Source organism: Fibrivirga algicola (assembly GCF_011742925.1).
Lineage (GTDB): Bacteria > Bacteroidota > Bacteroidia > Cytophagales > Spirosomataceae > Fibrella > Fibrella algicola.
This window is the reverse complement of record NZ_WAEL01000001.1, coordinates 1,211,102-1,268,772: the sequence shown is the minus strand read 5'-3', so window position 1 is coordinate 1,268,772 and position 57,671 is coordinate 1,211,102. Positions and strand designations below refer to the sequence as shown.

The following is a 57,671-nucleotide window of genomic DNA, read 5'->3' as shown; positions in this document are numbered from 1 at the left end:
CGCCAGTGAGCGTGTTTGCCAGCCAACAAAGGTCAGCATTGGACCTTCCGACTTTTATGCCGCAAAAAAGGGCCAACTCACTCATTATAAGACAACTAAGCCAAAATTCTTCACTCGTCGGAGCCCAAATCCCAGACAGGACCTCGCCACGCACTACCCGGCTACTACAATTGTAATACACGTTCCCGGTGGTATATGACAGACTGGCTACATCGGGGGCTGACCGCTAGCTCACCCTTTCAGTGGTGACCGGTTTGTAAACACGCGTTTAGGGGGCTTAGATCATCATCTCTCAGCTATCCTTAGTGCTGTGTCACCCTGGGGTAGAAGGGCGGCTACTGCAAGTAGGCGGCAATACAGAATAGCGCGCTAGGTTCGCCTCCGGCTCACTATCCATGAACCAGCCTTCGGGATGGGTTTTTGCTGGGGTTCAAGCAGGCTGATAAACACCTGCTGGCCCACAGGGGTAGGCATGAGCATGCGTATTCGCTGTGGGTGACCAACGCGCCGGTTTCAACTGAGTACTCAGTTGCACCAGTTCAGGCGGCGCCTGTGCCACTTGGTCAATCTGCTCATTTTCCGGCCCGGGGTCGTCCCTCAACTTTGTGGTCGCCGGGCGGCATCATAAAAGCCCGCCCGGTGCCAAGTAAGTAGTCTTTTCCAATAAACCGCCTCAAGGCCATGCACCGCTTCCCTAACATCACCGCCTGCTTGTTTCTACTGCTGACCCTGCTGTCCTCAACCCTGGGCAGCTGCAAGCGCGAGTCCGCCGATTCGCCCGCGCCAGACCCTGTCGATGGGCCCACCACCGGCACGCCCATCGACAGGCCCTCTACGGCCATACCCGATGAATACGTAGGCACCTGGTTTGCCTACCACAACGAAGGGCCGCTGACCCAAACCTGGAGCCAGGGGACTTTCCAGGGCGAGCAGGGCTTCCGCGAATTCCGCACCATGGTCTTTACCGCCGACGGCCGCAGCGCTGTCGAGTACACCTCCCGGGTGCTTAATTCAGGCGAGGAGACCCTGCAAATTCTCTACAAGATCACCGGTACGCTGGTCTACAAGGCCAGCCCCACCTCGATTACTTTCTACGCCCAGTCAGGCATCCGGCGCACCTTCAGCAACAAGTACTCGGGCTACAAAGATGCCGCCATCCAAACCAAGGACATAGAGACCTACCAGGTTGTCTGGGAAAAGCCCCAGGCCACCAACATGTCCTCGGCCACCAACTACCTGACCACGACGATCACTGACCGGGAGGGGCGCTACGAGAGCAAGTATCAGAAAGTGAGCGCCGTTAGTACCACGCCTACCACGGGGCTGCCCTCCACTACGCCCATCGCTACGGGCAGCTCGGTAAAAATCGGGAGTTTGTACTACCCCACCGTCCGGATCGGCAACCTGGAGTGGCTGGCCACCAATTACGCCGGGCCGGGCGCACTCAATGAGCGCAACAAGCCCCAGTATGGCACGTTCATGGAATACGCCGACCTGGCCAAGATTCCACTGCCTGCTGGCTGGCGCATTCCGAGTCGGCAGGACTACACCGACCTACTCGAATCGCAGGGCCTGACGGTATACGACTGGGGAACCAATGGCGATGAGGTACCCTCCAAGCGGCTGCTGGGGCAGCTGATGGCCACCGATGCCTGGACCAAAAAAGATGGTTATGCCAACAACAAATCGGGCTTCAATGCCATGCCCGCCGACGTGCGGCGGCCCATGGGGGTCAACAACGGGGAAGGCAGGAACTGCGTGCTGTGGATCTCGGATCGAAGCGACGAAGACAACCCGATGTCATTCAGCCTGATTCAACTGCCCGGCGACACCTACGCCACCTTTGGCCAGCAGGTCATCGGTTACGGCCCTATGCTCATTCCGGTTCGCCTGGTCCGCGACAGGTAGCATCAAGGGACTTCCCGCGTTGATCAATAGAGTCCGGGCCAATGGGCTACCTCCGGGGCGAGGTAGCCCACTTAATCTGGCCGAACAAGAACTGGCCAGGCGCTACTTCAGGCGCTGTTAAAGCGTCAAGCGCACGCCCACTTTAGTCAGACAGCCCGTGATCCAGGCGCACCCAACCGCAAAAAGAGCCGATTTGAGCAGGCCAAGGTTCCCCGTCAGCAGGGCCGCTGGTAAGGTGAACGGCAACTGATCTGCCAGGGCGTAGGCCAGGTAGGGCAGCAAATAACACAGCAACGTATCGGTCCCGGCGGGCTTGATGAGCGGGAACCAGTTGGCTCTGCCGCCCACCTCGCCCAGCCAGTACAGGGCCGTAAAGGCCAGCAGCGTCAGGGCGCTGCAAAGAAACAACCAGGCGGGCGTAGCTTCCAGTTTGCTCAAACCACCCAGCAGGGGCCGGATGTAGATCGATAAACCAATCAATCCGGCGGCAATCAGGCCAAAGACCAGGGTCATTGGCCTGCCGGAGTCCCCCTGGCCATATAGCTGAAACAGCCTGGCGATCACCACCCCGCCCATGGCCAGCCCCGCCAGCGTGCCCCCGCCAATGGCGCTGGGCAGCCACCGGATCACCCCGGGCAGCAGATCCGTCTGATGCGCCAGGCTAAGGAGCACAAATCCCAGCCAGCCCATCACCAAAACAGGAAACCGGTGCCGGGCCAGCACCGTCACCAGCCCCGCCGCCAGGTACGACCAGCCAATCAGGCCCAGAATCCCCCACCACTGGGGGGCGAACCGCTCCAGACGCTGCTCGCCCCGGTAGACCAGGGACAGAGCCAGTAGCGACAGCACACCCACCGCTTTAGCGGCGCGGGTAAGCCAGGGAGAGGGCGTTTTGGGATACTTGGTCCAGATCAGGATAAACGAGAGGCAACAAAGCGTATTCCAACCGCCCCGGGACAAACCCGTTGCCGCCGGATTGATCGACTCGCCGTTGACCAGAAAAACGCCCATGATCAGCAGGGCCACTGACCGGCTGATGACATGGGCCAGTAGGGCCGCCAGCGGGGCGCCCCGCTGGCGGCGGGCATCCAGGGCGTAGGGCAGCGACAGGCCCACAATGAAGAGAAAGGCCGGAAAGACGGTATCCGCCAGCCCAATGCCGTCCACGCCCGGCGGTACGTGTTCCAGCCCGGCGGGGATAGCCGTTAGTGACCACAGGTCGTTGACAAAAATCATCAGCACCATTGTCAGGGCCCGCAGTCGATCAATGGCCATTACCCGCCGGGGTACACCAGTCGGGTTGGTAGATAACGCGGTTAAGGTCGGCATACGTGGTCAGATCAGCAAAACGGAAGCCCCTGCCGCTGCGGGCCCGGGGCTTCCCTGGTACTGGTAAGGCTAGGCCCGGTCCCACCTACTAAAACCAAAAACAAAAAGGGCTACTCCGCCTTCCGGCTGACTGTGGCCATAGGCCTGACGCGCAGGCTGGCCTTACGCCGGCATTTTATCACCTGTCGGCCGGAGGAGGGGGTTACGGCACCTAGTCGGCAGGGCAGACCGGATCGATCACGGGCGCAACCGGCGCCCGTCCCTACAGTTTTTTGGCCGTTGTCGAGCCGCCATTGCCAAAACGTACCTCGACGGCCAGGACTTTACCAGCCGAGTCTTTCCTGAATACCAGGTGAGCGGGCTGGCCAACCACCTCAAATTCCGTTTCATAAACGGGTTTTAAATCAACCCTTGTGGTTTCACCGGGGGGCGTGATCGCCAGTTTGCCGTTTGCCAAACTTACGCTCAGTTGTTGACCGGGCGCCAGCTCGTAGGTGCCCACGTAGGCGGCCAGATCCTCCTCTGTCAGCTCCCGGGCAGGACTGGTTGACGCGCTGACTTGCGGGGTAGTTAACCGAACACTAAAATCAGGACCCGGTTGGTCGTCAGGCCCGGGCGGGGTCATCCCTAACTTAGCGTGAAGCCAGGTGAGCTGGTCAATGTAAGCCTGGGCGTTGAGCTGGTGCGTGGCCTGGTACCACCTTACGGTTGCACTCGCCGGGGCCGCCCGGTGCAGCTGCCCGGCGGTGGCCACCGGTACGGCTTCATCCTGATAGGCCGATTGCAGCAGCAGTGAGGCTGGAGCCGACCGGCCTATGTAGCGAATGGGTTCGATGGGCTGCATGGCGGCCAGCCAGCGGGCCCGTTGTTGGCCCGAGATCGGTAACTGATCACCCGGCTTGCCCTTGCCTGAGCTGTGATGAGCCACCAGTCCCCCGTCAGCCACCACCAGAATGTAGGTTTTCAGGCGGCGCTCAATGCCAGCCAGCAAGCCGCCAATGGCCCCGCCGTGGCTGCGCCCCACGTACCCCAGCCGGGCGGAATCGACCTCAGGCCGGGCCCGTAACACGTCAACGGCCCGCTGCAGGTTGATAACGTAACGAACCTGTTCGACGCTATCGGCGGGGGTAAACTGGATGGGGTTCCCACTGCGCAGGGCAAACGGCGCGTTGATGGAAAGGACCACCGCGCCGTGCCGGGCCAGATACAGGGCGCGCGGCAGCTGAGCCAGGGCCGTGCCCGGCATGCCATGCTGTAACAAAAGACCGGCAAAAGAGCCCTTCCCCGGGGGGACCAGCAGCATACCGGTGACCCGCCCCCCTGCGGGGCTATCGTAACTGAGCTGATGAATACGGATGCCCTGCTGGGTCCCGATCAGCGAATCCGAGCAGAATAGGGCTGCTGCCCGGTCGTAGGCAAACTGGTATAGAGGGAGCCGGGTAGATTGAGCCAGCGTGGTAAGGTGAATCCCTACGGCCAGTAGAGACGTCATCAGGAGGCGGTAGTTGCTAGGCATGTGCTTACGGGAAAAAGTTGCGTTTGGTTTGGTACTAACCAACTCCACGGCGAGCTACTGCCTGAGCCGCGCTGGCCGCCGACTCGCCTGGTTCTGCACAGATGTAGTTGATTGACCCTCAAAATTGACCGGCCTAATAGCCTGCGGCAAACAGACTGCTGATGAGTTGCTGCTTTGGCTAACTCAACTGCTGATTTACAGCGCTGAAGCGGAAGCCTTCGGTCTGCCCGCGCTTTCTCCCGCTGCCCCTCAACCCGGGGGTCCATCCTCACGGGTTACCCAGCTGCCAGTCAACTGGCTAACCAGTACGGGTAGTTATTGGCGCAATCCAACAGGGATAATGCGCAATTGGGGACAAATCAGCTAGGCCCGGCTGGCTCACTGGCCCAATTTTGAGCCGTCAGAACCAAAAAGCAGGCCGGTAGACGCCTACTTTGTTTCCACCCTCTGTCTCTTTTTCAATCACCTTATACTGTATCCCAATGACCAAGAATCAAGCGATTGCTACCCCTTTTCTTACCCGCATGCTGCGGCACGCGGCCGGATTGCTGGCCATCGGCCTGGTGGCCTGCTCCTCACCCCAGACCGCACCTACGCCGGGCAGTGGCAACTACGTCAAAGTGACTCTCAACGGCCAGACCAAAACCTACACCAACGTTAAGCTCGATGAAGAGGGCGTTGCTGGTGGCCTCCGGCTCTGGAGCCTGGAAGCTACCGCCAGCGAGGATGACTTTTTATCGGTGTCCATGTGGGGAAGCGGAACGGGAGCCTACCCCTACAAGCCGACCGTTACCTCCTTCAATCAGGTCAGTCAGATTGAGTACCGCACCAAAAACGGGATGCTGGCCAGTTATGCCGCCCTGGTCTGCCCCGATCAGGCGGGCTTCTACGCCCCCCAGGGGTCTGTCACCGTCACCCAGTACAGCAACGGTAAAGCCGCCAAGGGCACCTTTAGCGGGGCTCTGATGAGCGACCAGGATGCCGACAATTGCAACAAGCAGGGCACGCCCTTCAGCGGCGAATTTTCCATCAGTCAGTAAAGCGCCTGGTCCACACCAAATCTCTCTTTTGATCATGAATGTATCTTGGCTTAGTATCCGCCAGTTAAGCGCCCTGGGCTGGGTGCTGCTAGTAGGCATTAGTGCCAGCCTGAACCTGTCCTGCAGCCGGTCGTCTGGCACTGTTGACTTTCCCAAACCAGCGCCGCCGCTGATCCCTGATTCGGTTCGCATTAATGGCGACACCTACCCGGTCCGGCTAATCGGCTCCCAGCGCTGGATAACGATCAACTACCGGGGGCCGGGCGGTATTCCCTTCGGCACGGGCACCCAAAAGCCCATCTACGGCCGCTATTACACCTATGCCGAAGTCAAAGCGATTACCCTGCCTCCGGGCTGGCGCTTGCCCACGGAGGCCGACTGGATAAGCCTGATAGAGAGCCAGGGTATTGTTCTGGAGCAAAACTCGGCCAGAAAACAGGAGGCGGTCAAAAAGCTCTTATCGACTACCAACTGGCGCAGCCTGCCGGGCACCAACGCCTCGGGCTTCGATGCCCATCCGGCTGGCTACAGTACGGAGAACATGCCCCCGCAGGATGGCGATATCGCCGAGTTCTGGGCGGCGGGCGGCGCGTCCATGAGCATTCAGGAAAACAGCAGTGGTAACCACATCCTGCGCTTTTACGGCAACGAGAACGACCCCTCGGCTCGCTATACGCTGCGCCTGGTGAACACGCAGTAAACCCCGCCCGGTCAATTCATTTTTACGCAATCTTCACTTATCCATGCTTTTCTCCATTATCCGTAAAAGGAGCTATGTCCTGGGCCTGTTGGGCCTGGCGCTCGCCTGCAAACCGGGACCCGATCCGCTGGCGCCCCCCGAGCCTCCCAAGCCCGGCGTGCCCACGGCCGTGGGCACCCCCCTGGGCGCCGCCATCAGGAAAACCATTGGCCCGGCGGGCGGCACCCTCAGCAGCGCCGACGGCAGCATGATCCTGCGCTTTCCCCCGGGGGCGTTGACCAAGGAAACGCTCATCACCGCCCAGCCCGTCGAAAACACGGCCTTTGGCGGGGCAGGGGTGGGCTACGAGTTTGGCCCCCACGGTACCCAGTTCAATAAGCCCGTTACCCTGAGCTGGACCTACCAGGAGGAAGACCTGCGGGGCTCCTCACCCGATGCCCTGGGCATTGCCTATCAGGATGAGAAAGGCATCTGGCAGGGACGGGACAATCTGGTCACTATACCCGCTCAGCACCGGGTGGTTGCGCCCCTGTATCATTTTAGTCGGTATTCGTTCTACGAAAACTACTGGATGGAGCCCCTTGAGAAAACCCTTGCGCCCAATGAGACCGTTCAGCTAAAAGTATTTTACCAGGAAAACCACACCAACCTGGAGGGAACAGGTGCCGAAGCACAGGTTGACACGGTTACGCATGATGGTTCGCTGGAGGACTTGCTACTATCCACGCCTTTGGTGCCGCCAGTGCAACTCCTTAAAGCAGATAAAATAAAAAACTGGCGCGTGAACGGGCAGGATGTTATCGGTAAAGTCGATTCGCCGATTGGCTTTCTCAGCTACCACGAAGGGCAATCCGTTATTTATAAAGCGCCCGGTAAATCCCCTGAGACCAATCCGGTGGCCGTTAGCGTCGAAGTAAATCTGCCCCGCAAAGGGAAGCTGATGCTCATCAGCAACCTGACCATTGAATCACCCAACGAACTGCACATTGGCGGAGCCCGGCAGGATCAGGCCTTTGCTGAAGCTGATATTGTCGATGGGTATCTGGCGATCTATGTGACGGCTAAACCCCGCGATAACACCAAACAACCCGGTGTTTTTATCCAGCTGACTGGTATTCACGGGCCAGCTAGCTTCAATCTGGGCAAAGAAAACAAGAATAAGCTCACTGTAAGTGGCACTGATCAAGGGGGAACCGATTATTTCTGGCACTACCTCCCCGAGCAGCGAGAAGAAGTGTTTGGTCCCGGCAACGTTACCGTTACTGAGTTTAACGTGCAGAATCGGGTGGCAGCGGGTTCGTTTTCGGCGACCCTGCACTACTATAACCGGGAAACCAAAGCCTACAAATCCCTGCCTGTAAGGGGGCGCTTCCGCACCGGTGGCGGGTGAGCCAACAGGCTTGAACCCGCATTCGCTGCCACCTGGCAGTTCTTACGCCATAAAAAGGGCAATCGAAGTGGCCTACTCCACAAAAAACACCAATCAAATGCTTCGTTATGTATCTCTTACGCTGATCCTGGTCGTGACAGCGGGCATTGCCATGGTCGCCCTCATGGCCTTCATCGACCCTCAATCGGTAATGAACCTGGTGCAGGTGACACTGCCCAATCCGGATGCCTACAGCTCGATCCGGGGCGTATACGGCGGAGCCGGGCTAACGCTGGTGACTGTCCTTGTTTTTCTGGCCCTAACCGACGTGAACAAAGGCCTGCTGCTGACGGCGATCTTGTGCGGCTTTTACGCCCTCTCGCGGGTGGTTACAAGTCAGATCGAAGGGCCACTGGGCGCTTTCGGTCGCCAATGGCTGCTTATTGAGAGCAGCCTGGGGATCCTGGCCCTGTTGCTGTGGTGGGCACGAAGTCAGGAAGAAAAAAAGGCCCTGCGCTTTGGCTCGCAAGCCGGTGGGCTACCCTTAAGCTAGCGGCAGTTCACCGGCTTACGAGCCAGTTCCCGGCAATAAACCTTGCCAGGAACTAGCCGCTTTTTTAAGCAAGCTTATGGATCGGATCGGCTGGGCTTCCGGCAGTGGTTAAGCGCGACAATGCTCACAGAAAAAACGCTGTTGCATTCGTAAAACGGTCTATTAATGCGATAACGGGCTAAAGATAGCCGCTTACCAAACAGCCCGCTTGTCTGCCTGAGAGCCGCCTAAGCCGTTGGCCAGTAGCCCTTGCTAGTTCGAGACGCTTGCCAGCTCGTTACGCTTCATGCACGTGTTTAGCCAGTTCAGGCATCAATCCTGGCAATTGGCGTAGCCCCGGCGCGGCAGCCAGGGCAGAATGAATTATGTTTGATCAGAGGAAAAGCCAAAGGTCTCGCCTAGTGGGCCTTACCCTATGAACCAGCGCATCCCTGATTTTTGGCTACGATTGACTGGCATTGGCCTGCTGAGTGTGGTGTCGATTACCACCAGTGAGGCTTTTTGGCAACCCCCCTCCCTGCGGCACCTGATCCTGATTGGGTTCATCACCGGGCGAACTGCCGCCCTGTGGCACGTGAACCGGGCCATTATCACCTGGTTTCGGTACGGAACGGCCCGGCGCAGCAGGCTTGGTGATCGCTTTGCCGTAGCGTTCCTGGCCTGCTACGGCGCAACTACGCTGCTGCTGTGGGGATTCGATCTGGTATGGCTGGCTGGCAAGGGAAATACGACGATCCACTCCCTGCTCGATAGCAAGCATATTTACTTGCATTTTGGCAGCTTAAGGGTTGAAATGAATACGTTCACCGTCGAGCTGTTTAACGCCTTCTTCTACTCCCTTTGCTGTTTGACGATCTACGAGCTGTTCTTTTACCGGCAGGATTCGTCCCGGTATCAAACTCAGCTTGCCCGTTCGGAAAAAGAGCGCGAGGAGCTCCGGGTGGCTAACCTGCAAAGCCAGTTCGATGTGCTCAAGCAGCAGGTCAATCCGCATTTTCTGTTCAATGCGCTCAACTCGCTTTCCGCCCTGATCAGCGAAGACCCCCACCAGGCCGAGATCTTCGTCGATAAGCTCAGTGGCGTCTACCGCTACATCCTGCGGGCCAACAGTGAGCCCCTGACTACGCTGGCGGCCGAGCTGGACTTTATCGACGCTTATTTTCATCTGTTGCAAACCCGTCACGGCGCCGGTTTGAGTCTTAGCTTGACCATCGATCCCGCGCGAAATAACTGCCGCTTACCGCCCCTGACGCTGCAACTGCTGGTTGAAAACGCGGTCAAGCATAACGTGGTATCGCCTAAACGACCGCTTACCATCCAGATTCGTACCGATGAGACGGGTCAGTTACTGGTGGCCAATAACCGCCAGCCTAAAACGACCCGCGCGCTGTCCAATGGCGTGGGCCTGAGCAATATCGTGGCCAAGTACCAGATACTGAATTTTCCGCCGCCAATCATCGAAGAGACGCCGGGCCGGTTTGCCGTTCGGCTTTCGCTGCTGGCCTGCGCCGAGTTGCCCGCTGAAGGGCACGCCAATCGGGCCGATAACTCGCCCGGCGGTTAGTCAGGCATGCGGGCGTTTATTGAGTAGATAGCGCCTGGCAGTTACCCCTTCATTCCCCCACCGGTTTACAATTTGTTCGCTATTTTTTGCAATTCATTCATCAACTTAAGCAACTGGTCGTGTAGGGCATGGGTTGGGCTCAGGGACCTGCTAGCTTTGTCAATAGGCGCGACCTGCTACCCGACTGCATCTATGGCCCGTTTGCTCCCCTTCAAACTGCCCCGTCCGCTGTTTACCCGCCCCGAGGCGTTGTACCATTTGCTGTGGCTACCGGTGGTCTACCCGGTCGCTGGCGGGCTGCTTTTTGGGGAGCGGTATTTTCGGCAGTCTGACGTATTCATCGTCGGCAGTCTGACGATGCTGGGAATACATGCCGTAGATTTGCTGCTGCTAACGGTACTGGTTAAGGGCATCATTACCTACTACGCCGATGCGCAGCAGATCCGGCGGCGCAACCTGACGGCCTTGGGGGTGGGTACGCTGCTGGCAGCCCTGATGTCGGTGGGGGCCGTATGGGTCTGTAGCCGGGTGCCCCTGCTGGGCACCTCTTTCTCCGTGGGCGTGGCCCTGTATCTGGCGGGCGTGGGTGGCATCAGCGCGCTATTGATGGGTTACGTGCTGATTGTGACCGATACCTACGGGCGCTGGCAAGCCATTCAGACCGAAAAAGAAGAACTGCGCCAGCAGGCTATGCAGCAGCAACTCGACGCGCTGAAGGGGCAGATAAACCCTCACTTTCTGTTTAACTCACTTAATTCGATCTCTTCCCTGATCGCTCAGGAGCCCCAGCAGGCTGAGGCGTTTGTGGACGAGCTGGCCAAGATCTACCGCTATATGCTCCAGGCGCACACCCGGATATGGGTCCCACTGGGGCAGGAAATCTACTTTGCCCGCTCCTACGCCCGGCTGCTGATGGTCCGTTATGGCCCCGCCCTGCTTATTGAGTTTGATGTATACGAGGGGCAGGAACCGCTGGGCGTCCCTCCGCTGACGTTTCGGAATCTGCTGGACGAGATTCTCTACCACCAAATCGCGCAGGTGGGCAGACCGCTGCGTATCCAGGTGTCAGGGGCGGGGAAACAGCAGCTCCTGATCCGCTATAATCATCAGCCCCGCCGCCTGCGGGTGCAGGCGCCAAGCGCCGGATTTGACCAGGTTGTGAACCTGTATAACCTGATGGGCGCCCCGCCCCCTCAGCGGGAAACCGCTCAGGATGAGGAGCGGATCTGGCTACCGCTGATTCCTGTACCAGCCGCCACCAGCCCTGCGGGCACCACTTGAAGGCCGCCCCTGACTTGCACCTGCTCACCACCCCACCTGGGGGTACCTATCAACTGACATGATCCTGTTCCACGTTTTTCCTAAGCGCATTCACTTTTTCTTCCCGTTCGCCAGGCGACCCAGGTGGTCGATGCTGCTGGTACTTCCCTGGCTAAGCTCGATGATCAGCTACGTGCTGCTGGGGCCGCCCTACCTGAGCCACTGGTCTACCTTCGCGGGCGCTACGCTGAGCAGCTTCAGCGTAGGCCTGGGGTGCTACCTGCTGCTTGGCCTGATCAGGCACTCTATTCTGACCCAATACCCCGATCTGGGCCAGACCGGTCCCCGCGTGGCGCTGCTACTGCTGAGCTACATGCTCCTTACCACGAGCTTTCTGCTGGGGATCTTATGGGGGTATCTGCACTGGCACTGGTTTGGCTACGTCTACCAGCCGGGCAGCACTACACGCCTGTTGCTGCTGAATTTGGTGGTCAACCTGCTGGCGGTGGGCGCCTTTGAGAGCAGCTACTCGATGGCCAGATGGCGCGCCAGTACGATTGAGAAAGAGCAGCTGAAGAAAATAAACCTGCAAAGCCAGTACGAAAGCCTCAAGCAGCAGGTCAACCCGCATTTTCTGTTTAACACGCTCAATTCACTCTCTTCCCTGATTGCCGACGAGCCCCAACGGGCCGAGGAGTTTGTGGACGAAATGGCCAAGGTGTACCGCTATCTATTGCAAACCAACCGGCATACAGATGAAGCGGGAGAGCTGACTACGCTGGCGACCGAGATGAGCTTCATCCGGTCCTATTTTCACCTCCTTAAAACGCGCTACGGCCCGGGTATTCACCTCCAGATTGAGCTGGATGAGTCTGATCTGGACCGACTGCTTCCGCCCCTGACGCTGCAGATGCTGGTCGAAAACGCGGTCAAACATAACGTCATCCACGCCCATAGACCGCTGGTTATCGAGATCAAGTCTGCCCCGGCAGGCCAGTTAGTAGTCCGCAATAACCGCCAGCAAAAGACAACCCGCGTGCTGAGCAACCAGGTGGGGCTAAGCAACATAACGGCCAAGTACCAGTTGCTGGCCGAGCACCGTCCCGGTCTGGAGGCCCTCACCGGGCTGAGCATAGCCCAAACCGACTCTCATTTTACAGTAAGTCTCCCCCTGTTAAACACCGACGCATCATGACCGTATTGATTGTAGAAGATGAAGAGCTGGCCGTTCGCAAGCTCCGTAAATTAATCGACGCTGTCGAGCATACCCTGCAGGTGCAGGGTGTGACCGGCAGCATCGAGGAATCCGTCAGCTGGCTGCAGCAGCATCCGGCTCCTGACCTGATATTTATGGACATCGAGCTGGCCGACGGGCAGAGCTTCGAGATTTTTGAGCAGGTAGAAGTCCGTAGCCGGGTTATTTTTACGACCTCCTACGACGAGTACGCCCTTCAGGCCTTCCGGGTCAATAGCATTGATTATCTGCTAAAGCCGATTCAGAAAGAGGATCTGCAGCGTAGTTTGAAAAAACTCCGTGACCTGACGGCTCAGGAGCCCGCGTTAAGCCCTACCTCCGGGATCAATATCGAGAAACTGCTTCGGGAGCTGCAGGGCGTAGGTGGCCTGGTGAATGAGTACCGCAAGCGATTCTTGGTTAAACACGGCCAGAAGCTCCTCTCCATCCAGACGGGCGAGATCCTCTACTTCTACACCGATGAGCGGATCAGTTTCTTTAAAACCCATAATGGTCAGAAGTTTCTGGTTGACTATACCCTGGATGAGCTGGCCGATTCACTGGATCCGGCCTACTTTTTCCGGGCTAACCGGGGCCTGATCATCAGCCACCAGGCCGTAGAGCAGATTCAGCCCTACTTTGGTAACCGCCTGATATTGACGCTTAAACCAGCCTTTGAAAAAGAAGCACTGGTTAGCCGCGAGCGGGTGAGCGAGTTTAAGGTCTGGATGGGGAAGTAGCGAGGAATGATTGGTGCGCACCCAAGCGTATCTCCAGTGCTAGAGTCGATGGTGAACTACGCTGACCATACTCCCCTAAGGGACTACTCCGCCCTTGCAGCGTTGCCTGGCCCCGGCCTTGCGTTTGGTTATAATGTAAGCGGGCGGCTGGCAACCCCTTTAATGACCAGCAAGGCTCCGGGCTAGCCGCTGCCTTTATTGGTGGGCCGGTCTGCAGAGGAAAAATAAGAGAACGCGCTGGCCTGGTAAAACAGCAGCATAGCTTAGAGGTAAGCCGCTCAGAGGTAGGAATGCCGCTTCTGTAGGTCGGCATCCCAGCTCAAAGCCGGACAGTAAAGTTGCCCAAAGGGGAATAAGCCTTGTCCTGCCCCTAACAGCGTTATGAGGGGGCAGGACAAGGCTTATGGTCCTACCAGGCCACTGCGCAGGCCTGTTTTAGCCGTCCAGTAAGGTGATCCTGAACCTGACCCTACATCGGCGCGAACTACAGTCGCAGTTTTTCTATTGTAGAGGGGAAAGTTAAGCAGCCGCTTACGATCCGGCCATCGGCCTCAAGGGTATCAATGCGCACGTCGCCCGGCGAGTCAATCGCTTCTTCGGCAGGCGCGAGTCCCTTAGCGCTTGGCTACAAAAGCCATAGCAATTGTTTTATTGGTGGCGGGGTCGGTCTGGGCTACGTTGAAAATGAGCATTGTGCCGTCTACATCGGCAATGCGCAGGGTGCCGGAAAACAGCCCATACTCCGAGCCGACCTGTTTAACTTCCACGTTCTCGATAAGTTCCTTGTAATCCTCCACGCCGGTTGCCTTTATGACCAGCTCCAGACTTAATTTTGCCCCGGCTGCCTTAACCAGCCTCACTGTACCCGAAACGCTTTGTCCGTTGCTGCTTACGGGCAGGGTTGGCAGGTCAAGCTCAGTTTGGCCATCTGTGAAGCGAAACGAGTTAAGCTGGTAACTACCGACGAACTTGTCGGCCAGCGTAGCGGTGGGATTAACATCGGTCTCTTTTTTGCAGGCGGTCAGGGTGAGTACGAAGACCAGGAAAAGTACCATCTTTTTCATCGTATTGACTGTGTAAAACGCGCTTAAGGTTGATTGTCAGGCAAACCTACCAGGGCTAATTGGCCTCCTAAAGGCTCATCTGTGCGAGCTGAGCTATTTGCCGCCTGAAGTGGCAAAAGACGTGGGTTGATTGATCTGTTGCCGGGGCTGGCCCCCTGAGCAGTCCGCTTTTCCTGGGTTCCGGTTTGGCTACGGCCAGCATAAGCCATCAACGCTGGTCTTGCAGGGTCAGGGGTTGCGGTCCCCAATTCAACGAACGATTTATTGAACGGTCATCTGCTGGCTGAAGGTCACCCCTGGGCCAAATCGTAGTTATTGCAACTTATCCTGAACAGCTTACACCCGCCTAAAACGTCCTCTTTCGGGGCGAAAGAGGACGTTTTAGACCCTATATGGCCCGATTTTACCCCGCCATTACTAATTAGTTTTTGGAATATAGGCCAGGTCAGCGCTGGATATTCCGACTTTTTTCTAAAACACGGCCAACTAGCTCATCATGAACCAACTAAGTCAAAACTACTCGCTCACCGGAGCCCAAATCCCAGCCGTTATCCCGCCATACACTACCGGACCGCTGCCATTGCCCCGCTCATTTCCGGCGTATATGATAGGGGAGTTACCTAGCGTAGATAGCTCGCCAGCCATTGCTTTACCCCTTGAGTGGTGACTGGTTCGCAAACGGAGTAGAGGGGCACCAACAAATACGGACATCTATACACACGCTTACACCTGCCGGACAAAGCCACCCGATCTCCTACGTTCCTTATCTAAATTTATTTAGACTTCATATAAATAGATAAAATGACCCTATATTTGCCTCATCAATCTACCTAGTATGGAAAGTAGCGTACCGGAATCGTATCAGGAGGTGTTCAAGACCGACAAGGGGGCCGTTTATCAGTGCGATAAAACGAACCGGCTGGTTCTGTCGTTCTGGGGCAGCCATACACCCTTTTCTGCCCGCGATTTTGCGCAGTTCAGACGCATGGTCGATACCGTCAATATCCACCAAATGGCGCTCAGCACCGATGCCGCCGATGATGTGGAGATACTGACCCTGCCACATTCTGAGCGTTGCTATGTGCTAACCCTCTGCGAAATCATTCATCTCCGCGAACTGCTTAGCGGGGCTAATCTAATGCTTGAACTTAATAGTATGTTGCGCGAATGTGGGTGTGCCACCTTGTCGGGCAACGTGTAGAGTATAGGTGGCGGTATGTTGATTTACCCCGTCTGATATAGTGATTTCACCAAAACAGTTACCAATGAAAGATTTAGAAAGACTCCGCACGTTGATCAAGCAGCCCGTTGAACTGGTGCTAAATCAACAGATTCAACTGGAGATGGTATCATCGTCGAAATACCTGGCGATGGCGGGCTGGTGCGACCGCAATGGCTATGACCATAGCGCGGGTTTTTTCTACAAACAGTCGGAAGAAGAGCGTGAGCATGCCATGAAATTATTTCATTACCTGTGCGATCAGGGAGCAACGGCCTACACTCCTGAAATACCCGCCGTGGTCCAGGAGTTTGACAGCCTGCGCTCGGTATTTGAAACAGTGCTTGAACAGGAAATCACCGTGACCGATTCTATCAACCGGGTCATTGGGGTGTGCCGCCGCGAGAGCGATTACGCAACCGAAGAGTTAATGAAGTGGTATGTAAAAGAGCAGGTTGAAGAAGAATACATCGCCCGCCGCTGTCTGGAGTTGATTGATCAGATTCCGGCCGACCAGATTTATTACCTGGATAAAAAGCTCGCCAGCGTTACCTACGACGAGAATCCGTTTGACGAAGAATAACCGAAGAGTGACATACAGTTCAACAAAAAGAGGCACCCTCCGGAGGGTGCCTCTTTTTGTTGATAGCTTAGCCGTTCAATTTATTTATTTAGATAATATCTAAACAAGCTCAATTTTTATTTGGAATAAATACAAACAAGGTCTACGTTTGCAGCATACTTTCTGACTCACTCAACGATGCTAGCTGTTTTACTTTTTCTGTCGGCACACCAATTGCCAGCGCAGTTGCCCGATTCATCGGGCATAAAACAGCTTGATGCCGTAGTCGTTACAGCGACGCGCACCGAACGTCGGGTGGGATCATTGCCCATGCCCGTTACCGTAATTGGGCAGCCGCAGATCCGGCAGTCGGGTAGTCTGCGGCTCAACGACATTCTGCGGGAACAAACAGGACTAGCCATCGTCAATGATCACGGGCAGGGCCTTCAGGTGCAGGGGTTCGGTCCCGATTACACGCTGATTCTGGTCGATGGTGAACCGCTGGTGGGCCGCACCGCCGGAACCCTCGACCTCAGCCGCCTGACGGTTAGGAACATCAAGCAGATCGAAATCGTGAAAGGCCCATCGTCGAGCTTGTATGGCTCCGAAGCATTGGCGGGCGTGGTGAACATCATCACCGAAAACCCCAGTCAGACAAGGGGTAGTCTTTCAGCCCGTTACGGGGCTAACCGCACGAGCGACCTGACGGGCGATGTATCGTTGCGGGCCGGGAAAACGGGGCTCTACCTGTTTGGTAATCGCTACCAGTCGGGGGGGTACAGTCTCAATCCAGAAACGACGGGTAATACTGTTTCGCCGTTTCTCAATCATACCCTCAGCGGACGGCTGACGACGGCGTTCGGGGCCGGGTTAAAACTGAGCGTATCAGGCCGGTTCTTCACCGAACAGCAGGACAACGTCTTTAGCCTGACCGACCAGCGCGTTGTTTCGGGTGCGGGTACCGTTCAGGAGTACACTGTCAATCCGGTATTGACGCATCAGGTATCAGACAAGTGGAAGTTGACCTACCGCTACTACCGAACTGGCTACCAGACCACGACCGGGCTGGCTTATCAGGATACCCGCGAAGCCTACGACGATAGTTATTTCCGGCAAGTATTCAACCGGGCCGAGGTTGTCACCGAGCGAACGATTCAAAATCGCCATTTCCTAACCGTAGGAGCCGGTTTTATTGGCGAGAGTGTTGAGGCAACCCGCTACCCTGGTCGGCAGCAGTTTACTACCCGTTACGGATTCGCTCAGTTTGAGTGGGTGCCGACGCAGCGGTTCACCCTCATTACCGGGGGACGGTTCGATGCGCACAGTCAATACGCCGCTCAACTCAGTCCGAAGCTATCGGCGCGGTATGAAGTAAGTCAGACGGTGGCGTTGCGAGGCAGCGCGGGCGTGGGCTTCAAAGCACCTGATTTTCGGCAACTCTACCTCAACTTCGATAATGCCGTAGCAGGCTACAGCGTCTTTGGTACGCAGGAAGTAGCCGCCGGTATTGCCCGCTTGCAACAGCAGGGGCAGATCGCCGACATCCTGCTAGACCCTTCCCGTTTCGGCAGCATTAAGGCCGAAAGCTCGGTAGCCCTTAATCTGGGAGCTGTGGCCGATTTTCAAAAGAAACACGCCCTACCGCTACGCCTGTCGGTCAACCTATTCCGTAATGATATTCGCGACCTGATTGAAACGCAGGTGGTGGCCCGCAAAACCAACGGCCAGAACGTGTTCAGCTATACCAACCTAAGCCGGGTCTTCACGCAGGGAGCCGAACTGGACGGCAGTTACCGATTGGCGGTTGGGGCGGGGCAATTGACGATTAGTAGCGGTTATCAATACCTGGCTGCCAAAGACAAGGCCGTTATCGACAACATCCGTAATGGGCAGGTATTCCGCCGTAACCCAACTACCCTGCTTACCGAACGCGTTCAATTGGCTGATTATGGCGGACTGCTGAACCGGTCGAAGCACATGGCCAACCTGAAGTTTTTCTACGAATTGCCCAAACGCGGTTTGTCCGCTTCGGTTCGTGGCGTTTACCGGAGTCGTTATGGCTTTGCCGATACCAACGGCAATCTGATTCTTGACGAAGCGGGCGAGTATGTTCCTGGGTACGTTACCTGGCACTTCACCGCGTCCAAAACCATCAAGACGCTTACTATCCAGGCGGGTATCGACAACCTGACGGGCTACACTGATCCACAATTCATACCCTCACTGGCCGGGCGGCTCTGGTACGCCAGCCTCCGCTGGGACTGGGTACGTAAGCTTACCAGTAAACAAGTATGAGGCTTGAAAAAAACATACGCCTGCCTCATGTCTGGTTTAGACTGGCCGCCGGGATTGCAGTATTCATCAGCATAAGGGGCTGTCTGCACGCTTGTCAGGAAAAAATTCAGAACGCAACCCAGCCATTCAGGTACGTTGATGCGCGGCAGGCCGCCTTTTTACCACCGTCGAAATTACAGGCAATCGCTACGGCGCCATTACCGGGTAAGCCCCTGAATGCGGTGCTGTTTTCGGGGCCAGAAAAGGCGGCTCAAGCCATTTTCCTTTACTTCGATCCTTCCTACTTTTTGGTGTACCTGAATCTCCGAACGGAAGATCTGACAAGCACCTCACTACGCATTACTCAATACCATATACTCTGATTTACTCCAATGAAAACCACGTATCACATCCTGCTGCTGACTGCTACGCTCGCCACCACAGTTGCCTGCAAAAAAGAAGAGCCCACCCCAGTCGCTGTTCCCGTTCAGGCGCAGACAGTGACCAATCTACCTGCCGACCCAACTACAGGCACAGATCCCGTTACGGGGCGGCCAACCGGCTCTACCAATAAATACACATTCTACAGTCTGCGCGAGAACAAGACCATTGCCAGCACCGATTCGGCCAGTAACAAATGGGACATCGGGTTTCGGGGTACCAGTATTATTGTCAATGGCGGACCAATTCGCAGCGGGCAGGGGGGCGCTTACGTATACACAGGTACGTTCGAGGAATTGACGACTGTGCCCACATCAACCACGTTCGCCCAGGATCAGTCATTGGCACTAGCTATTCCAACTGTTTCGGGGAATGGCTGGTACAATTATAATTCGTCTACAAACATCATCTCGCCGATTCCGGGTCGGGTGTTGGTGATCAGAACGGGTGATGGCAAATACGCCAAAGTGGAAATTCTTAGCTATTACGAAAACGCGCCCGCCACGCCTACCGCTACCAGCCGGTCTCGCTTTTACACCTTCCGGTACGCCTACCAGCCCGACGGCTCTACGAAACTCAATTGACCTTGCCGCGAAAGCGGTAACCCAAGTCCTGGCGTGGCGGCTGGTTTTTCTGGCCCGGCCGCCCGCGCAGGCACCACAGTAAACCCGATATTCCAATTAACCGGCCATACGGCTATTGCGCTCGTTATGAATCACAATCACCGCTTTAGAACATTTGCTGAGAATGGATTTGGGTACGTTGGTATGTGTGCCGGTTGCCGCACTATCAACGTAGCCTTTCAGAACTCGCTGTTTTGTCTGACGCTCGATCAGTTCGAAGCCTTTGTTGAGATGATGCAAAACCGGCTGGCGATGCGCCCGATCAATACGACGCATGGGAAGGAGCTAATGCTGCCGACGCCGATGCCGAACTACTTCCTGCTCTTTTCTGACAACGATCTGATTAGTCTTTGTGCCCTGTTGAACGAAGCCGCTCCCATACTGCAAGCCGAACGTATTCTGAATTTGAGCCAACGCCTGAACTGATTGGTTGTTATGCAGACTATTCCGCACCCATCGCACCGCATCCTGGTTGAAGAACCCGGCTTGCTGCTCGCTCAATGCCGCTGCTGCGGAGAAATTGAACTGTATTTCCGAAACATCACGATGGCCCTGAACCTGACCGATCTCTACGCGCTGATTCGTCGGCTCGATAGCATGACCAAGACTAGTCGGTATGTAATTGGCCTGCTCGATGTACGCGACACGATGGTTAGGGCGGGTTTCCAGGCAATCGGCCTCCACCTGACCGAAGGTGAACGCGATCAGCTGGCCCGCGGCCTGAACCTGGCCTGCCTGCGCCTCGATCTGGACCTGCTCATGCGCGGCAGACTGTCGCCGAACTGATAAAACCATAAAATTCACTACCAATGAGCCATTTACATCGAGTCAAACGTACCCTGCTCAGCGTCGTCTTCAGCTGGCTGATTGCTACCGGAATTGCCTACGCCCAGGCACCACCCCGAATTGTTTCGCTCGATGGTACCGTGAGCGAAATCCTGTGCGATCTGGGGTTACAGGCCCGTCTTGTGGGTGTCGATGTAACCAGCACGTACCCGGAAAGCCTGCAAAAACTGCCTAAAGTGGGTCACAACCGGAACATCTCGGCCGAAGGGGTACTGACCCAGAAACCTACCCTCGTGCTGACTACCGAAAAAGCGGGCACCAAAACTGAGGTGCTCGATCAACTGCGTTCGGCGGGTGTGCAGGTGATCACGTTTAAGCAGGAATTTTCGGTGGAAGGCACCAAAAAACTGATTACCGACATTGCCACTACCTGCCGCGTACCAAGCAAAGCCCGTGCTGTGATTCGCCGGATGGAAAGTGATTTGGCGAAGGTGCAAAAAGCGGCTGGGCGGCCGAAAGTGCTGTTTATCTACGCCCGCGGCGCCGGGACCATGTTTGTGGCCGGGCATAATACGCCGGTTGAAAAGATGATCGAACTGGCGGGTGGCCAGAATGCGACGCCCCAATTCGAGGATTTCAAACCCCTGACGACCGAAGCCCTGGTAGCCGCCAACCCTGATATTATTCTCTTGTTCGATAGCGGGTTGGAGAGCTTGGGTGGTGCCAATGGTCTGGTGAACGTACCTGGTGTTGCCCAAACGAATGCGGGCAAAACCAATCGATTCGTGACGATGGATGGTCATTTGCTAACCGGGTTTACGCCCCGACTAGGTAAAGCCCTGGGCGAACTGGCGCGTAAAATCGGCCCGGCAGGTACGTTGTAATCATGGAAGCTACTACGCTCACTGCTCCGACAGTAAGCCGGCAAAACAGCCCCGTTGCCGCCCTACATCGCCCCTGGCTGATGACTGTGCTGATTGGGGGCTTGATTGTCACGATCCTGTTGTCCGTCGGGGTTGGGGCTGTGGCTATTTCGCCATCTGAAGTTCTCGCTATTCTGGGCCATTCGCTGGGACTGACAACGGCCGTTGACGAAACGAAGACGGCCATTCTGATGACGATTCGCCTGCCGCGCGTTTGCCTGGGGTTACTCATCGGGGCCGGGTTGGCCGTGGCGGGGGCTGCCATGCAGGGTCTGTTCCGTAACCCCCTGGCCGATCCGGGCCTGATCGGAATTTCGTCAGGGGCGTCGCTGGCCGCCGTGGGCATGATCGTGCTGGAAGTGACGCTGTTCCAGAAACTGAGTGGCTTGCTCGGCTACTATGCTCTGTCGCTGGTTGCTTTTGCGGGGGCTTGCGGCACCACGCTACTCGTGTACCGGCTGGCGCGGGTGGCCGGGCGATCGGTGGTGACGACCATGCTGCTGGCGGGCATCGCCATCAATGCGCTGGCGGGTGCGTTATCAGGCCTGTTAACGTACCTGGCTACAGACGAGCAACTGCGCACTATCACGTTCTGGGCGCTGGGCAGCCTCGGCGGTGCCACCTGGACCACCGTGCTGACCATACTGCCGTTTACTATCGTTGTGCTGCTGGGCCTGCCCAGGTTGGCCAAATCGTTGAACCTGCTGGCGCTAGGCGAAAGTCAGGCGGCGATGCTGGGCGTCAACGTGACCAGTCTGAAACGCCGGGTCATTGTGCTGGCAACGCTGGCCGTGGGTACGTCGGTAGCGGTGGCGGGCATCATCGGATTTGTCGGGCTGGTCATTCCGCACCTGATCCGGCTGGTGGCTGGCTCCGACCATCGGCGTTTGCTGATCGGTTCGGCACTGGGCGGCGCTATCGTGCTAACGGCTGCTGATGCGCTGGCCCGTACGATCGTTGCTCCGGCCGAACTGCCTATCGGCATTCTCACGGCCCTGCTGGGTACGCCTGTTTTTCTGTGGATGCTGATCAAGGAACGCGCAACGACCTAAATTCATGCTGCAAGCCAACCAACTGTCGTATACAATCGGTGCCCGAACAGTGCTGAACAATGTTTCTTTTCAGGCACGGGCGGGTGAAATGCTCGCCATTGTAGGCCCCAACGGGGCGGGGAAATCGACTCTGCTCAAGCTCTGTGCGCGTGAGTTAACGCCCGCCGCCGGTGCACTCGATTTGCTAGAGAAACCACTCCGTAGCTACACCGGCGAGCAGTTGGCCCTACTTCGGGGCATGCTCCACCAGCAAAACACCATGACGTTTCCGTTTCGGGTGGGTGAACTGGTGCTGATGGGCCGATATCCACACTACGGTTCACACCCCGCCCAAACTGATCATGCCATTGCCGAAGCTGCGCTGGACACCGTAGGTATGCGGGCGTTCAGCGACCGGATCGTGTCTACCTTATCGGGTGGCGAACAGCAACGGGTGCAGCTCGCCCGCGTATTGGCCCAGGTTTGGGACGTACCCAACGCGCTGCTTCTACTTGATGAACCCACTACCGGACTAGACCTGCTTCATCAACACCACATGCTCGACGTAGCCCGCCAAATGGCCCGTCGGGGGTATGCGGTGGTGGCCGTGCTGCACGATCTGAACATGGCCGCTCAATATACTGATCAGATGTTAATGCTCAAATCGGGTCGGCGGGAAGCCTACGGTACGACGCGTGACGTGCTGACTGCCCCCATCATCGAACGGGTGTTTGGCCTGCCCGTACAGCTGCTCGATAATCCCTGCCATCAGTGTCCACTGATTGTTCCTATTCCCAACTTTCAGGCTGCTTTCAGCCACTAAACAACGCATTGCCTTATGACTACCGACACACTCTCGCTCAAAACACGCTGGGCCGATTTTCGCCAGCAACATCCCAAATCACGCATCCGCGACGCGGCGAACCAACTAGGCGTTAGTGAAGCCGAGCTGCTCGTTACGGGCGTTGGCGACACGGTTGTCCGGCTGGCGGGTGACTTTCGTGATCTGCTCAAACAGGTGCCTGCGCTGGGCAATGTAATGGCCCTGACCCGGAACGATGCGCTGGTGCACGAACGCAAAGGCGTGTACGAGAAGGTGTCATTCAACAACCATGTAGGCCTGGTATTAGGCCCCGATATTGACCTGCGACTATTCATGAACCGCTGGCAGTTTGGGTTTGCGGTCAATGAAAACGACCGGCGGAGCCTCCAGTTTTTTGATGCGCAGGGCGGGGCCATCCATAAAATATACCTGACCGACGAATCAGACCTGACCGCCTACGGAAAACTGGTAACCGACTTCTGGTCCGACGATCAATCTGACAGCATCTCCGTTACGGCTCCCGACGAAAAAGTGACGGATAAAGCCGACTCAGCCATCGATGTGGCTGGTTTTCAGACAAGTTGGCTGGCCATGCAGGACACGCACGAATTTTTCGGATTGCTCCGGCAATATGGCGTTGGGCGACAGCAGGGACTACGATTGGCTCCGGAAGGTCATACTCGACTGCTGTCGATGGATGTGTTAAAACAGGTGTTCGCCACGGCTGCTGAGCGCGACGTCTCGATCATGGTGTTTGTGTCGAATCCGGGGTGCATTCAAATTCATACCGGGCGGGTGAAGAAACTAGTGCAAATGGGGCCGTGGTACAACGTGCTCGATCCGACGTTTAATCTCCACCTCAACGAAACGCTGGTCGATCAGGTCTGGCTTACCCGTAAACCCACCGCCGACGGCATTGTAACTGCCCTCGAACTGTTCGACAAAGACGGCCAGAACGTAGCGCTATTATTCGGTGAGCGGAAACCGGGCAAGCCTGAGCTCGAGAGCTGGCAGGCAGTGGTGGATGACGCGTTAGTATAGGTTATGTCAAGACTTGTAAAGCCCACTTTCCCTCTACTGTAGACCCGCTGCGGGACCGGACTGACCTTTAGTCTGTCTCTTAACCCCACGTGGAGCAGTTACAAACTGCCGTCGCCGTAATAGCTGGTTGAAAACGCGGTGATATAGGGGCATGGCTACCCCACCAGGCCCTCCATGCAGCCACAACAAGATGGGTTTGGTTCGATCAGTTCCCCGTATAGTGAGGAATTGTTTAGTGCCATTGATGTTTAGTCGCCGGACTTCAGCGATGCTATTGGGTAGCTTCTTGCCATCGCTAGTTCTAATGGGGCCGGGTAGTGCTACAGGCGGCACAGATACCAAGCAGTAGGAATAGTAAAGTTTTCCTCATCGTAGCTGTAAACTAGTGAACAAGTAAAGCGAAGATGCAGAAAACAATAGTTGGGTTGCCTGTAGGTTGACTTAATCAGCAATTAGCCTTATGTCAATTAAAGCAGCTTTCGATCTATAAGTTGGTTCTTCTTATGAAACGCCCCATTTAAAAAGCGGTAAGATAAGAGTCCTGTCGTCTAATGCTTAAGAGGGATTTGTAAGAATTTATTAGATACACCTCGACCCTTTGCCAACTCGCTGTTTATGCGCTCGCTCTCCGTTACTTTTACTGGAGCCTCACATGTCAACGTCAGAATCGATATGAACCCCTTCGCTCCCGCCACTCAATCAATCCTTCCTGCTGTTGCCGCCATCATCTTTGATAAGCGAGGGCAAGTATTGCTTCAGAAACGGCGTGACGTTGAACAGTGGGGACTGATAGGCGGTCATGTTGAGTTTGGAGAAACCGTTGAGCAGGCTATCTACCGCGAAATACAGGAAGAAACTGCCCTCACTATTCGCATTGATAAACTGATTGGGGTCTATTCAGACCCGGCATCACAAACATACCATTACGCGCATCAATCAGTTCAGTACATCACCACGTACTTCCGGGGCCGTTTACTGGATGATTTTAAGGATGTGTTTGCCAACGAGGAGACGATACAACTGGGTCTCTTCAGTGTTGATGCCCTCCCCGCAGCGTTAGCCCAACTGAACGCGCACTGGTTGACCGATGCCCTCAACTTGACATCTGAAGCCTTCGTCAGATAATCGTTCACACGCAGTTGCTGGGCTATTCCGTAACGAGATGGTTAACGAAAGCGATTAAGCCAAGGCTAGTAGTATAATGGCTATACAGTTAAACTCAGTTTACGAATAGTTCTCATCAAACAGCTTGGGTATTAAACAGATTCATAAAGGCTTCTTCGTCTCAAGAGGGAGCGTATGATGAGACGCCGATTTCAACTCTGTAGGTAACACACGATCAAAACACTACGAATTCGGACGGTCAGATTTTGCTGAATCAGCGCTTCAAAACGGTCCAATCGCTTTAATGACAAGAAGCGAGATCATTTGGACCACCCTTTATCGACTGCTAGGTAAGCCACTTTCTAGGATGTGACTAACAATAAATTCTGCATCTTCCTGGATCCCCAATACGATGGCCGATTGCCGTTTCCTCAACCAGGGGAGTCCGATAAAATAAAGGCCCTCCACGGCGCCAATCCCATTTCGATGCTTGGGTAACCGCTCGGCATTGAGCACCGGCAGGGGCAGGTAGCTGAAATCACCCCTAAACCCGGTCGTCCAAATAATGGAAGTGATCCTCTCCTGTACAAGATTTAGTTGCCTCAACGCAGACGCGCAGGCGGCTTCTTCGTCGGGCACATCATCCAGATCAATATCGGCAAGTGGAGCCAACACCTTATTTTCTTGAATGTACTCGTCGATGCGCTGTTTCACATGCTGAGAAAATTCGTCAGCGTACCTGACGTTAGCCGACGAGTTGGGCTGAAAAAAAATAGTATCTCCTTCGGCTCTGTCGGCCCGACCTAGTATAATGGCTCCACTTCTGGCCAGAGACTGTAAGCTCGAGGTTTTCCCTCGCTGCCCGGCTCCCGAGACCTGCGGGTTTTTGACCGTGAACAAAGACGGGTCAGTAACCTCCTCAGTAGACGTATTGTAAAACCCAATCGTAACCAGCCAGTCAAAAATATCGTTGCCCCGGTAGCGTCTTGGTATCCGGCCGACCCGGGCCGTCGACAGAAAAACGTGGCGTCCCGAACGCAGCAAATCTTGGGCGATCTGAGTGCCGGATTGGCCGCTCCCCACCACCAACACATTTCCAGCTGGGAGTTGATGAGCATTTCTGTATTGACTGGCGTGTAGTTGCACCACTGATTGGGTCAAGTTATTGGCCCAATCGGGGACCCAACTCTTATTTTGACTCCCCGAAGCGATCACTAGCCGTCGGCTGAGATAGACTGTGTCTTTGCCAGCCTCCGAAACGAAAACTCGAAAAACACCTCGTTCCTGGTCGGTATGGACAGACACTACCCGACAGTATTCGCGAACGGGCAAATTTTCCTGGTGGGCGTAGGTTTCCAGCGCCAGCGCAAATTCAGTCGCTTCAGCAAAGGCATCGGGGTCGTCAAAATAGGGGGTCTGTTGAGGCAGCAGATTTAATTTGTTAGCCGAGTTCATCTTAAACGCATCCCACCGCTGGGACCGCCAGGTTTCCCCGATTCGTCCCTGCTCAAAGACCAGATGGGGAACCCCTTGTTTGGCCAGGTAATAACTGACGCTAAGGCCCGCATGCCCCGCGCCAACCACAATGACGTCCAGTACAGGCTTACTCATAGGCAAATCGAGTCAAGGTTCCCAAGGCTGTTTACTAGACCGTTATCTCTGTGCAGCAAGTAGCTAAGATCAGTGTTTGTTTCGGATTAAAAAAGTGAGCGTCCAACTAACGCCCCAATTAAAAAGCCATTACAGGGTTGGCCCTTCATCTCAAGCACGAGCGTTTTCGTGAGACTGAAGCAAATAAGGAGTAACAAACCAGGAACGTGGGTTCATCGGTGGGTACGCCGCAGGCGATTAAAACATGATGCTGACTAATGACTCACTCCGTGAGCGTACCTGTTCAATCCTAAAAGCCTTTAATTGGCTGATCAATTTCATCCCTGTATAACCCGATCCGTAGGCTAGCGATCGAACCTCAACTTGGGCCCGTTCATAAAAAGATCTACCGCTTACTATAAATCCTGTTTTGGGCCATTGACTTATTGACTATCTCATGATGCATTGGCAGGGGCCAATGGACACCTGCGCCGTGCCTTAGCACAGAATGATGACCGCTTCAGACGCTAGCTGGCCATATAGGGGCTCGTCAAGGTTAAACTTCTCACAAATCAAAAACAGCATGCCTGGTAAAAACTATTTTGTTGACCCAGCTACGTTAGGGGTCCAATCAACAGGTCAAAAACTGATCGACTACCTGAACACGGCCCAACGGCTGGCAGTTAGTCGGGAGGCTCGTTTACAAAAGCAGTATGCCGATGTAGAGCAACGGTTTCGGGCTCAACGCATTCAACTCATAGGCCCCGATGCGGCTAGACAACTGACCCAATATGCCCTTGAGCATGCATCCCGGGAAACCAACGATCGGCTCCTGTCGCCTGAGCAGGCCCGTCGCCAGCGCCAGCAGCGGGAAGAGCAATCCCGCCAGTTTGCTCAGCGGCTGGGCGTCGATCTGGACGCCTTACGTCAGCTTAGCCAACACGCCCGGGCCGAAAAACAACAGCTAGTGACAGCCCCTTCCTCAGCGCTGGGGACTATACAGGTGAGTGAGGTAGCCAGCGAACTGAGCTTTACGCCCTTAAGTTTAGGCAGTTTGCTCACTGATTTACCCATTCCCCCGCCACTAACCCCCTTTGGTGGGCCCCCTGTAGCGGTTGAGTCTCCCCCCTATGCGTGGTGGGATCGGGGCGGGATGGCTTACAAAACGGGATCGGGGCAGATTATGCGCCGGGAGTCTCGACTCAATGGCGATCAGGGTCTGAGCGGCAGCTGCATTTGGTTCAAAAATAAGAATGCCGGAGATTATGACTTCATGCACGTATCGCGGGAAACCGGTTTTTTGGTCCCTTTTATCCCGTCAGCAAGCGGGGTGATTCGAATTCAATTTGAGGTGACCTGCCTGTTGTCCCAGCATTGTCTGGAGACTTACAATGAATGGGGCTGGTCAGAGTACGGTGCCTTCACCCAAGAGCGGTTCGTCATGGGTATCCTATGGAATTGGGAAGATGAGGTCCCCGTAACGGAGTCAGATGTAGTACTGGGTGGAACCCACGGCGAGGGCAATGGCGACTCCTGTCCGGGTGTTCGTTATTTGTCAACACCAGGCCAAGTGCGGACTCTCACGTTACAGACTAAAATGGCTTTCCCCGCTCAAGTACCGCTTTGGATTTACGTCGGTACGCTACAGCGTATTTATGCGGATCTGAACGATGTCAGTATCAATACCTTTGTCAGTTCGGCCTGGCAGTTCACTCAGGTTCGGATCAGTCAGCCTTAATGGGGCATAAACAGGGAAGATCGCCGGGCCCTTGTCTAACCGATAGAGCGGCCCATGGAGTGCTGAGAATGGATGATCCATCGCAGTTTGTCAAACTAGTATCCGAGTGAGCTTCATTTAAATTTCCGCTTATATCCTCGGTATTAACAACAAGATATACTTATCCTAGACACACGGATAAAACGCGAGAAAGCAAGCGTAAGCGGCGAGTTTACGTGTGCTCTGTGATTGAGCCGCGGTGGCTGGGGTACGCCGCGGCTCAATCACAGAGTGGAACCACTAAACAGCTATTAAAGCTAGCGCAAAACGCCGGACCACGTTGGTTTCCTATTGCCCATTTCGGCAATGACCGTCCGACGTACCTTACTTTCTTATACGGATAGTATCGTAGCCGGGGCTTTCGCTTACGATGATGCATCTGCTGGAGTCCGGGCCGCTGGTGCGGTCAAATAATTGTTCTTTTTCTGAACGATTACCAAGAAAAATACAAAATATTTGAAAGTGGAGGACACATGTACGTCTTTCAACCCTATGGGTAAAGTGCCATTTTCAGGACTGATGTAGGTTGACTATTAATTCCGCTTTAGTCACCCTGTTTAGCCGTTGATCAACGTGAATAAGTCTACAAAGCCAGAAAAATAAAACGCACTTTCGGACATGCATCGAGTGCCAAACGATTGGAGCATTTTAAGAGAATCTATAGTGCGTTCGTATCTAACCTATAGTGACCTCTGGAGTAACTTATTATTGATGATAGAACACGCTAACTGCTCTGTTTCTATTTACAAAAAGTCCTGTGTTCTTCCTTTCTATGAAGGATTGAACACAGGAACGTTGTTTACCCCACTTTTTTACAGTGCTATACGAATAGCCTCTTCCACAGGCGAATAGCCATTTTGCGAGTCCATAATCACTAACTCATCACGTAGTAGTAGGGGCGGCTGGGCTAAAAATCTGGGTTCGGTGCCTCGATGTGCCTGCGCGGCATGCGCTAAAAAGGGATGACACAGATACACTGTACCAGCTTGACCAATAGCCGCGATCTCCTCCCCTTCGGGCATCGCTGACAACTTAGTGGCAAGCTCCATGAACGAAAACCCTGTTTCTCCCGCTGGAGACAGCATGCGGGCTACTTCCAAATGGGAGCTGACTCGAATACGAGTAGGCGCATCGGCTTGGCTGACATCCGAAAAAAGAAATAACATCAGCAGACCTCTTCCTTTCGAGCGCACATTAATCCGCCACTCCAAATAATTCATCGGGTCAGCTCCGGGAAAACTGGCGTCGACATGCCAACCGGTGTCTCCAGGTTCTTCATTTGAAGGAAAACGAATGGGAAAGGTGCCTATACTTTGAGGGGGAATCCAACGACCTTGCCCAACCAATTGATCGAATGCCTTGTGTAAACTTGCCGTGTTTGCAGCCTCAACAAAGGGCGGCTGAGCATACATGCCCAGTCGAATGACTGGTTTGGTCCAACTGGAAGAATTCTGTGGGTCAACTTGCATATCCTGCCAAAGGATGTTCCTTACCTTCTGAGCATGCTCTTGCGAAAAAGCGTTCTCAAGCTGCACAAAACCCGTGTGAATAAATTGCTCGATTTGCTCTTTAGTTAGTCCTTCCTGCATTAGTACAAACGATTATGAGAGGATGTACCTGACAGAGGCCAATGAATGACCACTAAGACAAGACAAGTATGGCGTCCACTAGTAGTAATAAAATCTACCAGTACCAACCGTATTTGTCTACTCTGAAAGGTATAAATTTATAAATTTCCTATGTGAAGCCAATAGGGAACTAGGCCTTTTAAAAAGGCATGATGTTAGGGTAACATCAGGAAGGGGCACTATAACATGGGTGTCATCCTCATGGAGCAAAGCTACTACTTAATTGTTATCGGCAACTAGGGTTACTACGGTCCAGTAACGAGCAGCGTTTGTTTTAGCGAGTTTATACACTCAAACAGTATGATAGCCAAAGTACGAGTCTTCAGGCTACGTATTGTTTCAAAAATTGCCCGTTTTGCGAAACGGTTGTTGCTTCTGATAATCCTGTTCCTGAGAGCTGCTATCTCAAATTGTCATCTCAACAATCAACGTTTCGTTTTCAGTCACTGGTTGAGTTAGCAATACACACGATTAGTGTTTGGCCAATCGCTTGCTGATCGCCAAGTGATCGCGACGTTTCATACGACGTGGCAAACGCACGCGAATTGTATTATCCCCGGGTGGGTTTCAGACGACGTAGTATGTTAATGAACTATTTCAAGATATAGCCGATGACATCCATTAGGCTAGGTTTTCTCGTCCGTAAAAGAGTCTACAGTGTGTTCGCCTGTTCGAGCGTTTTTGAGGCATGAGGCTTACTTACCGCAACTGCGGAGCTAATTGACAAACTCGTTAGCCAGCCATACCCTAAATTTCGTGCAGCTTTGGGGTATAGCTCCTCCCCTTACTAATAGTTTTCGTACACGAACCGTGTAGTTTGACCGCGTAAATATCTCTCCACTAGAAGGCCATCCTGGTAGGTGTTGGTTGTCACATAAGTTTCGGTGTAAGCATCCGAAGGGTAGAGGCCGGTAAGTTGATCGGATATCGAGTATGTATCAAGAACAAAATTGTTAGGACTGTTACTAGCCCCTCCCCCTCCGAAGAGTCGATACACTACACTTGGTATGCTATAGTACGGATTAGCTCCCTGGTCATAGACATAAGTAGCTTTTCTCCGAGACGAAGCGGGTGGAGTTGGCCTACGGGCGTCAATTAAGGTTTGTACACCAGTTGTGATTTATTCCTAGCGTCAAACTCGTATATATTCGTGTTGGTCGACGATAAACTGCCATTGGCGTAAGATTCAGAGATTTGACTAGAGACCCGATTTTGGGAATCGTAAAGGAAGGTCGTGATAGATTCGCCATTTGAGGGGTATTTAACGTAGTGGAGATTATACAACAAGAGCAAATAGACAACCGATTATCAACTACCCTACTATTTTACAACGTTATGTACCATCGCATTGTCAAAAAGATCGTCCTTCAGAATTTCGAGCGGTTAAGTCACGGAGACTACGAATCAATGTTGAAAGGCATATCGCCTTCGATTACCCATACGTTCAGTGGCAAACATACGCTGGGGGGCACTCGTCATAGTATTCCAGCCATGCGAGAATGGTTTGCTCGCTTATTTCGGCTTTTCCCTGGATTGAACTTTGAGATCCGCAGTGTGGCTGTCAGTGGCTGGCCCTGGATGACAACGATTGCCGTCGAATGGACAGACCGGGCAACCCCGGCTGATGGATCAAGCTATGTCAATGAGGGGCTACATCTGATAAAAATGCGCTGGGGCAAAGTGGTGTATTTGCGAGCCTACTTAGATACGGCAGTTCTAATCGCCACGTGCGAAGGGTTGGCTGCCTATGGCATTAGTGAAGCCTTGGCAGCTCCTATCGAAGATTAAGTCTGTTAGCCACAGAATTCCTTAACATATCACCACTTATATAACAAAAATGAGCGATACTCTATTCTGGTAATAGTCTGTATATTATAGATCTTATTTTATCCAAAGGTTATGAGAAAGTTCATTTCTGTAATTGCTGTTCTAGTTGGTTTTCTATCCACAGTTCAAATGTGTAGATCGAAAGAGAATGTCAGTTCAGCCATGATTAATTCCTCTTGTTTTACTGAGGAGTCATTAAAGAATATTACTTGGCAAAATCACAAATTAGACTTCTTTCAACAGCATTATGAGGAAAGTATAGAAATAACAGTGAGATACTACGACAACGACTATTTCCTAGTTGTTGAAAATAAGAACAGCAGTTCATTTGAAGATATACTAACCATTTTTGACTGTTCTGGCAATTTGATTGATATTGGGGGAGTTGATGACCATATCCGCTTTCATGATCATTCAAAAAAAGTGGAGTACTATTAGAATAAAGCTGTAGATTGTACTTTTCCAATCAGGTCAGTATTCATTTTTGAAGTTTACTTATTGTTTAAGTCGAATAACATAAGTGTAGTTATAGATCCCGTCTAGGAAATATACAAATGTCTAACCATCAGCTAGTTTGTACATTTCCCAGACGAGCTCTGTAACTAAGAATATGTTATGAGACTATTCCCTGTAATGTATCAAAATGCTTCTGACTGTTAAACTAGAAAATGTCCTAAATTATAAGTTATACAAGCCTCTTTTCAGCCATAACTATTTTTTTGAGGTATGAATTAGATAAGGCCGGTTTGTAGGGCAGTAGCTCATTAACGAAAAGAGCATAATCACCTTTCTGCCAGTAAGCATCTGCCTTATTTAAAGCAAAGCTCATTTGCATGGTAAAGTTGTAGGCTTCGTTTTGCTTGTCTTTCCATTTCAAAGACTTTTTATAAAAGTCCTGATTGTCAACCAAAAGGGTTTTGTTCTCGTTAATTATAGAATTGATTTGATCTAGATAGGCTTCTGTTGATTTAGAGGAAATCGACAATCCTAAGAGATTATGAATATCGTTAAAGCTCAATTCATCTTCACTACTCTCCTTAGTGCCGAAGTACACTTCCAAGCCAGGTAAGCTGTAATGAAACCGAATTCTTATAAATGTTTGCTGTGTTTCGAGTTCAATATTCCCTTTTGATTCTTTGCAGACCTTAAACCCAATTGACTCAAGAAATGGCAGATTGACTCGTCTGATCGCTTGTTCTAGAGTGCTATAATCCATATAGAGTCGGCTATTTTTATTGTATAAGCGTGGTTATGTTATTCGACTATCCATAAAACTCGGTGGTAAGTCTATCTATTATCGAATCTACTTTACGTCCAAAACTTGTATGAATGCTGTTAATAGTTCCTTTGGCTCTTCTAGTTTCTGCTAATTCCATCATAAAGTTGTCGAATTGCCTAAGAGGAATAAGGAGTTCAACTTTATCATGTTGACAAAAAAGGTTCTCTTGATGAAATATGTAGTCGAAGTTATTGTGCTGGATAAAACAGCTTTTTACAGTGTTATATTCATCATTAGAGAGTTTTATAGCAACCTTCTTCATCTGTTTTATAAGCGTGAATATGTTAAGAAAATCAAAATAGAATATGACTTCTATGAACGTAAGGAACAATATAATATTATTTATATAATGAGCTACTTTTGACTTCTGTGATTAAATAATTAAGTAACTCCAGGAAGGACACTTTAGCAAAATTTTGATTAAGTCTATAATAGCTAACAATTTGCTCACTACTGTTTAATACTTGATTCTTTAAATTTTCAAGCTGTTTCAGTAAACCTACTTTATCAAGTTCTTGAACGACTTTAGCGATGTTGTCCGGCCAAAGATCAAATGCATAAATACCACAACAGGCTATCATACATACCGTTTCTGCTTTATTCCAGAATTGCCCCAAAGGGTCTTTGGCATTAGCATATTTGAGCATGACATCGTCAGAGTAACTACCTAGAAAGGCATCTACCTCTAATACAGGGCTGCTGTCGTAATCAAATTCAAGTAATATTATTTCCTTGTCAGGACCAATCAATAATCTTTCTCGTTCAGTCATTCGTGCCATGTACAAACTTTATCGTTGTTATATAAGTAATAGTTATATTAAGCTTGAAAGCACCCGCTTCTTTTCGCAGGCCAGCTCAACGGAGAGCCAAGGTAGACTTAATACGGCGGATCGTAGTAAGTAGTTTATAGTAGTTAGTCCATCTTTTCAATACGATCAATTTTCAATGCGTATTCACGGTCTGGAATGAAAGTAGTAAGCGAGTCAACCTCATAAATTTGCCCCCAGATGCGATATTTTTGATTAGGGTTGTAGTCGGGAGCTTTGGCCTGTTGTTGAGCAAAAGCAGCCAGTTTCTCCTGTTCGCCATCGCACATAAACAGCAACGTTATCTTCTTGGGAGTTCCGGCAAATGGCTCGCTATCATAAACAATTTCATTGAGGGTTAAGAACGGATCATCCTGAGTTAGTCTCCCGACTGAAACGCCATTTAATCGGGCTGCCAATCGTGGAATGGCTGCTTCTAACTGGCTGCAACAGTCTTTACACGCAACGCGAAACAATAAATAAAAGAACACTAGCGAATCAGTTTAGATAGCCTTATTTAAGTCGCTCAATGCGGTCAATGTAAATAAACCGTACTGGTTCCCGGCGCCCCCGTGTAGATACGTCCCCAAACCCGGTAGTCCGGTTTAAAGGTGGTGTCTCTGGTAATAACGGCTGGCGATAAGGAGAGTCCTTTCACCTTGTCATGACACAGGTCACAGATCTCAGCAACTCTATTGTAGAACGGTTTGCCGCTCCTACTGGATACCCCTCTGTCAAAGCCAAGCCCCCGGTCGCTATCATACGGAGGGCCACCAAGTACAACAGGTTCCCCTACTACCGTCTCCTCATACTCAAAAATGAACTTAGGCGACTTGTTGCAACAAGTACCGTCACTGCATCCGCTTTGAGTTGGTTCTTTGACCACAGTGGGCTGGTCGGGCTGAAAAACCACCTCGTCCTTACAGCCCAGACCCACACAGAGCCTAATGATACTCAGCGCCACAGCGCGCGGACAATAATGGACCATTTTCATCGTCGAAATTTGTTGAGTAGCTCTAAGTGACACCCTTTCATGCGCTCACGAGATTTTCTCTCCTATGTTGTCAATTGCCATTGGTCGCACATCCACAGGCACTTTATTACAGGAACCACAACCACGCAAAGCCGACTCGTACAAATCCAAGCTATAATTGTTTTCGACGAATGGCGGTTAGCTCAATGGTGGGTAGTTCGTAATCTGTTTCAGTGCCATCGTATGCTGAGGGTTCAATAACTGGCTTGAGTACCAAAGAGGTAACACCGCTAAAAATAACCGGGGCACCATACGTCCTGCCTAGCATATACTGCCGCAGGCTATCGGGAAAATTAGTGACCAGGTAGCGACGAAGCGTTGCCGACGACTCGTCGCCATCTTCGAGGATGTATTGCGATGGGCCTCCTCGCGTAGTAGTCTTGGCGTGAACCATACCCACCTGATTCGTATAAGTTGGTGCGGGTTGTGGTTCCTGTGTTCGGCAACTGCCTAGCAAAGCGATGAGGACCATGAGTCGTAGTGGACACATAAAGGCGTTCTTTCTGGCTTGACCCATCCTCGCCCGCAAGCGTTAGTATGCTCTAGCTACCTCACTCAATAAGTTAAGTACGTACGCTGTCAACCGAAACGTAAAACGCCCACTGACTTGGATGGGTCACCCAACGCCACGAAGGGCTGATGGCCGAAAGTTAAGCCAAACACAGGTACGTTACCACGACCTTTTCACCCTTCGCTTGTTGGGCTGCTGCGTCGCACTCCGCGTGATTCCTGTCAGAGGTAAGTGGACCCAAGCAGAGCTAATACACTTAAGATCTTGCTCGTTGAGCTTTGAGTCCACTATAGAGGCCTAACAACCAATAGCCAACCAAAACCAAATAGCCAAGCCAATAATAGGGCAACAACTCAGGAACAAATCGCCCAACCAGTAGCTGCAAAGGGTTCCAGTTAAGTGCAAGGCATATAATCAGCAGCAGTAATAGAGGGATAACCGATGTCCCAATTATAGTGTAGTGTTTCCTAGTCATAGTGTACTGGTCAGGATTTATCTCACTCGTCTAATCTCTCCTACGTACGTTGCCTTGTCGGCCGAAACGCTTTTTATACGTGCTGTCCACCAGACTTTGGCCTGTCAACAGGCACGTGGCAAACCTAAAAATAGCACTCATTGTCAATTTGTTACCTTGTCAGACGTAACGTGCCGACGCCACTTACATGACTGAATCACCCAACGCCCCAGAGGGCTGATGGTGAACACAAGATAAGCCAAAACGCAGGTACGTGACAACCTTTACACCCTCTGCTTCGTTGGGTGTCGCGTTGAACGCTCCAGCAGTTTCCTGTCCGAGGTAAGTGGACCCCGCAGCGCTAACCACAAACGCACATAACCGCTGAAACCGAGAGAGGCCGAGCCAAGCAAGCCGAGGCTGTCAGGCGGTGGCGCTCAGGTACGTTACTGTGTCGGCTGAAATGCATTTTGATCGTTCTGTCCAGCGGTGACCAATCTGTCGCCAGGTACATTGCACATCCACAAAAACGCGCTGTCAAACGGCCATTAACCTCTCAACCAGAACACGAAACACCAACAAAAGAACGCTCATCACCAAGTCGTTATACTGTCGCAAGTAACGTGGAACGGCCGCTTAAATGGGCCACCCAACGCCCCAGAGGGCTGATGGATGAGCGCGCTACGTTACTGAACACAAATCACTTCCAACCTTACACCCTCATTGGGTTAGGCTGCAAACCCGCCCTCGGGATGGGCTCCCTGTCGCCCGCAACACGCCATTTTATCGCTATTTGAGCAGATACTTAATTTTAGTGCTTCCCCAGGTAGTATCTTGCTCGAAAACTCTTAAGGTTTTGTCGAATTGAACTTCTACAACATTTTTACTAATCCATTTTACGGAAACAGCTTCTCTGTAACTTTCTAACGTAGGCTTACCATCTGCCACAAAGATATTGCCCGTTTCATTATCAGTTAGATTATCCTCTTTACTACGTAGCAAAAGTTGAACCGACGTTGCTGTGGTAGCCCCACAGTCTCTAGTAAAAAGAAACAGGCTTAGTTTATCATCGTCGCTGTTCAAAGCTGAAATTAACTCGTTTTCGCAGTCAGATTTTAGTATACAAGATTGAAGAAAAGCAAAAAATAGCAATCCGAAAATCTTGGTCTTCATTTCATAACTAATCTAACTGGTGAACAAATATCTCGTGTCGACCGAAACCCGACCACTACGCTGTTTTTCAGCTTTTTGGCATCACCCAACGGCCCAAGGGGTTGATGGTGGTTGAGATCACTCAAAACTACAAGCATAGCGTCCAACCTTTACACCCCTTGCTGGTTGGGCTGCTTGGCTTCCTACGGAACGTGCTCCCTGTCGCCGGGAAGCTGACCCGTGCGGAGCGGACAACAACGCACGAATCCGATGAATTGGATAAACAGGAGCCCTAAGCCGTTTACTGTGGCCGTTCCCTCGCAAAAAGAAATAATATTGTATCATATAGGTTCATTAGCCAGTTAACTCTATTGGCATTGATTTCTTACTGGCAACCCAGTTACGTGGCTGTTCCGATCAGCTCTTGGGATAGACTGTTTTAGACTGCTGAGTTTTACTTAGTTCACCTTTTAATATTACAATCATGGATTGTTCCGAAAAAACGCCCCGCCGGGTGTTCTTTAAAAAATCGCTAACTAACACACTCCTCCTGAGTGCTGGTTTACCTGCATTTACTTCCCTATTACAGTCGGCTGGTATTGAAACTGGTGTTAGCGCATTAGGTCAGGTTCCCCAGGCAACCAACGAAAAAGAATTTCGGCAGGGGGTCATTGGTCCCGCCGAACTTTCGCTGGCTACCAGCCAAATAGCCGTGAGCAAAGCCACTCAGAAAAATGCGAAGGAGTTTGCTGGGTTTGAACTGGAGGAAGCCAAGTCAGTAACGAGTGTGCTGAAAGATTTGGGTACACCTGTACCGGCTATGGATGCAAAAGCACAGGCTACGCTCAACAAAATCAAGACGACAGCCAAAGGAACGGCTTTTGACAAAGCATATATACAGGCGCAACTCGAAAATCATGAGTTTCTACGTGATCTGGCTCAGAATTACCTGAAAAATTCGACAGGTAAAACAGGTGCAGCTGAAAGTCAGACCCGGCATCTGGCAACATTGGCACTTGCTGTTTTTAAAGAACATGTTGCGATAACACGCCGGATTCTGGGTGAATTAGGTGGAGCGTAGATTTTTACACCGAGCGTGCGAAGCACAAATCTTGCTTGTCGGGGCGGTTGGCTTGTCAGCCGAAACCCCAAAATGGAAGCCCAAAACCCGCCCAACTGGGGCGTTCAATCTATCGCACGAAACGCCGAAATGGAAGCCAAACGCTACCCTCCGGGACGTACCGCCTGTCGACCGAAGCCCGCAAACACGCACTTGATGGCCGATGCACCCAACACCCACAAGGGCTGATGGAAGTCGCTTTACTCTGGGCAAGATACGTGCCTTTGACCTTTTCACCCTTGTTTGAGTTGGGTGTCACGTTGAACGCGCCGAGTGATTCCTGTCAGAGGTAAGTGGAACCAAGCAACGCTAACCAACCAAACACACAACCAAATAGCCGGAGCCTATCAAGTGGTGAATTGTAGGTGCGTTGCCCTCTCGCACGAAACACATTTTATTTCCTTGTGACACCTAGACTAGGCGTTTAATTGTATTATTCCCAGAAACCGTATCTAGCAGTAGTTATGTTATGTGACTGATAGGTGATTCTGTTTTGATCGGACGCAATTACTCATCTTAGAAATATACCGTGTTAAGGTAGAGTTTTATTTTTCTTTTGACGGTTTATAATGCTGTAGCATAACGCCGAGGTCTAACTCCCTATTTTGAGTCAGCGTAAGCTTAGTCAGCGGCATTCCATCCTGAAAAAACCGCTTTCCACTACCCATAATGATGGGATGAATCCAGAACACATATTCATCAATTAAGTCGGTTTCCATTAATGAATGAACTAAACTAGCGCTGCCATCTAACAAAATCTGCTGCCCAGCCTGCTGCTTAAGTTCCCTAACTGCCCCGACAATGTCGCCTTTGAGAATAGTTGTGTTGTGCCAGTCAGCTTTTTCTAATGAATTAGAAGCCACATATTTTGGTACTTCATTGAGCTTGTCAGCAATGCCCATTTCATTATGATGTAAAGCTGACCAGTAAGGGGCTAACATTTCATAACTCGAACGGCCAAGCAAGATGGCATCAGAGTCCCGAGTTATTTCTTGAATAGAGGCATTACGCGCTTCGCTTTGGAAGGGATTAAACCATTGTTCCATTGAATCACCATCAAAGACCCCATCCAAGCTCATCCATGCTTTCACGACCAGTCGTCTCATGTTTTTGAAGTCTATTTTTTGCTGTTACATAAGTGCGATTATGATGAGTTAAAGGCGCCATAAAAATAAAACCTTTTTTGTTCTTTCTACGGTGGTTTGACCTGTCGCCAGATAGGTTGCCTACCAGCCCCAACGTGCTGTCAAACAGAATTCAGATTGTCAACAAGTACGTGGAAACCCTACAAAGAACGCTCACTGTCAAGTCTTTACCCTGTCGCCGGTAACGTGAAACACCCACTGACATGATTGAATCACCCAACACCCCGAAGGGCTGATGGCCATAAGATAAGCCAAACGCAGGTACGTGGCCTTGACCTTTTCACCCTTCGCTTGTTGGGCTGCCGCTTTGGCCTGATCGCATCTTTCCTGTCACAGGTAAGTGGACCCCGCAGAGCTAACCAACAACGCACAAACCGAACAAGAAGACACTGAGAATTAATATTTTAGGGTACGAGTGCTCTAATAAATGAGAGCAAAAAAACTCCCACAAGACTCAACCAAAAAGCTTTGACACTAGCTATAGCATGCTTTTGCAATGTTTTTTCTTCTGATGAAAGTAAATCAACTGGGTAAACGAAGCTAAATGGCAATGCAATTTTGAACCACAACAAAGGCGACGTCAACGGGAGCGTCAAAAAAGAGTTGTCGGCCAAGTTACGCCTTCGCATTTCAAGTGCATATTGAAAATACACTTTACAGTAAAATGCGCTTGTGAGCGTAATCAGACAAACTCCACCTAAAATCATGAAGGCATATTCAATCATAATTTTCTAACTGTCTTAGCTTGCCCAAATGGGGGCGTTTCTTTTCGCCTAGTACGTGGCAGACCAGCCAAAACGCGCTGTCAAACGGTGATTAACCTGTCGACTGGAGGCGAAACGATAGCAAATAACGCTCACTATCAACTTGTCATCCTGTCGACCGATACGTGAAATACCCACTTGCATAATCGAATCACCCAACATCCGCAAAGGCTGATGGTACAAGCAAGATAGATCACAATCAGGTACGTTACGCCTTTACACCTTTGCCTGCGTTGGGCTGCCGCACTGGCCTATCCGAGTGATGCCTGTCAGAGGTAAGTGGACTAAGCAGCGCTGATAACAATGCACATCATTTGCATAATTAAAACTTCCACCAAGGCTTCTGTTTGACTGGTGTACCATCTGAATTATAATAACGACTATAACTACCGCCTGTGACCTTTTTAGTCGTCAAGTTTAATGCAAAACCAACCCATTCATCATTATCTTCCATTGGATCGTAGGACTTACCATGAAGTACTTCCCCTTCCATGTATAAATCCTTGATGCCATCCCACGATATTCTTTCAGACTTCCATAGTTGACCCTCAGCATTAATAATTACAATATCCGTATCTGTAGCGGCAATTATTTCCTGCTTAGTAACCATAAGGGCCGCTGTAATTGTGGCTTCAAAAGTAGCTATCGGCTTAGTGAAATTTCGATTCATTACGTATCCGCTACCACCGGCAATGACAACGGTTATATCTGTAGCTGGAAAGTCAAAGACTTCACTGAAATCAGTCCAGCCCAGATTAAAATTAGCAACCCAGGTGTTTCCATCCGACTTAAAGAAACGGATAACCAATCCCTCACTAAAGGGACTAATAAAAGGTTGTTCAACTTGAGTAACAGGGATATACATAGGCCCGTAAGCGGGTAATCCCTTCAAAACCTCATATCTTTTTTCCTCTATTTCCATCCTAAAAACTAATGAGGAGATTGGCTTGTCAGTGCTGGGTACGTGGCAAACCAGCTAAGACGCGCTGTCGAACGGTCATTGACCTGTCGCACGAAACGCGAAATACCAATAAAATAACGTTCATTATCAATTCGTTACCCTGTCGACCGAGACGCGCCTACGCCACCTGCATGGCCGAGTCACCCAACGCCACAGAGGGCTGATGGTGAACACAAGATAAGCCAAAACGCAGGTACGTGACAACCTTTACACCCTCTGCTTCGTTGGGGGCCACTCAGGCTAGCCGGACAGTTTCCTGTCAGAGGTCAGTGGACCAAGCAAAGCTAAACACCATATCTAGGTTTCCATAAAACGAAATTTTCAATTCCGTCATCAGTTTGTTCATCAACCAATTGCCAGTTTAGGTACGTTGCAATTTGTATCAGAACGGTTTGAACAATCTGAAAATCTATAGTAGGATCTTTAGCACAGACGATTGAGACCAAGTTCGTACGTATACCGCTGTCAAGCGATGACCAACTATGAATCTGGTCAGCAGACAGAAGGGTGATGTCAGAAAATACCCTAAACTGCTTACTATTCGTAAAAGAAAACTTCCCCTTTTGCTCGAATTGAGGCAAAGACTTAATAAAATCAGTCAGTTGCTGAGTATCAAAATCAACGCTAAGTTGTTCGTCGTGGTAAATATTGAGGTAGTAGTATCGATCTGACCACATGAATTACAAAGAGAAAAATAGCTGTATCCGTCCCCGGTAATTGTAGAGATCATAATTAATATACGTGTCGACCATAACCCCGTCCACTAGATGTTAACCTGTCAACAGGTACGTGAAAAACCGACAAAAAAACGCTCGCTATCAATTCGTTGTCCTGTCGCGCGTAACGCGAAATACCCGCTTGCATGGACGAATCACCTAACGTCTGCAAAGGCTGATGGTGCACCGCAAGATAGAGCAGACTCAGGTACGTTACACCTTTTCAACTTTGCCTTTGTTGGGTGCCGGTCAGGCTAGCCGGGCAGTTTCCTGTCCGAGGTAAGTGGACCCCGCAGAGTTAAACAATAACGCACAATCTGCTGAAGCCGAGGTTATCGAACGGTGGTACGTGACCTGTTGCACGAAACTAGAATGCCCAGTTACATGCTTGAAACTACCCAACTCTCAAGTCTCGGTTTTCTAATAAATTGTGTAATCAAGAAGGAAAGAGATAGAGTAATCCATAGCCAATACTCATACTTGAATGCCCAGAAAATGAAAGGAGAAATCATCAAAAGCCATTCAAACAAAATCACCTTCAATACATTCAGTTGAGTGAATTCAAAGCACAGAATATCCAGTATGATTAAAACTGCGTAAAAGCCTATTATGACCATTGGCCCGTATAGCATGAATAAGAATAGAGTTGATACGGGTATTATTGCTATGGTTGTCGTCCATGAATTAGACTCTTCAGAAAGTCCTGTCGCCTTAAATAAAAGCAATGTGAGGCAAGTCGTGATATAGAAACCGACTAAGTGAATCCAGTTAGTTAGAATGATCCGTAACAGCTTTTTCAAGGGTTAACGTGCAGTGAAATTGTGATTATATAAATAGGACAAAAGCAAGGGCAGGTAGGGGGCATCTCGCACAACACCCCAGAGGGTCGATGGTGAACGAAAAATAAGCCAAAACTCAGGTACGTGACAACCTTTACACCCTCTGCTTCGTTGGGTGCCGCTAAGGCTAGCCGGACAGTTTCCTGTCCAACGCGAGTGGACCTAAGCGACGCTAATACACTTAAGATCTTTCTCGTTGAGCTTTGAGTCCACTATAGAGGCCTAACAACCAATAGCCAACCAAAACCAAGTAGCCAAGCCAATAATAGGGCAACAACTCAGGAACGAATCGCCCAACGAACAATAGCATGGGATTCCATTTAAGTGCAAGGCATATAATCAGCAACAGCAGTAGAGGGATACTGGATGTCCCAATTATAGTGTACTGTTTCCTAGTCATGGTGTACTGGTCAGGATTTATCTCACTCGTCTAAGCTCTCCTATGTACGTTGCCTTGTCGGCCGAAACGCTTTTTCTACGTGCTGTTCACCAGACTTTGGCCAGTCAACAGGCACGTGGTAAACCTGCAAGAAAAGCACTCATTGTCAATACGTTATCCTGTCTCACGTAACGTGAAACGCTCATTGACATGATTGATTCGCCCAACAACCACAAGGGCTGATGGTGGCTACAAGATAAGCCAAACTCAGGTACGTGCCCCTGACCTTTTCACCCTTGTTTTCGTTGGGTGCCGCTTAGCACTTCGAGAGTTTCCTGTCCATCGCGAGTGGACCCCGCAGAGCTGACCAATAACGCACATAGCCATTTAAAGAAACTTAATCCTTTTGTAAAACGCTTCAAATTTGGCTATATTTTTATCATAAGTGCCAGGAGTTGCCATGAAATTCACAACATAACCGATACCATTATTAAATACGAAATAAGATTTGCCTTTGTACTTATTTTTATTAACTGTTGAGTAGATAAGTCTTGCATTTTCACTCGTACTATCAATTTCAAGTGCATGCTTTGTTGGATCTACTCTCAGATACTCTGCTAAAATTAATTGACTAACAGAATTGATATCTTTTCTACGATAAGCGGTAATCGAAATTGAATTCTCAATAGTGGTTTTCTCTAACTCGCTGTAAACTACCGGTAGTCCCCAGTCTACAGTTGATTTCTGATTAACGGTGTCATTGATTATTTTTCTATACAGTTTCCAATCATTGGGTGTCTCAACACTAAAACGATATGAAATATTCGCATATTCTTTAGACTCATTAATACTAACCTGATTCTTTGGTTGACCCTGCCCACAAGCTTGAAAAAAGAAAGCACAGCTCACTAAAGCACAAAGCATCGTTTTTTTCATAATGATTTAAAAATTACATGTCGTCCCTTGAGTTAATTGATAATAAACTGAGGCTGTCGAACATAAATGCTCAGGGCGTTGCTCTGTCGCATAAAACGCATATTACTCGTTCTGTCTAGCGGTGACCGACTTGTCAACACCTACCTGATAAACCTACACATGTCATTAATTATCAATTCTTTATCCTGTCGCACGATACGTGAAACGCCCGCCGACATGAACGGGCCACCCAACGACCACAAGGGCTGATGGCCGAAACACTACTGAACGCAAATAACGTGCCCTTGACCTTTTCACCCTTGTCTCCGTTGGGTGTCGCGTTGAACGCGACGAGTGATGCCTGTCAGAGGTAAGTGGACCCCGCAGCGCTAACCAACAACACCAGTAGTTAGCAGTAAATCCACCAAATCAGACAACGAATCTGCAATCTTAACTTGCGGAAATGGCAAATAACCATAAGAACTGGGCTCCCACCAATTCACTAAATAAATACCACTAATTACGCTGGCTTTCGGTATACAGACGTAGTCTCTTCCAACAACATCATACGCGATCGGATGAAAGTGGTTGATGAAATAATCCTTACTATCCATGTCGTAATCCGTCAAATCTCTTACCTAGGCGTTAGCAAAATCTATACACTCTTGAACAGCACCTAATGAGGCTAAATGATAAAAGTAGAGCGATATAAATTCTTCGTCATCACCTACTCGTAATTTGTATTCGTTGTAAGACGGGATTTTAAGTTCATAGTTTTCAAACTTTATTCCATTTGACCACAGCAGAAAGTCACGGTACTCTTCGTCTATCGGTCCATAAACATCTTCAAATTTGTCGATTTCTTCAGGTAAGCAACCCGCGTTAGAGACAGCACTCTTTAATTGATGAATTTTACTTGTTAGCTCATTCATTTTTATTCCGCCTTTTAATGAGCTTTGGCCTGTCGCAAAGTACAGTGCTTAATCTGTCAAAACACGCTGTCGGACGGATTTTAGCCTGTCTGACTAAACGCGATCCGCCAGCAAAAAACGCTCACTATCAATTCGTTATCTTGTCGAACGACACGTGAAATGCCCATTGACATGATTGAATCACCCAACGCCCCCATGTGTTGATGGCGAGGAACGAGCCTTTACATACATGGCCGGTTGGGCTGTCCGCTTTCCTTCGGGACGTGCTACCTGTCGCCCGGAAGTTACCTCACGCAGCTAGGCACTAACACATGCAATAACTTTTTAAATTGGACTAACATTTAAGTACTACTTGTCAGCCGAAATCATTCATGAGTTATCCACTCCAATATTTGCGGAATGTCATTATAGTCATTCAACCACAGTGTGCCAACCCCCATATCCTTAAATAGCCTACGGTCATATTTATGAGCTTGTTTTAACATCGTTTCAATAGCATCGGTTAGCGAAACGTTTGACTTTATTTCTCCTTCCCCTACTCGTGCTCTAATTTCTTGGGCTCTTGCCTCTATCTCCGACTTTGCTTGTTCCAGCTCTTCTGCAGATAACACATAATCTTTCCGTAACACATAATGGACTGTTTTTCTTTTATTTAGACAAGTGCCATCAAGTAATCGCCTAAGATTAGGATCTGACATTGATAAGCCAACAAAGAGAACTGTATAATTCCTAAGGTAATTAGTTAATTCTGAAACAGCCCAATGCAACTGACTGAAAGTTAATTTATTAAACTCATCCTCAGTAAAAATTAGCTCTGAATCCAGCTTGGAACTATTATTTGGCAAATAACCATTTACGTGAATTATAGAAAGATTTTTATTTATAACTCGTGAATTCTTATATACAGGATTCACTCCAATACCTCTTTCAGTAAGCATCTTTTCAAGCAAATTATCAAAATTGAAATTCACAATTGCAGGAAAGGCTCGTTCCCTATTTTCACCTTCGTTTGCTTCAATAATTCTTACCAAAGCGGCCAAAGTAGTATCACCTTGTACATCAGGTCTGTAAGTTCGATATAAAGCGTCTCTTATTACACGCCTATATTCATTCACTTGCTGTTTGACATCTGATAGATGGCCATGATTATCTATTTGATATCGAATTACACGTGCAAGAAGAGTTGGAGAAAAACCAAGTTTGTCTGATAACCAAGAGGCTAAGGCAGGCCTATACGCAGGGAAAAAATACTCGTATCTTTCATCTGCTCTATTTATTAATATGTTAGTAACTAAATCTTTCCATGTGGGAATACCATAAGGTAATGATACACCTGCACCTAAAAATAAGACTAGACGTCGCTCTTTATATGCTTCTTTTAAATCATTAAGGTATTTCAACCTAAGCCTACTACTTGAGCCGATTTGAATTCTTTCAGAACCACTATTATAAGTATTCATAATTATTGTTGCGAATTTAGGTTTTTAGTGTATCTATACTCAACGCCAAAAAGGACTGATAATGAACGAATTACTTGCCTGAACACAAGTTCCCTCAACCCTTACACCCTTTGTCGTTGGGCTGAAAGGCGTCCTTCGGGGCGAGCATCTTGTCAGCAGTAACCACCCCATGCGGAGCGCACGACAACGCACGGTTCGAATTACACAAGCTGACCAATCCTCGAGTGCCCGCAATAATTTAAGTATTCTTCCTAAGTTCAAGATACTCTTTACCTCTTTCTGTTATGGCGAAATAATCTTTCAAATTACCTTTTTGTGGCATCTCACGAATGCCTTTGCCGGGGAAATTATTTATCAGGCCGAAGGATCGCAAACGCCTTAACTCAAGCTCAAAGTATGAAGCCTTATCAAAAAGAAATGGATCGTTTTTAGACAATTTTTCAAGATGTGTAAGTTCAGCTTCCGTAACAAAATTAGTAATCAGAAACTTAAGAGTTTCTATTTCAGACTTCTGTCTTTCCTGTTCACTTTTCTGCTCCTCAACTTTTGATGAGAGAATGTGAATTTCCCTCTCAATTTCCACTGGGCCAAACTTTGCTTTTATTATTCTTGATTCTGAAAATTGCTCTAAAATTTTCAATAGTGGATTACGAAAAAACAACAGTGAAATAAGTCCAACTATTGGCCAAGATAATAATATTGCACCTAATACCTTAACCCATTCAAGTAATGATTTTGAATCCATATTAGATCAGTGCTATTTGGTTTACATATTTATAGCTTTTCAATTGAGCGGTCTGGCGTAACTCCGTCGCGGCTCGTGTCAAACGAAACCCGCCCAACTCTTCTAAACCTACCTGACCGGGGCGCTCAAATTGTCACACGGAAATCGGAAATGGAAGCCTAAAACTGACCTCTCGGACGTGCCACCTGTCGCCCGAAGCCGGAAATGGAAGCCACAAATGGACCGGTCACCCAACGCCTGCAAGGGCTGATGGTGCACCACAAGATAAGCCACAACCCCACACGTTACACCTTTACAACCTTGCCCTTGTTGGGTGAATTCATGGCGCGACGGACAGTGTCCTGTCCACCGCGAGTGGACCCCGCAAAGCTGACCAACAACACACAAAACCGAATAAACCGAGAGAGGCCGAAGCAAAGAAGCCGAGGCTGTCAAACGGTGGCACTCAGGTACGTTCCAGTGTCGGCCGAAACGCGTTTGTCGACGTTCTGTCAGACGGTGATTACCCTGTCCAACCACATGTGACACGCCTGCAATAAACGCGCTGTCAAACGGTCATTGACCTGTCGACCGGAACGCGAAATTCAAATAAAAAGAACGCTCACTATCAATTAGTTATCCTGTTGCCCGGTACGTGAAATACCCACTGACTTGGACGGGCCACCCAACGATCACAAGGGCTGATGGCCACAAGATAAGTCACACTCAGGTACGTTGCCTTGACCTTTTCACCCTTGTTCGTGTTGGGTGCCGCGTTGAACTATCGACCACTTTCCTGTCCGTGGTAAGTGGACCCCGCAGCGCTGACTAACAAAGCACAGTACCAAACAAGCCGAGAAAAAGCCATTTTACAATTGACTAATGATCGCCTTCAACTCGATAACGCTGTAAGCCGGATCCCGTCTATGCAGCATAGCATGGCAGTTAGGGCAAACAGGAATAAGGTCATTGATAGGATCAACTCTATAGGCCTGTCCAATTTTAGCTATTGGTTTCAGGTGATGCACATGAATAAAGCCCTCACCAACTGGCCCATACTGTGCTTCGAAGGTCATCTCGCAAACTCGGCACTTAGCACCCCAATGCTTGATACAAGCTTCGCGCGCTGCCTTATCACGTTCGTAAACATTGACATAAATCTGCTTCTTCGCCCCTTCAGTGTGCATTTTGTCGGTCGCAAACTCATCGGGGTAAAATACTGTCGAAGCAGGCTCAACGGCTGTTGTAACGTCCAGAAGAGAGGTAAGTGATTTAACAACAGACAGATCTTTCAGCTCAGCATAACCGATAAAGTTGGCAGTAGCCTGCTTCAATGCGGCAAGCAGAACTTGGTCAAGGATTGGAACTGGAGTAGCTAACTGCTTACCAGTCGCCCGAAAGATTAGGTCGCCGTAGTCATCTTCCTTGTAGGAAGAAGGCGTTAGCCTGGCAGCTAGGAAATACAGTTTGGGTTTTTGCTTTTCACTTCGGCCTGTGACGATCCAAAGTGTTTGGCCCATACTGTCAATAACGGTTTGCCGCTTATTGTACGACGCTGAATGTTCCCCGTTGAAAGTCTCCAACTCATATGGCCCCCGCTTGTCCTCATTGTGGTAAAGTAGAAAATGGCGCACGTTCTCGTATTTAAAGAAGCTAAGGGTGAAATATACAAACAAGAAGTCATATGAAATAATGGGTTCGTGCTGTCGCAGATACGTCCCCCTGTCCACTAAGATGCGATAACCTGCATACTATCAACCGGACATTGACCTGTCGCCAAGTACGCGGCCAACCTGCAAAGAACGCTCACTATCAATTTGTTATCCTGTCGCACGAGACGCGAAACGCCCACCTACATGACTGAATCACCCAACGCCTGCGAAGGCTGATGGTGGAAGCAAGATAAGCCACGATCAGGTACGTTCCACCTTTACACCTTCGCCTGGTTGGGCTGCCGTATTGGCCTAATCGTGTGATTCCTGTCCAAGGTAAGTGGACCCCGCAGCGCTAACCAACAACGCACACAACCAGACAAGCCGATAGAGGCCGAAGCTGTAAATCCGAGACTGTCAACCGTTGCACTCAGGCACGTTGCTATGTCGGTCGCAACGCTTTTGTGAACTTGCTGTCCGCCAGTAACCACAAGGATCAACGCTCTAACTCAAGGAAACGCGAGTGTTGTAAGCGCCGAAGGATCGGTTGTTGTCAAGCAGGAAAGCTACTTTCGTCTGTAAATATTGTAATAAATAGCCCCGAACAGGCCACCCAATAGCGGGTAAGCGATGACAAGAAGATAAAACTGTTTGGACCTCAGTTCTAAAAAGAAGTAAATGGCATAAACCAAATACATCGCCAGGGCAATGACTGCGCCCAAGGCTAAGTGAGATGCTCGATTGACCGGTATTTTGCTGGCAATCAGCGCATAGAGCCCTGCCAATATCCAGTAAATTAGGCCTAGATAATAGATATGGAAAGCCGTGAAAGACAGGTACTCTCTAAAAAAATCACCTACTGAATCGACATACGTTTTCTGGCTGTGAGTGATCAGAATAACGAACCTGATGGCACTGTCGATCAACAGCAGCAAAAACACCAAGCCGATTAGCTTTACAGTTTTCATTTTGTCCATTGTCGCCAATAACGTGAAACGCCCACTGACATGAACGGGTCACCCAACAACCGCAAGGGCTGATGGGATTTGCTTAGCTCACAGCAAGATACCTAACCCTGACCTTTTCACCCTTGTCTGCGTTGGGCTGCCGCGTTGAACGCTCAAAGAGTCCCCTGTCAGGGGTAAGTGGACCCCGCAACGCTAACCAACAAAGCACAAAACCAAGCAAGCCGAGAGAGGCCGAAGCCAACAGACTAGGCTGTCGAACGGTGCAAATCAGGTACGTTCCTCTGTCGGCCGGAACGCGTTTTTCAACGTGCTGTCCACGCTTGATTGACCTGTCCAACCAGGCGAGAAACGCCAGAAAAAATGCTCATCACCTAGGAATTAACTCTGTCGAATGATTGGTATACGAATGAGTATAATTATTTGAAATAACTAAAAAAGAATGTAATAATTAATGCGATTATAGGAAATAGTACTACCATATACGTTAATAATTTTAGTTGCATTGGATCGAGCATTACTCGTCGTCTAATATTTCTAAAACTAGTGATGATGACAATACTAATTACCACATAAAATAACAATGTAAACTTTTGACTACTGATTGCGTCTCTATTTACTGCTCGTAATAGTAAGAGACTTATAAAAAGTAGTTGGGCCGCTTTTCCGACGTAGTAGCTGAGGTTGCCTTTAAAAATAATCTTTTTCATGATTGTGCTGATAACCTACCAACAAACATACATTTTTACTACCCGAAGCAAGCAAAGAGCGGCCAATGCCTCGTAGAGATCAGACTAGGCCATAAGCGTTCTGTCGCCGGGATATAACTCTGTCGCCCGTTACGTGAAATATCCGCTTACTTGAACGGGCCACCCAACACCCGCAAAGGCTGATGGTGGAAGCAAGATAAGCCACGATCAGGTACATTACCCCTTTACACCTTTGCCTGCGTTGGGCTGCTTTTCAGATTACCCGACTGATTCCTGTCAGAGGTAACACGTCCACGCGAAGCGAAAATCAGATGTGTTCACCAAATGCTTTCAAGCATAATTTGCCAATCACCCAGCAAGTCAGGTAAAACACACAAGACCAGAATACAATGTTCAGCAAAATATAAAAGGCACTTGATTCAACAACTAAGCGACCCCAATCCAGAGGAAAGCTATACATAAACAGCATAACTTCTTTAAAGATGTTAGTTGACCCCCATGTGACCAAAAACATTGCCCCAAAGGTTGAAGCCAACCCATAAAAAAAAGCAAATAGGAGTGTCAAAATAAGCATGTTTCTGTGCTCCATGTCAAGACTGTCTACTGTATCGCTCGCAATCTGCATTATAAAGCCGCAGATACGTTGGCCTGTCGACCGAGACGCGAAACACCAACAAAATAACGCTCATTATCAATTACTTATCCTGTCGTACAAGACGCGAAACACCTGCTTACATGAACGGGCCACCCAACGCCACAAAGGGCTGATGGCCACAAGGTAAGTCAAACTCAGGTACGTTATTACGACCTTTTCACCCTTTGCCGGTTGGGCTGCTGTATTGGCCTAATCGCGTTTTTCCTGTCAGAGGTAAGTGGCCCCCGCAAAGCTAACCAACAACAAATAGCCGATTATATATCGGCTAAACCTAGTTGCAATTTTTGGCAATGCTCCCCCTTAGTTTACCCATAGCTTCAATAAGTGGTTGTATGCCAGTGGGGTCTCCACCTGTGCAAGGACCCCAAAAAGCTTTTTCCTCTTTGCCTGAGTTACGCACGATTATCCAGGCCGAACTGGCGTCAAAACAAACGCCCTCTTCGCCGACTTTGACTTTGCGAAGAGCTTCCTGATCGACTAGTTTTCGCAGTTCATTCCACTCCGAAGAACTAATGGGGGCTTGACACGTTTTTGACGATTGTTGACTCGGTTGGTAAACCTGCTTGTCAGCATAAACGGTTATCTTTTGCACAGCGCCTGTAAAACCGAAGATAGTGCCATACTCAATCGACGTTAGATTATCTGGCGTGATCTGAGTTTCGTTACTGCATGACAAAAACAGGATTAAAGCAGTGACCAAGAGTAAAGACTTCATAGCGTTTTTCAGTAAGGATCGTTATTGCAATTCAACAGTTGGAATCATTGAGAAACTTAACTCAGGTACGTTACCTGTTGACCACACGCGTTTGTAAGTGGTCCGTCTACCAGATTTATCTCTGTCTATAGGTACGTGACACGCCAGCAAAACGTGCTGTCGAACTGTAATTCACCCGTCGACCAAGACGCGAAACACCAGCTAAATACGTTCATTATCAATTCATTATCCTGTCGACCGAGACGCGAAACACCCACTTACTTGGACGGGCCACCCAACTCCTGCAAGGGCTGACGCGACCGATAGGGAGTGTTCACCCTTGCTCTGTTGTGGCGACGGTCCCCCGGTCTCGACCAACCTTGGCTTTAGTGTACACCCATCTAATCCGGGGGATGGGCTGACGCGATGGCCGTGCATTTTTGGGCTAGCTTGTGTTCCCTGGACAGCGAGCTGCCCGCGCCCACAAGCTAGCCCAAAAATAGGACAAAAGCAAGGGCAGGTAGGGGGCATCTCGCACAACATAATAAAGGGCGCAAGGGCACTAAACTATAAATAACTGATAATCAGCAAATATTAGTTTATCGTATCCTTTTTTACGATGCAGTCATGAGCCCTTGATTATCAGCGTTGCAATCATAGTAATATACCGGGATACAAGCAACCAGTCCCACCTAGAAAGTGAACGTCATAATTATATGATTGCATGATTTTAATAAAAAGCTTGCCGATTCGGTAGCTAGATCCCCTTAGTGCCGTTCAGAGGTGACCAAACACTATCCGGCCTTTTAAGATTGATTCACGAGTTTCTGTATGCTACCCCGGTCCTATCGGAGGTTCCCAGATTGGTACATCCAGTAATGTTCACAAGTAGGTACGCTTACCTACGTTACTGCTCATCGGATGCAGGTTGTCTACCTGGATGTGTTGGGTCAAGTCTTCGCTGTATGCTCATTTCATCAAAGGTATTTTAGAACCTACATGAAACCGTTCGCACCGGTGATAGACAACCAATCGACCAGGCCCTGCTACGCGGCTATATAGCTTCACAACAGCCTGTAACCTCCCCTTAGATCAAACCTACCTATGGGCATCAGCCTGTGGCGTAAAATCAGTAAGTAGGAATAAGCTCGATTTCTGGACACGCGGACTCTACCTTGCAGTTGTAAAATATTGCTACCACTCAAACACACTAGCAAATGGCTTCAGGAGTTTTTGCCGTCTTTGACGATATCGCTGCGTTAATGGATGATGTTGCGCTGGCAACCAACGTAGCTACCCGCAAAACGGCCGGTATACTTGGCGACGATCTGGCCGTAAATGCCGAAAAGGCAACAGGCTTTTTAGCCGAGCGGGAACTACCCATCCTGTGGTCGATTACCAAGGGCTCGCTGCTCAACAAACTCATTATCGTACCTATTGCCTTGTTATTAAATACCTTTTTTCCAGCCGCCATTACTTTTATCCTCTTAATCGGCGGTTGTTATCTGGCTTACGAAGGCGGTGAAAAGATTTTGGCCTATGCTGGCACTGTGCTACGAAAGAGTCCGCCGACAACCGCTGTAAACAAATCAGTAACACCTGCTGCTAATCAAGAGGCAGAAAAAATAAAGTCGGCGATAACCACTGATTTTATTCTGTCGGTAGAAATTGTCATCATCGCCCTGGGAGCGGTTGGCGGACAAAACACCACGGTACAGATACTGACCGTATCAGCGGTAGCCCTGCTGGCGACGGTTGGTGTGTATGGCCTGGTAGCGCTGATTGTTAGAATGGATGATGCAGGCTACAAATTAATCAAGTCTTCGGAGGGGGCAGGTATCCGCTCCAAACTAGGGCATATACTGGTCGGAGCCCTCCCGGTAATCGTCAGGATACTAAGCGTGGTAGGTACGTTGGCCCTTTTACTAGTTGCCGGGGGCATATTCGTTCATAATATACCCTATCTGCATGACTGGTCTACGGGCCTTCCGGCTTGGGTTAACGAATTTGGTATCGGTCTGGTGGTCGGATTGGCTCTAGCAGGCGTCGCTGCCCTGGTCAAGACGCTTCGCCGTTCCGATAAGGTGCCTACGCATAAGGCAATGTGACAGGCACTTGATTGCCCGATTCGCTCAGCCAACTCAGAGTTGGAGTGAATCAGGTCCTATCAGACCTGGCGGTGGTAGCACTTCCTGCTGGTGGAATAGCCCAATCTGGTTACGAAACCGTTTGGAGCGTACTAAGCTAGCATACTGGCTCGCCCGACTCTTTGTAGCCAGTCTGACAACTAACTGGTACGTTACCGAATAGCCCAGTACGACTTTATTCACCAGTAGCATCCAGATAGAGATATAAGGCGTTAATCAGTCCGTTTTCTATAATGGCAATGTCCATCCCCGTGGCAGCTGGTATTTCGTCAGCAGCCCCCAAGGCCCAGGATACGTGACTAACACCATGGTTCACTACGGCTGGCCTAGTCAGTGCAAACACGAATTGAAGCGGCCACTGATCCTGTAGACGTTTTATAAGCTCGTTAATCGGCTGATAGCCCTGGATAGCGGGGCTATCAGTCGTTTCGTAGAAAACGATGTCAGGCGCATAAATCTGATTCATGACCGCTAGGCGCTGTTGCTCATCTCGCTCACTCCACACGTTTAGTAGACTGATTTCGAGTAAAGGCACCGGTGTGGTCTGCATTGTTGATTGGTTTATCGATTCGTCAAGCTTACTGGAGTACTCAAATAAAGGTAACAGACTCTCAACAAGCTAATTATGGCCTCATTTTTCTGAGTCACCCTCAGTTCATTTGCGCTAACGGAGAATGAACGCTTAGCAACGATGTATTCATGAAGCGTGGGTAACACTCATCGCTTTTTTGTGTCATCTTTTTATAAACGTATAGGCAGTATCGTTTTGCCTTGTGTCATATCAGCTAATCCGCCAAGTTAGTTGGCAGCGGGGTCAACTTAATCTGACGGGAAGGCGACCGGGTGACTTCCTGTACTACAACTCCCCTACCGCGTTGGGTACAACACCGACACAGGCTGACTGTACGTAGGTAAATCGACACCTGGTTAAACGGTTAACCATCTACTGGTCCTGATTGCCCAATCGGATATTCCTGTCAATACAGGTAAGGGTTCTTCTGGGACAATCGCGCGTAGTTGAATCACAATTGATTAGAACAGGCTAGTTTGTCGGCGCCAGCCTGAAACTCTGCTCTACTACTAGAGAGTACAAATGCTTAGGAGTTCACGCCCCCAGCTACAGCAGACAGCCAGTGTCCCCTCCCTCAATAATTCACAAAAATTAGCTGCTTACTGCTACCGCTAGCCTGAATGAGTCACTGAGCAGACCCAAACAGAGGGGTGGCCCTCGACTACCTTTTTGCCGGGCCGGGAAGGTAGGAGGAGCGAATGCACGTAGGCCAATGACCTGTAACCAGCCGTCCAATAAATAACGACCTGACAAGCTAAGTTACGCCTGAACCAAACGGCTTCTCTACTCTTTTGACTGTTATATTGACACAATTGGCAAGCTTCCCGGTCCAGACCTCATGCGATCCGGCGGCAACCCATAAGCCGTCTGTAATTCCTTAGTTAGCGCCTGAGCACCGCTTGGGTGTGCAATTAGATTCATGAGCATTCAGTTAGATTTCCTCATTGTTAGTTCATGCCCCGAAGCATGGGGCGGCAGTGAGGAATTATGGGCGCAGGCAGCGATCCTGCTCCGGCAGGCGAATCACCGGGTTCATGTGGCCAAAACCAACGTTGATTACCGCCATCCACGTATTCAGGCTCTAGTGGCGGCGGGGTGCACCATGACCGACCTCCACCAGCTTCCCCCCTTGCTAGTGCGGTTGGGTAACCGCCTGCTACCTGTCCGGTGGCAACATCACACCCAGCAACGCGGGCAACAACGCTTAAAGCAACTGCTTAGGTCGTTTCGGCCTGCCCTGACGCTGGTGGCTCAGGGCAACAATTTCGATGGCGTTGGCTTTGCCGATGTCTGCCGTCGGGGTGGTTATCCATACGCCCTGGTAGCTCAGAAAGCGGTTCATTTTTTGTTTCCCTATGACTGGGAACGGTCGCGTATTCAGGCGGTTTATCAAGCGGCGCAAATGTGCTTTTTTGTGTCCCGCCACAACCTGGAACTGACCCAGCAGCAAATAGGCCGGGCGCTTCCTAAGGCGGTGGTGGTCTGGAATCCGGTAAATACCCGGTTACTCGAGGCCTTCAACTCCCCCGAACTACCGCTGCCAGTCTCCTGGCGACCCATCCGACTTGCCTGTGTGGCCCGACTTGATTTATTCGACAAAGGGCAGGACCTGCTGTTGACGGTGCTGGCTCGCCCTAAGTGGCGCAGTCGACCTATTCAGCTTACGCTTTACGGAGCAGGCCCACACCAGCAAGGAATCCTGGAGTTGGTACAGCTTTTGCATCTGGAGGATCGGGTGGAGCTAGCTGGCTACGCAGCCGACCCGGTAACCATCTGGCAAACCCACCAGGCACTGATTCTACCTTCACGAAGCGAGGGGCTGCCTCTTGCACTGATTGAAGCCATGCTTTGCGGGCGGCCGGCGATTGCTACCGACGCGGGGGGCGTTGCCGAACTTCTGGTGGATAACGTGACGGGTTTCCTGGCGGCTGGCACCACGGCCGATGCCATTGATCAGGCGCTGGAGCGGGCCTGGGAGCGGCAAGACGAATGGGCTCAGATTGGACAGACGGCTGCCCGGCACGTACGCGCCACCGTTCCTGCCGATGCCGCCGCCCGCTTTAGTACTCAACTGTTTGACTTGGCTCAGTGCGCCATAACCGACAACTCTGTTAGTGTATGAATGAACCATTAGTGTCCATCATTATTCCTACTTATAATCGGAGCCACCTGATTGGAAAAGCCATTCGTAGCGTACAGGCCCAGCGCTATACAAACTGGCAGCTTATCATCATCGACGATGGCTCGACCGACGGCTTGCGGGCAATGCTGGCCAATTATGACTGCCTTGAATACTACGCTCAGCCTAATCAGGGGCAGGCCGCTGCCCGCAACCGGGGGCTTGAGTTTTGCCGGGGTGAATTCATCACTTCGCTCGATTCTGATGACGAATGGCACCCTGATTTTTTGTCCGATGGGGTAGCCATGCTGTGCAAGCACCAGTTGGACTTTGTGTTTATGAACTGGGTAACCAGCAAAGGTGAAGATGGTTATACGTCTTATTTTGCCCAGCACCGCAAACGATACTGTACCCAACTGGATACCAACTGGTGGTTACTCAATCCAAAGCAGAACCGACGGCTGTTTGTGGAAACCTGCCCGTCGCCCTCTTCTTCGCTGATAATCCGCCGCCAGTCGTTTCCCAGTGGCTGGAACCCACAGATGCGCATTGCCGACGACTGGTGCATGATGCTGGATATGGTGATGAAGCAGGATTGCTATTCAGCTTTTTCGCCGCATCATTACTGGACTAAGCACATTGGCGACGATAACATATGGGATTGCCGGGACAACACACTTGTGATTCCCGACGTGGGTTTTCACGACGAACAGGTACTGGTTCAGCGGTTCAGTCATTTGCTCACCGCCCGTGAGCGGCGCGTATTTCGGCGTCGGATGGCTATTCACCATTTTCACTTTGCCTATTTTAGTTGGCGACAAGCAGTAGCTTCTTCAGTCACTGTTTGCCGCCATTTGGCCATCGCTTTTGGCTTATCGCCCACGGCCGTCAGTCAGATTGTACTAACCTGGGGCCACGAGCATGTGCAAAAGCGGTGGCGCCGGCTTAGTCTGGTCAGGAAGCTGGCGGGCGTAAAAGGGAACCGCTTAGCTCCCGTATATTCCGAAATAAGGCCGCAAAATGACCACCAAATAGCACAAGA

Annotated in this window: 51 protein-coding genes and 1 pseudogene (1 of these 52 cut by a window edge); 29 read left to right on the top strand and 23 right to left on the bottom strand. The window is 50.5% G+C overall.

The window, feature by feature from the left end; translation table 11 throughout:
- Positions 1-681: 681 nt before the first annotated feature.
- Positions 682-1,908: an FISUMP domain-containing protein gene (locus tag F7231_RS05290; protein ID WP_166691151.1), complete on the top strand. Its 1,227-nt coding sequence runs from the start codon at positions 682-684 to the stop codon at positions 1,906-1,908.
- 117 nt (positions 1,909-2,025) lie between these two features.
- On the opposite strand, the gene F7231_RS05285 is transcribed toward F7231_RS05290, so the two are convergent.
- Complete coding sequence (locus tag F7231_RS05285) at positions 2,026-3,237, bottom strand: DUF5009 domain-containing protein (protein ID WP_166691150.1); 1,212 nt, start codon at positions 3,235-3,237, stop codon at positions 2,026-2,028.
- A 262-nt stretch (positions 3,238-3,499) separates the two neighbouring features.
- On the bottom strand, positions 3,500-4,753 hold the full coding sequence (locus tag F7231_RS05280) for an acetylxylan esterase (protein WP_166691149.1): 1,254 nt from the start codon (positions 4,751-4,753) through the stop codon (positions 3,500-3,502).
- Positions 4,754-5,235: 482 nt separating this feature from the next.
- On the opposite strand from F7231_RS05280, the gene F7231_RS05275 reads away from it, so the two are divergent.
- The 8 genes from F7231_RS05275 to F7231_RS05240 all read left to right on the top strand — a co-directional run bounded on the left by F7231_RS05275 (position 5,236) and on the right by F7231_RS05240 (position 13,213).
- The gene (locus tag F7231_RS05275) at positions 5,236-5,793 is read left to right on the top strand and encodes a hypothetical protein (protein ID WP_085414366.1); all 558 of its coding nucleotides are present in this window, start codon (positions 5,236-5,238) and stop codon (positions 5,791-5,793) included.
- Between the two features lie 34 nt (positions 5,794-5,827).
- The gene (locus F7231_RS05270; protein ID WP_166691148.1) at positions 5,828-6,493 is read left to right on the top strand and encodes an FISUMP domain-containing protein; all 666 of its coding nucleotides are present in this window, start codon (positions 5,828-5,830) and stop codon (positions 6,491-6,493) included.
- A gap of 43 nt (positions 6,494-6,536) precedes the next feature.
- Positions 6,537-7,883 carry a hypothetical protein gene (locus tag F7231_RS05265; protein WP_085414368.1) on the top strand — a complete coding sequence of 449 codons (1,347 nt, stop codon included), beginning with the start codon at positions 6,537-6,539 and terminating at the stop codon, positions 7,881-7,883.
- A 97-nt stretch (positions 7,884-7,980) separates the two neighbouring features.
- Positions 7,981-8,415, top strand: coding sequence for a DUF4345 domain-containing protein (locus F7231_RS05260; RefSeq protein WP_166691147.1), 435 nt, complete (start codon positions 7,981-7,983; stop codon positions 8,413-8,415).
- A gap of 415 nt (positions 8,416-8,830) precedes the next feature.
- Positions 8,831-9,979 (top strand): sensor histidine kinase, encoded by a 1,149-nt coding sequence (locus F7231_RS05255; protein WP_229369586.1) that lies wholly within the window; start codon positions 8,831-8,833, stop codon positions 9,977-9,979.
- Between the two features lie 192 nt (positions 9,980-10,171).
- Positions 10,172-11,260, top strand: coding sequence for a sensor histidine kinase (locus F7231_RS05250; protein ID WP_085414370.1), 1,089 nt, complete (start codon positions 10,172-10,174; stop codon positions 11,258-11,260).
- 58 nt (positions 11,261-11,318) lie between these two features.
- Positions 11,319-12,434: a sensor histidine kinase gene (locus tag F7231_RS05245; RefSeq protein WP_085414371.1), complete on the top strand. Its 1,116-nt coding sequence runs from the start codon at positions 11,319-11,321 to the stop codon at positions 12,432-12,434.
- Positions 12,431-13,213 carry a LytR/AlgR family response regulator transcription factor gene (locus F7231_RS05240; protein WP_085414372.1) on the top strand — a complete coding sequence of 261 codons (783 nt, stop codon included), beginning with the start codon at positions 12,431-12,433 and terminating at the stop codon, positions 13,211-13,213. Before F7231_RS05245 ends, F7231_RS05240 begins: the two co-directional genes overlap by 4 nt.
- A 614-nt stretch (positions 13,214-13,827) precedes the next feature.
- Here F7231_RS05240 and F7231_RS05235 read toward each other — a convergent pair.
- The gene (locus tag F7231_RS05235; RefSeq protein WP_085414373.1) at positions 13,828-14,277 is read right to left on the bottom strand and encodes a hypothetical protein; all 450 of its coding nucleotides are present in this window, start codon (positions 14,275-14,277) and stop codon (positions 13,828-13,830) included.
- 835 nt (positions 14,278-15,112) lie between these two features.
- Here F7231_RS05235 and F7231_RS05230 point away from each other — a divergent pair.
- The 12 genes from F7231_RS05230 to F7231_RS05175 all read left to right on the top strand — a co-directional run bounded on the left by F7231_RS05230 (position 15,113) and on the right by F7231_RS05175 (position 25,125).
- Complete coding sequence (locus F7231_RS05230; RefSeq protein ID WP_166691146.1) at positions 15,113-15,478, top strand: hypothetical protein; 366 nt, start codon at positions 15,113-15,115, stop codon at positions 15,476-15,478.
- Between the two features lie 64 nt (positions 15,479-15,542).
- The gene (locus tag F7231_RS05225; RefSeq protein ID WP_085414375.1) at positions 15,543-16,079 is read left to right on the top strand and encodes a ferritin; all 537 of its coding nucleotides are present in this window, start codon (positions 15,543-15,545) and stop codon (positions 16,077-16,079) included.
- A gap of 177 nt (positions 16,080-16,256) precedes the next feature.
- The gene (locus tag F7231_RS05220) at positions 16,257-18,353 is read left to right on the top strand and encodes a TonB-dependent receptor plug domain-containing protein (RefSeq protein WP_166691145.1); all 2,097 of its coding nucleotides are present in this window, start codon (positions 16,257-16,259) and stop codon (positions 18,351-18,353) included.
- Positions 18,350-18,715, top strand: a complete 366-nt coding sequence (locus tag F7231_RS05215) for a PepSY-associated transmembrane domain-containing protein (protein WP_166691144.1) — start codon at positions 18,350-18,352, stop codon at positions 18,713-18,715. The genes F7231_RS05220 and F7231_RS05215 overlap by 4 nt, the downstream gene beginning before the upstream one ends.
- A 9-nt stretch (positions 18,716-18,724) precedes the next feature.
- On the top strand, positions 18,725-19,357 hold the full coding sequence (locus F7231_RS05210; RefSeq protein WP_166691143.1) for an HmuY family protein: 633 nt from the start codon (positions 18,725-18,727) through the stop codon (positions 19,355-19,357).
- Between the two features lie 126 nt (positions 19,358-19,483).
- Positions 19,484-19,822 (top strand): DUF6686 family protein, encoded by a 339-nt coding sequence (locus tag F7231_RS05205; protein ID WP_085414379.1) that lies wholly within the window; start codon positions 19,484-19,486, stop codon positions 19,820-19,822.
- 9 nt (positions 19,823-19,831) lie between these two features.
- Entirely contained in the window at positions 19,832-20,182 is a 351-nt protein-coding gene (locus F7231_RS05200; protein ID WP_166691142.1) for a hypothetical protein, read from the top strand.
- 23 nt (positions 20,183-20,205) lie between these two features.
- Positions 20,206-21,066 carry a heme/hemin ABC transporter substrate-binding protein gene (locus tag F7231_RS05195; protein ID WP_166691141.1) on the top strand — a complete coding sequence of 287 codons (861 nt, stop codon included), beginning with the start codon at positions 20,206-20,208 and terminating at the stop codon, positions 21,064-21,066.
- Positions 21,067-21,068: 2 nt separating this feature from the next.
- Complete coding sequence (locus F7231_RS05190) at positions 21,069-22,157, top strand: FecCD family ABC transporter permease (RefSeq protein ID WP_208295525.1); 1,089 nt, start codon at positions 21,069-21,071, stop codon at positions 22,155-22,157.
- A 4-nt stretch (positions 22,158-22,161) separates the two neighbouring features.
- Positions 22,162-22,959 carry a heme ABC transporter ATP-binding protein gene (locus F7231_RS05185; protein ID WP_166691140.1) on the top strand — a complete coding sequence of 266 codons (798 nt, stop codon included), beginning with the start codon at positions 22,162-22,164 and terminating at the stop codon, positions 22,957-22,959.
- Positions 22,960-22,974: 15 nt separating this feature from the next.
- Positions 22,975-24,000 (top strand): hemin-degrading factor, encoded by a 1,026-nt coding sequence (locus F7231_RS05180; protein ID WP_166691139.1) that lies wholly within the window; start codon positions 22,975-22,977, stop codon positions 23,998-24,000.
- Positions 24,001-24,672: 672 nt separating this feature from the next.
- On the top strand, positions 24,673-25,125 hold the full coding sequence (locus tag F7231_RS05175; protein WP_166691138.1) for an NUDIX domain-containing protein: 453 nt from the start codon (positions 24,673-24,675) through the stop codon (positions 25,123-25,125).
- Between the two features lie 315 nt (positions 25,126-25,440).
- Here F7231_RS05175 and F7231_RS05170 read toward each other — a convergent pair whose 3' ends face one another.
- Positions 25,441-26,715 carry a flavin-containing monooxygenase gene (locus F7231_RS05170; protein WP_166691137.1) on the bottom strand — a complete coding sequence of 425 codons (1,275 nt, stop codon included), beginning with the start codon at positions 26,713-26,715 and terminating at the stop codon, positions 25,441-25,443.
- Between the two features lie 562 nt (positions 26,716-27,277).
- Here F7231_RS05170 and F7231_RS05165 point away from each other — a divergent pair.
- Positions 27,278-28,432 (top strand): hypothetical protein, encoded by a 1,155-nt coding sequence (locus tag F7231_RS05165; protein ID WP_166691136.1) that lies wholly within the window; start codon positions 27,278-27,280, stop codon positions 28,430-28,432.
- Positions 28,433-29,283: 851 nt separating this feature from the next.
- Here F7231_RS05165 and F7231_RS05160 read toward each other — a convergent pair.
- Positions 29,284-30,060 (bottom strand): phytanoyl-CoA dioxygenase family protein, encoded by a 777-nt coding sequence (locus tag F7231_RS05160; RefSeq protein ID WP_166691135.1) that lies wholly within the window; start codon positions 30,058-30,060, stop codon positions 29,284-29,286.
- 1,374 nt (positions 30,061-31,434) lie between these two features.
- Here F7231_RS05160 and F7231_RS05155 point away from each other — a divergent pair.
- Positions 31,435-31,887 (top strand): nuclear transport factor 2 family protein, encoded by a 453-nt coding sequence (locus F7231_RS05155; RefSeq protein WP_166691134.1) that lies wholly within the window; start codon positions 31,435-31,437, stop codon positions 31,885-31,887.
- 111 nt (positions 31,888-31,998) lie between these two features.
- Complete coding sequence (locus tag F7231_RS05150) at positions 31,999-32,364, top strand: hypothetical protein (protein ID WP_166691133.1); 366 nt, start codon at positions 31,999-32,001, stop codon at positions 32,362-32,364.
- 247 nt (positions 32,365-32,611) lie between these two features.
- On the opposite strand, the gene F7231_RS05145 is transcribed toward F7231_RS05150, so the two are convergent.
- The 5 genes from F7231_RS05145 to F7231_RS05125 all read right to left on the bottom strand — a co-directional run bounded on the left by F7231_RS05145 (position 32,612) and on the right by F7231_RS05125 (position 37,182).
- A complete protein-coding gene (locus F7231_RS05145; protein ID WP_166691132.1) occupies positions 32,612-33,142 on the bottom strand; it encodes a hypothetical protein in 531 nt (176 codons plus the stop codon).
- Positions 33,143-33,543: 401 nt separating this feature from the next.
- Complete coding sequence (locus F7231_RS05140; RefSeq protein WP_166691131.1) at positions 33,544-33,975, bottom strand: DUF6331 family protein; 432 nt, start codon at positions 33,973-33,975, stop codon at positions 33,544-33,546.
- Positions 33,976-34,118: 143 nt separating this feature from the next.
- Positions 34,119-34,502, bottom strand: coding sequence for a hypothetical protein (locus F7231_RS05135; RefSeq protein ID WP_166691130.1), 384 nt, complete (start codon positions 34,500-34,502; stop codon positions 34,119-34,121).
- 654 nt (positions 34,503-35,156) lie between these two features.
- Positions 35,157-35,516, bottom strand: coding sequence for a hypothetical protein (locus tag F7231_RS05130; protein WP_166691129.1), 360 nt, complete (start codon positions 35,514-35,516; stop codon positions 35,157-35,159).
- Between the two features lie 1,282 nt (positions 35,517-36,798).
- Positions 36,799-37,182, bottom strand: coding sequence for a hypothetical protein (locus tag F7231_RS05125; protein ID WP_166691128.1), 384 nt, complete (start codon positions 37,180-37,182; stop codon positions 36,799-36,801).
- A gap of 463 nt (positions 37,183-37,645) precedes the next feature.
- On the opposite strand from F7231_RS05125, the gene F7231_RS05120 reads away from it, so the two are divergent.
- Positions 37,646-38,242 carry a DUF4142 domain-containing protein gene (locus F7231_RS05120; protein WP_166691127.1) on the top strand — a complete coding sequence of 199 codons (597 nt, stop codon included), beginning with the start codon at positions 37,646-37,648 and terminating at the stop codon, positions 38,240-38,242.
- Positions 38,243-38,314: 72 nt separating this feature from the next.
- The gene (locus F7231_RS05115) at positions 38,315-38,470 is read left to right on the top strand and encodes a hypothetical protein (RefSeq protein WP_166691126.1); all 156 of its coding nucleotides are present in this window, start codon (positions 38,315-38,317) and stop codon (positions 38,468-38,470) included.
- A 356-nt stretch (positions 38,471-38,826) separates the two neighbouring features.
- Here F7231_RS05115 and F7231_RS05110 read toward each other — a convergent pair whose 3' ends face one another.
- From F7231_RS05110 to F7231_RS05060, 11 genes are all read right to left on the bottom strand, one after another.
- Positions 38,827-39,387: a dihydrofolate reductase family protein gene (locus tag F7231_RS05110; RefSeq protein ID WP_166691125.1), complete on the bottom strand. Its 561-nt coding sequence runs from the start codon at positions 39,385-39,387 to the stop codon at positions 38,827-38,829.
- A gap of 1,125 nt (positions 39,388-40,512) precedes the next feature.
- Positions 40,513-41,112 (bottom strand): hypothetical protein, encoded by a 600-nt coding sequence (locus tag F7231_RS05105; protein ID WP_166691124.1) that lies wholly within the window; start codon positions 41,110-41,112, stop codon positions 40,513-40,515.
- A 323-nt stretch (positions 41,113-41,435) separates the two neighbouring features.
- The gene (locus F7231_RS05100; RefSeq protein ID WP_166691123.1) at positions 41,436-41,828 is read right to left on the bottom strand and encodes a hypothetical protein; all 393 of its coding nucleotides are present in this window, start codon (positions 41,826-41,828) and stop codon (positions 41,436-41,438) included.
- A gap of 1,644 nt (positions 41,829-43,472) precedes the next feature.
- Positions 43,473-44,021, bottom strand: a complete 549-nt coding sequence (locus F7231_RS05095; RefSeq protein ID WP_166691122.1) for a hypothetical protein — start codon at positions 44,019-44,021, stop codon at positions 43,473-43,475.
- Between the two features lie 368 nt (positions 44,022-44,389).
- Positions 44,390-44,614 (bottom strand): hypothetical protein, encoded by a 225-nt coding sequence (locus F7231_RS05090; protein ID WP_166691121.1) that lies wholly within the window; start codon positions 44,612-44,614, stop codon positions 44,390-44,392.
- 24 nt (positions 44,615-44,638) lie between these two features.
- Positions 44,639-44,932 carry an SMI1/KNR4 family protein gene (locus F7231_RS05085; RefSeq protein ID WP_166691120.1) on the bottom strand — a complete coding sequence of 98 codons (294 nt, stop codon included), beginning with the start codon at positions 44,930-44,932 and terminating at the stop codon, positions 44,639-44,641.
- 365 nt (positions 44,933-45,297) lie between these two features.
- Positions 45,298-46,392 (bottom strand): SIR2 family protein, encoded by a 1,095-nt coding sequence (locus F7231_RS05080; protein WP_166691119.1) that lies wholly within the window; start codon positions 46,390-46,392, stop codon positions 45,298-45,300.
- Positions 46,393-46,630: 238 nt separating this feature from the next.
- Positions 46,631-47,137: a hypothetical protein gene (locus F7231_RS05075; RefSeq protein WP_166691118.1), complete on the bottom strand. Its 507-nt coding sequence runs from the start codon at positions 47,135-47,137 to the stop codon at positions 46,631-46,633.
- A gap of 848 nt (positions 47,138-47,985) precedes the next feature.
- Positions 47,986-48,636, bottom strand: coding sequence for an HNH endonuclease (locus F7231_RS05070; protein WP_166691117.1), 651 nt, complete (start codon positions 48,634-48,636; stop codon positions 47,986-47,988).
- A gap of 698 nt (positions 48,637-49,334) precedes the next feature.
- Positions 49,335-49,736, bottom strand: coding sequence for a hypothetical protein (locus F7231_RS05065; protein ID WP_166691116.1), 402 nt, complete (start codon positions 49,734-49,736; stop codon positions 49,335-49,337).
- A gap of 1,633 nt (positions 49,737-51,369) precedes the next feature.
- Entirely contained in the window at positions 51,370-51,813 is a 444-nt protein-coding gene (locus F7231_RS05060; RefSeq protein ID WP_166691115.1) for a hypothetical protein, read from the bottom strand.
- A gap of 1,196 nt (positions 51,814-53,009) precedes the next feature.
- On the opposite strand from F7231_RS05060, the gene F7231_RS05055 reads away from it, so the two are divergent.
- On the top strand, positions 53,010-53,900 hold the full coding sequence (locus F7231_RS05055) for a DUF808 domain-containing protein (protein ID WP_085414401.1): 891 nt from the start codon (positions 53,010-53,012) through the stop codon (positions 53,898-53,900).
- Positions 53,901-54,114: 214 nt separating this feature from the next.
- Here F7231_RS05055 and F7231_RS05050 read toward each other — a convergent pair whose 3' ends face one another.
- Positions 54,115-54,489 carry a nuclear transport factor 2 family protein gene (locus tag F7231_RS05050; RefSeq protein ID WP_085414402.1) on the bottom strand — a complete coding sequence of 125 codons (375 nt, stop codon included), beginning with the start codon at positions 54,487-54,489 and terminating at the stop codon, positions 54,115-54,117.
- Between the two features lie 940 nt (positions 54,490-55,429).
- On the opposite strand from F7231_RS05050, the gene F7231_RS05045 reads away from it, so the two are divergent.
- Complete coding sequence (locus F7231_RS05045) at positions 55,430-56,632, top strand: glycosyltransferase family 4 protein (protein WP_166691114.1); 1,203 nt, start codon at positions 55,430-55,432, stop codon at positions 56,630-56,632.
- Positions 56,629-57,138 (top strand): annotated as a pseudogene (locus tag F7231_RS27325) (glycosyltransferase family 2 protein); the annotation flags it as partial. The gene F7231_RS05045 and the pseudogene F7231_RS27325, both read left to right, overlap by 4 nt.
- Before the next feature lie 445 nt (positions 57,139-57,583).
- Here F7231_RS27325 and F7231_RS27320 read toward each other — a convergent pair.
- Positions 57,584-57,671 carry the 3' portion of a UbiA family prenyltransferase gene (locus tag F7231_RS27320; RefSeq protein ID WP_229369582.1) on the bottom strand. It continues 956 nt past the right edge of the window, so 88 of the gene's 1,044 nt are visible here — the last part of the coding sequence; its start codon lies off the right edge, out of view; the stop codon is at positions 57,584-57,586.

What these genes read in the sequence shown, in the direction of transcription:
- F7231_RS05085 (WP_166691120.1), bottom strand. Translation starts at nt 44,932, where the DNA reads ATGAATGAGCTAACAAGTAAAATTCATCAATTAAAGAGTGCTGTCTCT.
- F7231_RS05065 (WP_166691116.1), bottom strand. Translation starts at nt 49,736, where the DNA reads ATGAAAACTGTAAAGCTAATCGGCTTGGTGTTTTTGCTGCTGTTGATC.
- F7231_RS05105 (WP_166691124.1), bottom strand. Translation starts at nt 41,112, where the DNA reads ATGGAAATAGAGGAAAAAAGATATGAGGTTTTGAAGGGATTACCCGCT.
- F7231_RS05195 (WP_166691141.1), top strand. Translation starts at nt 20,206, where the DNA reads ATGAGCCATTTACATCGAGTCAAACGTACCCTGCTCAGCGTCGTCTTC.
- F7231_RS05090 (WP_166691121.1), bottom strand. Translation starts at nt 44,614, where the DNA reads ATGGATAGTAAGGATTATTTCATCAACCACTTTCATCCGATCGCGTAT.
- F7231_RS05245 (WP_085414371.1), top strand. Translation starts at nt 11,319, where the DNA reads ATGATCCTGTTCCACGTTTTTCCTAAGCGCATTCACTTTTTCTTCCCG.
- F7231_RS05140 (WP_166691131.1), bottom strand. Translation starts at nt 33,975, where the DNA reads ATGACTGAACGAGAAAGATTATTGATTGGTCCTGACAAGGAAATAATA.
- F7231_RS05165 (WP_166691136.1), top strand. Translation starts at nt 27,278, where the DNA reads ATGCCTGGTAAAAACTATTTTGTTGACCCAGCTACGTTAGGGGTCCAA.
- F7231_RS05230 (WP_166691146.1), top strand. Translation starts at nt 15,113, where the DNA reads ATGGAAAGTAGCGTACCGGAATCGTATCAGGAGGTGTTCAAGACCGAC.
- F7231_RS05235 (WP_085414373.1), bottom strand. Translation starts at nt 14,277, where the DNA reads ATGAAAAAGATGGTACTTTTCCTGGTCTTCGTACTCACCCTGACCGCC.
- F7231_RS05260 (WP_166691147.1), top strand. Translation starts at nt 7,981, where the DNA reads ATGCTTCGTTATGTATCTCTTACGCTGATCCTGGTCGTGACAGCGGGC.
- F7231_RS05255 (WP_229369586.1), top strand. Translation starts at nt 8,831, where the DNA reads ATGAACCAGCGCATCCCTGATTTTTGGCTACGATTGACTGGCATTGGC.
- F7231_RS05275 (WP_085414366.1), top strand. Translation starts at nt 5,236, where the DNA reads ATGACCAAGAATCAAGCGATTGCTACCCCTTTTCTTACCCGCATGCTG.
- F7231_RS05145 (WP_166691132.1), bottom strand. Translation starts at nt 33,142, where the DNA reads ATGGATTATAGCACTCTAGAACAAGCGATCAGACGAGTCAATCTGCCA.
- F7231_RS05175 (WP_166691138.1), top strand. Translation starts at nt 24,673, where the DNA reads ATGAACCCCTTCGCTCCCGCCACTCAATCAATCCTTCCTGCTGTTGCC.
- F7231_RS05115 (WP_166691126.1), top strand. Translation starts at nt 38,315, where the DNA reads ATGGAAGCCCAAAACCCGCCCAACTGGGGCGTTCAATCTATCGCACGA.
- F7231_RS05180 (WP_166691139.1), top strand. Translation starts at nt 22,975, where the DNA reads ATGACTACCGACACACTCTCGCTCAAAACACGCTGGGCCGATTTTCGC.
- F7231_RS05220 (WP_166691145.1), top strand. Translation starts at nt 16,257, where the DNA reads ATGCTAGCTGTTTTACTTTTTCTGTCGGCACACCAATTGCCAGCGCAG.
- F7231_RS05265 (WP_085414368.1), top strand. Translation starts at nt 6,537, where the DNA reads ATGCTTTTCTCCATTATCCGTAAAAGGAGCTATGTCCTGGGCCTGTTG.
- F7231_RS05155 (WP_166691134.1), top strand. Translation starts at nt 31,435, where the DNA reads ATGTACCATCGCATTGTCAAAAAGATCGTCCTTCAGAATTTCGAGCGG.
- F7231_RS05110 (WP_166691125.1), bottom strand. Translation starts at nt 39,387, where the DNA reads ATGAGACGACTGGTCGTGAAAGCATGGATGAGCTTGGATGGGGTCTTT.
- F7231_RS05225 (WP_085414375.1), top strand. Translation starts at nt 15,543, where the DNA reads ATGAAAGATTTAGAAAGACTCCGCACGTTGATCAAGCAGCCCGTTGAA.
- F7231_RS05170 (WP_166691137.1), bottom strand. Translation starts at nt 26,715, where the DNA reads ATGAGTAAGCCTGTACTGGACGTCATTGTGGTTGGCGCGGGGCATGCG.
- F7231_RS05070 (WP_166691117.1), bottom strand. Translation starts at nt 48,636, where the DNA reads ATGGGCCAAACACTTTGGATCGTCACAGGCCGAAGTGAAAAGCAAAAA.
- F7231_RS05045 (WP_166691114.1), top strand. Translation starts at nt 55,430, where the DNA reads ATGAGCATTCAGTTAGATTTCCTCATTGTTAGTTCATGCCCCGAAGCA.
- F7231_RS05095 (WP_166691122.1), bottom strand. Translation starts at nt 44,021, where the DNA reads ATGAAAAAAACGATGCTTTGTGCTTTAGTGAGCTGTGCTTTCTTTTTT.
- F7231_RS05130 (WP_166691129.1), bottom strand. Translation starts at nt 35,516, where the DNA reads ATGGTCCTCATCGCTTTGCTAGGCAGTTGCCGAACACAGGAACCACAA.
- F7231_RS05290 (WP_166691151.1), top strand. Translation starts at nt 682, where the DNA reads ATGCACCGCTTCCCTAACATCACCGCCTGCTTGTTTCTACTGCTGACC.
- F7231_RS05240 (WP_085414372.1), top strand. Translation starts at nt 12,431, where the DNA reads ATGACCGTATTGATTGTAGAAGATGAAGAGCTGGCCGTTCGCAAGCTC.
- F7231_RS05200 (WP_166691142.1), top strand. Translation starts at nt 19,832, where the DNA reads ATGCAGACTATTCCGCACCCATCGCACCGCATCCTGGTTGAAGAACCC.
- F7231_RS05205 (WP_085414379.1), top strand. Translation starts at nt 19,484, where the DNA reads ATGAATCACAATCACCGCTTTAGAACATTTGCTGAGAATGGATTTGGG.
- F7231_RS05055 (WP_085414401.1), top strand. Translation starts at nt 53,010, where the DNA reads ATGGCTTCAGGAGTTTTTGCCGTCTTTGACGATATCGCTGCGTTAATG.
- F7231_RS05190 (WP_208295525.1), top strand. Translation starts at nt 21,069, where the DNA reads ATGGAAGCTACTACGCTCACTGCTCCGACAGTAAGCCGGCAAAACAGC.
- F7231_RS05270 (WP_166691148.1), top strand. Translation starts at nt 5,828, where the DNA reads ATGAATGTATCTTGGCTTAGTATCCGCCAGTTAAGCGCCCTGGGCTGG.
- F7231_RS05150 (WP_166691133.1), top strand. Translation starts at nt 31,999, where the DNA reads ATGAGAAAGTTCATTTCTGTAATTGCTGTTCTAGTTGGTTTTCTATCC.
- F7231_RS05280 (WP_166691149.1), bottom strand. Translation starts at nt 4,753, where the DNA reads ATGCCTAGCAACTACCGCCTCCTGATGACGTCTCTACTGGCCGTAGGG.
- F7231_RS05120 (WP_166691127.1), top strand. Translation starts at nt 37,646, where the DNA reads ATGGATTGTTCCGAAAAAACGCCCCGCCGGGTGTTCTTTAAAAAATCG.
- F7231_RS05250 (WP_085414370.1), top strand. Translation starts at nt 10,172, where the DNA reads ATGGCCCGTTTGCTCCCCTTCAAACTGCCCCGTCCGCTGTTTACCCGC.
- F7231_RS05100 (WP_166691123.1), bottom strand. Translation starts at nt 41,828, where the DNA reads ATGTGGTCAGATCGATACTACTACCTCAATATTTACCACGACGAACAA.
- F7231_RS05060 (WP_166691115.1), bottom strand. Translation starts at nt 51,813, where the DNA reads ATGAAGTCTTTACTCTTGGTCACTGCTTTAATCCTGTTTTTGTCATGC.
- F7231_RS05160 (WP_166691135.1), bottom strand. Translation starts at nt 30,060, where the DNA reads ATGCAGGAAGGACTAACTAAAGAGCAAATCGAGCAATTTATTCACACG.
- F7231_RS05125 (WP_166691128.1), bottom strand. Translation starts at nt 37,182, where the DNA reads ATGAAGACCAAGATTTTCGGATTGCTATTTTTTGCTTTTCTTCAATCT.
- F7231_RS05215 (WP_166691144.1), top strand. Translation starts at nt 18,350, where the DNA reads ATGAGGCTTGAAAAAAACATACGCCTGCCTCATGTCTGGTTTAGACTG.
- F7231_RS05075 (WP_166691118.1), bottom strand. Translation starts at nt 47,137, where the DNA reads ATGGATTCAAAATCATTACTTGAATGGGTTAAGGTATTAGGTGCAATA.
- F7231_RS05210 (WP_166691143.1), top strand. Translation starts at nt 18,725, where the DNA reads ATGAAAACCACGTATCACATCCTGCTGCTGACTGCTACGCTCGCCACC.
- F7231_RS05285 (WP_166691150.1), bottom strand. Translation starts at nt 3,237, where the DNA reads ATGCCGACCTTAACCGCGTTATCTACCAACCCGACTGGTGTACCCCGG.
- F7231_RS05185 (WP_166691140.1), top strand. Translation starts at nt 22,162, where the DNA reads ATGCTGCAAGCCAACCAACTGTCGTATACAATCGGTGCCCGAACAGTG.
- F7231_RS05050 (WP_085414402.1), bottom strand. Translation starts at nt 54,489, where the DNA reads ATGCAGACCACACCGGTGCCTTTACTCGAAATCAGTCTACTAAACGTG.
- F7231_RS05080 (WP_166691119.1), bottom strand. Translation starts at nt 46,392, where the DNA reads ATGAATACTTATAATAGTGGTTCTGAAAGAATTCAAATCGGCTCAAGT.